We start from the raw sequence: 57,445 nt of genomic DNA, 5'->3' as shown, positions 1-57,445 counted from the left end.
GGCCCAGGGGTCGCCGCGGTTATGATAGCCGCGGACTTCCCAGAAACCCGGCGCATCCTCGGTCAGGAATTCGATGGCCTGGAGCCATTTCGCGCTTTTCCAGAAATAGAGATGCGGCACGACCAGCCGCACCGGCCCGCCGTGCTCCTTCGTCAGCGGCTGGCCCGACCAGCTATGGGCGAGCAGGGCATCCTCCGCGGCGAAGTCTTCCAGCGCGAGATTGGTGGTGTAGCCGTCATAAGAGTGCAGCACCACGAAGCGCGCATCGTCGCGCAGCCGGCAGGTCGCGAGCAGATCGCGCGTTGCAAGCCCCTCCCACTGGTTGTCGTAGCGCGACCATGTGGTCACGCAATGGATGTCGGAGGTGAATTGGGCCTGCTTCTGCGCAGCGAATTCGGCAAAGGTCCAGAAAAGCGGATTCTCGATCGCGCCGTAAACATCGAGCCGCCAGCGCTCGCGCGAGACCGGCGGCACGACACCGAGGTCGAGCACCGGCCAATCTTTCGTCAGATGCTGCCCCGGCGGCAGCCGCTGGTCCTCCGGACGCGCGATCTTGCCGGTGAGGAAGCGGCCCTCGCGCGCCCATGTCTGCTTGGTGCGCGTCAGCTTGCTGTCGGAAGGCTCGTTCTCGTTAGCCATGAGCTACTCGTGGCGGTGCATCGCGGAGGCGTGCTTGGTATCGCGCATGGTGGAATAGATGATCAGCGACAGGCAGATGACTCCGGCGAGATAATAGTAGAACCACTCCTCGTGCCCGATGCTCTTGAAGTAGAGCGCAATCGCCGGCGCGGTGCCGCCGAAAATCGACACCGTGATGGCATAGGGCAGGCCGACGCCGAGGGCGCGAACGTTGGTCGGGAACAGCTCGGCCTTCACCACCGCATTGATCGAGGTGTAGCCGGCGACGAACAGCCAGGCGGCGCAGATCAGGATGAAGGCCATGAACGGCGATTTCGTCTCTTTGAGCGTCATCAGCAGCGGCACAGTCGCAAGCGTGCCGGCGACGCCGAAGAAGATCAGCAGCGGCTTGCGCCCGATCCTGTCGGAGATGGCGCCATAGATCGGCTGCAGGATGGTCGCGAAGATCAGTGTTCCGAAGATCACGAAGGTGGTCTGGTCCTCGGTCAGGCCGACCGAGAGCTTGACGAAGGTCTGCATGTAGGTGGTGAAGGTGTAGAACGCTGCGGTGCCGCCGGCGGTGAGGCCGACCACCAGCAGCAGCTCGCGCGGATAGCGCAGCAGATTGGCGATCGAGCCGGTCGGCTTCACCACCTTCTTGGCTTCCTCGAACGCCTCGGTCTCTTGCAGGCTGCGCCGCATCACCGCGGCGAAGATCGCCAGCATCGCGCCGATCGCGAACGGGATACGCCAGCCCCAGGCCTTGAGCTCCTCCGGCGTGAGGAAGACCTTTTGCAGGAGCAGCAGCACGATGATCGCGGTGAGCTGGCCACCGATCAGCGTCACGTATTGAAAGCTTGAGTAAAAGCCGCGGTGCTTGGGATCGGCGACCTCGCTCAGATACGTGGCGCTTGCGCCATATTCACCGCCGAGGCTCAAGCCCTCGATGACGCGGGCGAGCGCCAGGATCACCGGCGCGGCAAAGCCGATCGTGGCATAGGTCGGCGTCAGCGCGATGATCAGCGAGCCGAAGCACATGAAGACGACCGACAAGGTCAGCGAGATGCGCCGGCCGAAATGATCGGCGAGATAGCCGAAGAACCAGCCGCCGAGTGGGCGCATCAGGAAGGTCGCTGCGAACACGACGGCCGCGTTCAGCTGCTGCACGACCGGGTCGTTGCCGGGAAAGAAAGCCGGGGCGAAATAGAGCGCGAACGCCGTATAGGCGTAGAAATCGTACCACTCGACGAGATTGCCGACGGAGCCGATGAAGATCGCCTTGATCCGCCGCTCGGCGTCGGCGATGTCAAAATGTTGGGAGGCCGGTTGGGTTGCTTGCTCAGTCACGTCCGGCCTCTCCGTTGGTCCTGGAAAAGGCCTACATCGCCTTTCCCAGCAAAAATGGCAACTGGCGGGGGCCTCGCACCGTGCCTTGCGACCAGGTCACGGTGCCTGCCGGATCAAGCCGGAAGTCCGGAATCCGCTTCAGCCATTCCTCGAGCGCAACCTGCATCTCCATGCGCGCAAGATTGGAACCGACGCAGCGGTGGATGCCGAGACCGAAGGCGGCATGGCGATTCTCGCGGCGGTCGATCACGACTTTGTCAGCGTCCGGAAACATCTTTGGGTCGCGGTTCGCGGCCGGGAAGGACAGCAGCACCATGTTGCCGGGCTTGACTGGGCAGCCCGAGATCGTGGTCTCCTTGACCACCTCGCGGGCCATCGTCACCGGCGAGTAGGCCCGCAGCAACTCTTCCACGGCGGTCGGGATCAGCCCGGGCTCGGCGATCAACCGCTCGCGATCGGCGGGCGTTTTGGCGAGATGCCAGAGCGAGGAGCCGATCGCGCTCCAGGTGGTGTCGATGCCGGCGATCAGGAGCAGTCGCAGCGAGCCCAGCACGTGGGAATCCTCGAGCGGATTGCCCTCCTCGTCCCTGACGTTCATCAGATAGGATATCAGGTCGTCGGTCGGCTTCCTCTTGCGCTCCTCGATTTGGCCGGCGAAATAGGCGCTCATCTCCTGCACGGCCTGGAGCAGTACGTTCTCGTCCTTGATGCCGAGCTCGAGGATCATGTGGATCCAGTTGATGAAGAGGTCGCTATCGGTCTCGGGAATGCCGAGCATATGCGCGATCGCGCGCACCGGGATGTGCTTGGTGTAGCGCTCCGCCGCATCGATCCGACTTTCGGCGATGAGGCCGTCGATCAGCTCGTTGCAGATGGCGCGCACCCGCGGCTCGAGCTTTTTCATGGCGTCCGGCGTGAAAGGCGGCAGCAGCAGCTGCTTGGCCGGCTTGTGCACGGGCGGATCAGACGTGATCGGCGGGGCGGCGTTCCTGCTGGTGATCTCCGGCCGCACGTCGCGGACAATGATGCGGCGGGAGGAGAAATGCTCGGTGTCGTTGGCGATCTCGCGCACGGCTTCATAGGTCGTCGGCATGTAGCAGCCGAGGAAGCGCTCGGTATGCACGACCGGACTTGCGGCGCGCAGTTTGTCCCAGATCGGAAAGGGGTCGTCGGTCCATTGCGGGTCGGTATGGTCGAAATCATGGACCCAGTCGGTCACGGGCGGATGGGCAGCGGGCTGGCTGAGGTCGGACATCTCCAGGAATCCCTTGGTTCGTGTTCGCTGAAAGCATGCAAGCGGCGGGGCCGCGCTACTCTTCGATCACATCGATTGCGATTTCCGGGCAATTGGATTTGGCAAGCCAGGCCTTGTCTTCGAGGCCCGGCCGGACCGTGCCGTCGCCGGCCTCATGGGCGTTGCCGTATTCGTCGAGCTCGAACAGCTCCGGCGCCAGCGCCTTGCAGCGCGCGTGGCCCTGGCATTTATCGGGATCGACGTGAACCCTCAGTCGCTCTGTCATGGCGGCTTCCTCGGTCGTATGCGCGCGGCCCGACGGGCGGCGCGTTCCTCTTGTCAATCTTGATCGCGGCCTTTGCGGCCTGTTCTAAGTTATATGCTATTACATTCGCGACGGGCTTTCCCTGTCAAGCGCAAACTTATAGGCTTGGCCGCAACATGCGCTCACGACTGGCCCGCAAGCCCGAGAATACCTACCACCATGGCGATCTTCGCGACGCTCTGATCCAAGCCGCGTTGCGTGAAGCGGAGCAGGGCGGCGCCGAGGCGATCAGCATCAAGGCGCTGGCCAAGCAGCTCGGCGTCTCGCAGCCGGCGCCGTACCGGCACTTTGTCGATCGCGAGGCGCTGCTTGCGGCGGCGACGGCAGAAGCGTTTCGGCAGCTCAGTGCGATCCTGCGCGAGGCGATGGCAAGACCGTCAAAGCAATCGAAGCTGTCGCGCCTGGCGCAGGCGACGCTGGATTTCGGCCTCCGCCGGAACGGCATCTACCGATTGATGTTCGCATCCCGCATTGTGTCATGCGCGGCCAAGGGCAGCGAGCTGCACGAGGCGACGCGGGAGACGTTCGGGCTCGTGATCGAAGCGCTGGAAGCGCCTGCCGTCGGCTATTTGCGCGAGCGGCAGGCGCTCAAGATCTGGGCGGCGCTGCACGGCGTGGTCATGCTGGCCGAGCAGGGCCTGTTCACCGGCGAGGCGGCGCACGCGACGCGCGAGGAGCTGGTCGAGGATTTTGTCAGCGAGACGAAGGCCGCGCTCGCGGTCGCGATCAAGGACGCGCGACGCAAGAAGAAGGCCGGCGGTTAGGCTGTCACTTTCAGCAGCCGCATCAGCTTCTCGACCGCGCTGTCGGGCGTCGTCACGACGGGACAGCCGGTGGCCTCCGCGACCAGCGGGGCGGTCGCCGCGATGCTGAACTGCGCCAGCGCAATGACATCGCAATCGCGCAAGTCCCGCGAGGCTTCCGCAATCAGCCGGTCGTGCGTTGCACGATCGCCGCGGTCGAGCGCCGCCAATGCGCCTTCGGCAAGCTTCGGCACGACCTGGACGGAGGCCGGAAACTCCGGCGGCATCGAGGCCAGCGTCGGCCGGAAGGTCGAGAGCAGGCCGATGCGCTTGCCCATCGTCACAGCACGCTCGATCATGGCCTCATTCGGCTTGAGCACCGGCATCGGCGCATGCGCCCGCGCCACCGCCTCGATGCAGGGGCCGAAGGCCGAGCAGGTGAACAGCATCGCATTGGCGCCGGTCGCCGCTGCGTAATCGCCGAGGGCGAGAAAGCGATCGGTCATGGCATCATTGAGCGCACCATCGCGCGCCAGATCCGCCGACAGGCTGTCATCGAGCAGGTTCATCAGCCGCGCGTCCGGCCACGCCTGCGCGAACGCCGCCTCGATCGGGGCGATGGAATGCTTGAGGGCGTGGATCAGGGCGATGCGCATCGGTATCTCTCTCCCTCTCCCCGTTCTTACGGGGAGAGGCGAAGAGTGGTGCTTACTTGAACGGCAGCGCGTACATCAAGCCGCCTTTGCTCCAGAGGCCGTTGAGGCCGCGCTCAAGCTTCAGCGGGCTCGCCTTGCCGACATTGCGCTCGTAGATCTCGCCGTAATTGCCGGTGGCCTTGATCGCGGTGGCCAGCCATTTGTTTTCGAGGCCGAGCCGCGAGCCGAGATCGCCGGAGGCACCCAAAAGGCGCTGGATCGCCGGCGTCTGCGACTTCGCCATCTCGTCGACATTGGCCTGCGTCACGCCGAGCTCCTCGGCCTCGATCAGGCCATAATGCAGCCAGGTGATGATGTCGCTCCAGACTTCGTCGCCGTTGCGGGTGAAGGGGCCGAGCGGCTCCTTGCTGATGGTTTGCGGCAGCACGACGTAGTCGGCCGGATTGGGCGCCGCGGTCGTCACCGCGCCGGCGAGCGCGGAAGCGTCCTGGGTCATGGCATCGCAGCGGCCGCCGAAGAAGGTCTGGTACATGGTGTCGACGCGGTCGAACACCAGCGGCTTCCAGTCGATGCCGTTGGCACGGCCGTAATCGCCGAGCGTCACTTCATGCGTGGTGCCCTGCGCGACGCAGACGGTGGCGCCCTTGAGGTCCTTCAGCTCCTTCACGCCGAGGTCCTTCTTCACCACAAAACCCTGGCCGTCGTAGAAGTTGATCGGGCCCTGGCGCAAGCCGAGCGTCACGCCGCGCAGATATGTCTGGGTCGAGTTGCGGTAGAGCACGTCGATTTCGCCCGACTGCAGCGCGGTGAAACGGTTCTGCGCCGTCAGCGCGACGTAGCGCACCTTGTTGGGATCACCGAGCACGCCGGCCGCGAGCGCCCGGCAATAGTCGACGTCGAGACCTTTGTAATTGCCTTGCGAGTCCGGCGCCGAGAAGCCGGCAAAGCCGGCGCTGACGCCGCATATCAACGTACCGCGGCTCTTCACCGTGTCGAGCGTCGCCGCCGACGCGACCACCGTCGATGCTGCGAGCACGCCCGCTGCGATAACCACTTTCCTCATCATGCACGTCTCCCCTCAGTGATTGACACTACGCAACACGTTGTCGACGGCCGTGCCGAGCTTGTCGACGATCTGATCGATCTCCTCGGCGGAGGCGATATAGGGCGGCGCCAGCAGCACGTGGTCGCCGCGGACGCCGTCCGCGGTGCCGCCGCCGGGATAGCAGCCGAGCCCCCCAGCGAACGCTTCCGCCTTGATCTTCTGGTTCAGCTTCAGCGCCGGATCGAACGAGGTGCGGCTGGCGCGATCGGCGACGAGCTCGATCGCCCAGAACAGGCCGCGTCCCCTGATGTCGCCGACATGGCGGTGATTGCCGAAGCGCTCGGTCAGCCGCTGCTCGAGCTGCCTGCCGCGTTCCTTGACGCGGTCGAGCAGGCGGTCCTCGCGGATCACATTCTGCACCGCAAGCGCGGCCGCGCAGGCGAGGGGATGCGCCAGATAAGTATGGCCGTGCTGGAACGCACCGGAGCCTGCACGGATGGTGTCGATGATCTCTCTGCTCGCGAGCATCGCGCCGATCGGCTGGTAGCCGCCGCCGAGCCCCTTTGCGATCGCCTGGATGTCGGGCGCAATGCCTTCCTGCTCCCAGGCATGGGTGGTGCCGGTGCGGCCCATGCCGCTCATGACCTCGTCGAGGATGAGCAGCGCGCCATGCCGGTCGCAGATCTCGCGCACCGCCTTGAAGTAGCCGTCCGGCGCGGTCACGGCACCGGCAGTGGCGCCGACGACCGGTTCGGCAAGGAACGCTGCGATGGTATCGGGACCGAGCCGCTGAAACTCGGCCTCGAGCTCGGCGGCCAGCCGCGCCACGAATTGCGCATCGGATTCACCCTCGTGCTTCTCATGATAGGCGAAAGCCGGCGTCACGTGACTGAACGCAGCCGAGAGCAGCGGCGCATACGGCGCGCGCCGCCAGGCATTGCCGCCGGCGGCCAACGCGCCCAGCGTGTTGCCGTGGTAGCTCTGCCGCCGCGCGATGAAATGCTGCCGCTGTGGCTCGCCGCGCTCGATGAAATATTGCCGCGCCAGCTTGATGCTGGCTTCGATCGCCTCCGACCCGCCGCTGACGAAATAGGCGTAGGCGAGGCCTCCGGGCTCGTGCCCGACCAGCCGCTCGGCCAGCGCCTCGGCCGGCTCGGATGAGAAGAACGCCGTGTGTGCATAGGCCAGCGTCGAAGCCTGCTTCGCGATCGCCGCGATCACGCGCGGATGCTGGTGTCCGAGGCAGGAGACCGCCGCGCCGCCGGAGGCATCGATCATCCACCGCCCGTCCTCGGCGAAGAGATAGACGCCTTCGCCGCCGATCGCCTTCGGCGGCGTTTCGCGGAGCGAGCGGTGCAGCACGCGGCTGGTGCGAGCGGCCATGGGTCAACCTTTCTCTGAGACGTAGGTCGAGGCCGCGGCGAGCCGCGCCTCGGTATGTTCCAGGCGCTTCTTCGCGGCCACGCCGCCGAGCGAGAACGTCACCGCGGCGAGCGACTGCGCGATCGCGATGGCGCCGGTGAGACTGGGAAAGAAGCCGGGGGAGGAGGCCGCCTCATACAGCAGCACGTGGTCGGCGCCTTCGGCCATGGGGGCTGCGAGGCTGTCGGCGATGGCGATCAGCGTCGCGCCGGCGCGATAGGCGGCCTGTGCGACGCGAACGCTCGCATGGGTGTAGGGCAGGAAGCCGATGACGATCACGGCTTCGCCGGGACGAAAGGCGCCGAGGTCGAGATCGTCAGGGCCGGATGCGCCGACAAGCTGCACCTGTTCAGGGCGGAACAGTCTGAGCTCGTAGTTCAAGAGCTCCGCGACGCTGCGGCAGCTGCGATAGCCGGCGATCCAGATTCGCTTGGCGTCGTGGAGCGCCCGGGCCGCCTGCGCGATCGGCTGGGCCTGGATCCGCGAAAGACCGGCGGCCTCGGCCGCGAGCTTGTCGATGACGAGGGCGATGTCAGCATTGGGGCCGTGGCGGCGGCTCCTGGCGCGGCCGGAGAAGGGCGAGGTCTGCGACGGCCGCCGCGCTTCCGTCAGCGCCGCGCGCAACTCGTCCCAGCCGGAATAGCCGATCGCCTTGGCAAGCCGGGTGAAAGCGGCGGGATCGGCGCCGGCTTCCGCCGCGAGATCGCGCATCGAACGGGTGGTGGCGTCGTAGTCATTGGCGGCGACGAAGCGGCCGACCTCCTGCAAGCGCAGGGGGAGCGATGGCAATGCGATGCGCAGTTCGCTCAGCGGCGAGGATTTCGCGGGCTCGGCCATGAAACATTTGTTGCATGAATTCGAGATTGGTGCAACAGTTGACGTGCGCCGCCGGAAATCATTGCTCTTGAGAAGGATTTTTGTGCTGTGACATCGGACACGCCGAGACCGCCGCCGCGCCGCCGCTTGTTCGGTGCTTGGGGCCCCCGCGAGCTGAAAGGCCTGTTCTGGCAGGTGCTGGTGGTCGGCATCGCTGTCGCGGTCATCGCCTTCCTCTGGTCCAATACCGTCACCAATCTCACGGCCCGCCGCATCACGACCGGCTTTGCCTTCCTCGGCCGCGAGGCCGGCATGCCCATTGCCGACAGCCTGCTCGCCTACAATCCAAGAGACAGTTACCTCTGGGCCTTCGTCGTCGGCATCGCCAACACCTTGCGCGTCGCCGTGATCGGCATCGTGCTCGCGACTGTCCTGGGCACGCTGATCGGCATCTCGCGGTTATCGACGAACTGGTTGTTGTCGCGGCTCGCCGCCGTCTACGTCGAAACGCTGCGCGACATCCCGTTGCTGCTCCAACTGCTGTTCTGGTACGTGCTGATGCAGGCGCTGCCGGCCGCGCGGGCGGCGTGGCGGCCGGTCGAAGGCGTGTTCCTGTCCAATCGCGGCCTGATCCTGCCGGCGATCCCGATCGCAGCGCCGCAGCTCTGGGTGCTCGGCACGGCCGCGCTCGGGCTTGTCGTGTTTTATGTCATCCGGCGACGGTTGATCGCGGAGCAGATGCGCGACGGCAGGCCGCGGCCGGCCTGGCCCTTCGCGCTTGGTCTCGTCTTTGCACTGCCGGCGGCAGTCTCGCTTTTGCTTGGCGTGTCCTGGACAATCGAATGGCCGGAGCTGCATGGCTTCAATTTCGTCGGCGGGCTGACGCTCGCGCCGGAATATTTTGCGCTGCTGATTGCGCTCGTCACCTACACCTCGGCCTTCATCGCCGAGATCGTGCGCAGCGGCATCCAGTCGGTGCCGCGCGGGCAGTGGGACGCCGCCAATGCGCTCGGCCTCCGCCGCAGCTTCATGCTGCGCCAGATCATCCTGCCGCAGGCGCTGCGCGTCATCGTGCCGCCGATGACGAGCCAGTATCTCAATCTGACCAAGAACTCGTCGCTCGCGGTCGCGATCGGCTACCAGGACGTGGTCTCGGTCGCCAACACCACGCTGAACCAGACCGGACAGGCGATCGAAGCGATCGCGCTGATCATGGCGGTGTTCCTGACCATTAGCCTGTCCATCAGCTTCTTCATGAACTGGTACAACGCGCGCATCGCGCTGGTGGAGCGCTGAGCATGACGGCGATCACCGACATCCCCGATGCACCACGCACAGCACGGCGCCCGCAAGGCGGCAATCCCGTGTTGCGCTGGCTGCGCACCAATTTGTTCTCGTCGATCCCGAACGGCATCCTCACGGTCGTGCTGCTGGCGCTGCTCGCCAAGGGCATCTTCAGCTTCGTGCAATGGGGTATCGCCAATGCTGTCTGGATCACGCCGGCGAGCGATTCCAGCGCCTGCCGCGCGGCGCGCGGCGTCGGCGCCTGCTGGGCGATCATCCCCGAAAAGTACCGATTCATCCTGTTCGGCACCTATCCGTTCGACGAGCAGTGGCGCCCGGCGCTGTCGGTCGTGCTGTTCATTGCGCTGTTCTATCTCTCGACCCGCCGCGCGCTGTGGCGGCGGGAGCTGGCCTATCTCTGGATTGGCGCGCTGGCGCTGATCAGCGTGCTGATGTGGGGCGGCGTATTCGGGCTCTCGTTCGTCTCGCAGGACCGCTGGGGCGGGTTGCCGGTGACGTTGATCCTAGCGACCTTTGGATTGGCATTCGGCTTCCCGCTCGGCATCCTCGTGGCGCTCGGCCGACGTTCAAAACTGCCGGCGATCCGCTCGCTCAGCGTGCTCTATGTCGAGCTGATCCGCGGCGTGCCGCTGGTCAGCCTCTTGTTCATGGCGAGCGTGATGTTTCCGCTGTTCATGCCGGCGGGGTTCAACATCGACAAGCTGCTGCGCGCGCAGATCGCGATCATCCTGTTCGCGGGCGCCTATCTTGCCGAAGTCATCCGCGGCGGCCTCCAGGCCGTGCCACGCGGGCAATCCGAGGCGGCCGACGCGCTGGGGCTGTCCTACTGGCGCAAGCACCGGCTCATCATCCTGCCGCAGGCGATCCGCCACGTGATCCCTCCGCTGGTCAACACCTTCATCGCCTTCTTCAAGGACACCAGCCTTGTGCTGATCATCGGCATCTTCGACCTCTTGACGACTGCGAAGACGGCGATCATCGATCCCGCATGGCAGCAGTTCTCGGTCGAAGTCTACATCTTCGTCGCCGCGATCTACTTCGTGTTCTGTTTCGCGATGTCCCGCTACAGCCGCAGCCTGGAAGCGACGCGCGAGCGGTGATCCCCTTGCGTGTCCCGGCTCTGCGGTGCAGCGCGATAGCGCTGCACCGCAGAGCCGGGACCCAGGGATGCACGGGAAGTCGTGGAGACGTGGGCCCCGGCTCTGCAGCGCACCGCCGAAGGGGCGCTGCGCTGCGTCCGGGCCACGCAAGAGGTTACTTCGTCACCTTCGGATCGATCGGTGTCGTCCCGCGCAGCCCCAGAATATCCTCCAGCACCTTTGCACCCGCGATCACCTGCGCATCCGCGCGCGGGGCGCCGACGACCTGCACGCCCACCGGCAGCCCGGAAGCCGTGAAGCCGCAGGGCAGTGACAGCGACGGGCAGCAGGCAAGCGTGATCGCGTAGACGATGCCGAGCCATTCGACGTAGTTCTCGAATTTCCTGCCGGCGCATTGGGCGACATAGCGATGCTCAATCGGGAAGGGCGGCACGATCGTGGTCGGCGTCAGTAGCAGATCGTAGGTCTTGAAGAAGTCGATGGCGCGCGCGGTCATGCCGACGCGCTGCGTCTCGGCGCGCGCGAGCTGCTCGACGGTCAGCTTGAGGCCTTCCTCGATGTTCCAGATCACCTCGGGCTTGAGCAGATCGCGCCTGGTGCGCAGCAGATGGGCCTTGGTGATCGCGAAGTCGAAGGCACGCAGCACGTGGAAGCATTCATGTGCCTCGCGCCAGTCTGGATGCGCCTCCTCAACGATCGCGCCGGCTTCCGCGAAGCGCCCCGCCGCCTTGCGCGTGATCGCTTTCACCTCCGGGTCCACCGGCGTGATGCCGAGATCAGGGGAATAGGCGATGCGCTTCGGCTTCTTGCCGGATTGCGCCGCCGACAGGAAAGAGGTCAGAGGTGCCGGCAGCGACAGCGGGTCGGCGGCATAGTCGCCGCTCATGGCATCCAGCAGCAGCGCGAGATCCTCGACGTTGCGCGCCATCGGGCCGACCACGCCGAGATTGCGATCGATCGCCGATTTCGGGGTATGCGCGACGCGGCCGATGCTCGGGCGCATGCCGACGACGCCGCAGAACGCCGCAGGGCTGCGCAAGCTGCCGCCCATGTCGGAGCCCTGGGCGAGCCAGGCCATGCCGGTGGCGAGCGCGACGGCGGCGCCGCCCGAGGAGCCCGCGGCCGACTTCGACGTATCCCAGGGATTGAGCGTTGCGCCGAACACCTCATTGAAGGTGTTGGCGCCGGCGCCGAATTCCGGCGTGTTGGACTTGGCGTAGACGACCGCGCCATTGCCTTCGAGATTCTCGACCATGAGGTCGGACGTTGCGGGGATGTTGTCCCTGAAGATCGGCGAGCCCTGGGTGTTCAGGACACCCGCAACATCGGTCAGGTCCTTGATCGGCACCGGCAGGCCCGCGAGCAGGCCGCGCGCGCCGGCCGGCTTCAGCATCAGCGCCTTGGCATTGTCGCGCGCGCGATCGAAGCACAGCGTCGGCAGCGCGTTGACCTTGCCGTCGATCTCCTCGACGCGCTTCTGCACCACATCCAGCAGTTCGAGCGGCGAGACGTCGCCCGAGCGCAGCTTGTCCACGACGGTGCAGGCGGTTTCGCGGATCAGGTCTTGAGACAATTATTTCACTCCTAGCTCACTGTTGCTTTGCAATAACGAACCTAACCCCACCCAGCGCTGATGCCGCCATCCACCGTGTAGATCACGCCGGACGTATAGCCGGCGCGATCCGACGCAAGGAATGCCATGAGGTCGCCGATCTCGCGCGCATGCGCGGGCCGGCCGAGCGGCAGGCCTTTCTGGAATTCCTTGTAGCGGTTCTCGTCGCCGAACTGATGTTTTGCCCGCGTCTTCAGCAGCGTGACGTGACGGTCGGTACCAACAGGGCCGGGATTGATACCGACGACGCGGATGTTGTCGGCGAGGCTTTTTCCTCCGAGCGCGCGGGTGAAGGCCATCAGCGCGGCATTGCCGGCACTGCCGCAGATGTAATTGGCGTCGAATTTCTCCCCGGCCGCGCCGATATCGTTGACGATGACGCCGCCGCCCCTGGCCTTCATCTGCGCGTAAATCTGCCGCGTGAGGTTGATGTAGCCGAACACTTTCAATTCCCAGGCGTGGCGCCAGGTCGCCTCGTCGATCTTGTCGATCGAGCCGCCGGGGATATCGCCGGCATTGTTGACGAGCACGTCGATGTCGGCGGCCTCCCTGGCGAGCCGCGCGACGTCTTCAGCCTTGCGCAAATCCACGATGCTCGTCGCAGCATCGATCTGATACGCGGAGCGCAGGCGGTCCGCCAGCGCCTTGAGCTGGTCGCCGCTGCGGGCAGCGAGCAACAGATGCGCGCCTTCTTCAGCGAAGGCCTCGGCAGCGGCGGCGCCAATGCCCTTGGACGCGCCCGTGATCAGGACGCGCTTGCCACGCAGATGCAGATCCATGAGAGATACTCGCGGGATAGAAACTGGATGAAATCAGTAGGCGCTTGGTCGCGCCATGGTCAACATTGCAGTGCAGCGTTGCACTGCCGCCTCGTTTGGTCCATTGCAGTGCGGTCAAAAAGGCGGCGGCTGCCGGACCAACCAAGGACGTTCTCGATGAGCAAGAAACAATACCGGATCGCAGTCATTCCCGGCGACGGCATCGGCAAGGAAGTGATGCCCGAGGGCCTGCGCGTTTTGGAGGCCGCGGCCAAGAAGCACGGCGTGTCCCTGCATTTCGACCATTTCGACTTCTCGTCTTACGACTATTACGAGAAGCACGGCCAGATGATGCCGGATGACTGGAAAGAGAAGATCGGCAAGCACGATGCGATCTATTTCGGCGCGGTCGGCTGGCCGGCCAAGATCCCGGATCACGTCTCGCTGTGGGGCTCGCTGATCAAGTTTCGCCGCGAATTCGACCAGTATGTGAATTTGCGTCCGGTGCGGCTGATGCCCGGCGTGCCGTCGCCGCTGGCGAACCGCAAGCCCGGCGACATCGATTTCTGGGTGGTGCGCGAGAACACCGAAGGCGAATATTCCTCCGTCGGCGGCCGCATGTTCCCGGACACCGACCGTGAATTCGTCACGCAGCAGACGGTGATGACCCGCATCGGCGTCGACCGCATCCTGAAGTTCGCCTTCGAGCTCGCGCAGTCGCGGCCAAAGAAGCACCTGACCTCGGCCACCAAGTCGAACGGCATCTCCATCACCATGCCCTATTGGGACGAGCGCGTGGAGGCGATGGCGAAGAAGTTCCCGGGCGTGAAGTGGGACAAGTACCACATCGACATTCTCACCGCGAACTTCGTGCTGCATCCGGACTGGTTCGACGTGGTGGTCGGCTCCAATTTGTTCGGTGACATCCTGTCGGACCTCGGCCCCGCCTGCACCGGCACCATCGGCATCGCGCCGTCAGGCAACATCAATCCCGAGGGCGATTTCCCCTCGGTGTTCGAGCCGGTGCATGGCTCGGCGCCCGATATCGCGGGGCAGGGCATCGCCAATCCGATCGGCATGATCTGGTCGGGCGCGATGATGCTCGAGCATCTCGGCGAGAAGGTCGCCGGCAAGTCGATCGTCGAGGCGATCGAACGCACGCTGGCCGAGCGCACGCTGCGGACGAAGGACCTCGGCGGCAATGCCGACACCACCGCCTGCGGTAAGGCGGTTGCCGAGATGGTGGATTAGCGGGGACTCGCGAGAGCTAGGCTCCGCCATCGCGTTCCGGATCGGCGCTCCGCTCTAGACAACGCTCCGCGTTGTCCGGAGCTGCGCTGGTCCGGGACGACAGCGGTTGTGATTACCTACCCTGCGATCTTCTCGATCGCCGCGTGATCCAGCCCGAACTTCTTTCCGGCCTCAAGAATCTCCTGCCAGGTGGTCGGATCGACCGGAATGCCTTCGGCGAGCCGCGTCTTCTTGGTCTCACGCTCGGGCTCGCCGGCGATCCTGACCTTGTCGACGCCGGGAGCCGGCGGCGAGCCGGTGTGCCAGGCGACGAAATCCTCGACCTCGCGCGCGAGGTTTTCGCCGGTGCCGAGCTTGTCCGGGTCGATGATGATCGAGAGCATGCCGTTGAGGACGTTGTACTTGCCGTCGGACGGACCCTTGACCACCTGCCCGCCGGAGAGCGCGCCGCCGAGGATTTCGCACACCAGCGCGAGCCCCGAACCCTTGTGTTCGCCGAACGGCAGGATCGCGCCATACGGCGGGATCACGGTGTAGCGCGGATTGACCGTCGGCTTGCCTTCATTGTCGATGATGGTGCCGGGCTCGAGTTCGACGCCCTTGTTGTGGGCGACGCGGGTCTTGCCTTGCGCGATCCTGCTGGTGGCGAAATCGAGCACGATCGGGTCCTTGGCCCTGCGGGGAATACCGACACAGAACGGGTTGGTGCCGTGGCGCGCATCGCTGCCGCCCCAGGGCGCCACGATCGGGCGCGAGATCACGTTGACGAAGTGGATCGAGACCAGCCCGTGGTCGATGCACTGCTCGGCCCAGTGGCCGATGCGGCCGATATGGTGCGAGTTGGAGAGGCCGACGAGGCAGACGCCGTTGCGCTTGGCGCGCTCGGCCGCCAGCTCCATCGCTTCATGGCCGATCACCTGGCCGTAGCCGGTGAGGCCGTCGAGGGTGAGAAGCGGACCGGTGTCGCGCACGATCTTGACGTGCTGGTTCAGAGCGAGGCCGCCATTGGTGACGCTCTGGACGTAGCGCGGGATCATGCCGACGCCATGGGAGTCATGTCCCCTGAGATTGGCCTCGACGAGATTAGTGGACACAAGCTCGGCTTCGCGGTCCGAGGAGCCGCCGGCCTTGACGATAGCGCGGATGGCGTTGGTGAGCGGCTCTGCCTTGATGGTGCGATAGTCGGCCATTGTTGTTGCTCTTATCCTTTCACGATCCGGCGGCAATGGACCCACGCCGCTTCAATCAGGTTCTCGCTCGCCTCCGGCGTCCGGAACGCCGAATGCGCCGACAGCGTCACGTTCGGAATCTTCGTCAGCGGATGGTCCGCCGGCAGCGGCTCGATGTTGAAGACGTCGAGGCCGGCGTGACGAATGTGGCCCGACTTCAGCGCGTCGATCATCGCGGCTTCGTCCACGATCGCGCCGCGCGCGGTGTTGATGAGGATGACGCCCGGTTTCATTTTCGCGATCCTCTCTCGCGTGATCATGCCGCGCGTCTCGTCGTTGAGCAGCAGATGCAGCGACACGACATCGCTCCGCGCCAGCAACGTATCGAGATCCGTGAACTCGACGCCCGGATGCTTCTTCGGCGAACGGTTCCAGGCGATCACCTTCATGCCGCTGCCGGTGGCAATGCGTGCGACTTCAGCTGCGATGCCGCCGAAGCCGACCAGGCCGAGCGTCTTGCCGGTCAGCTGCATGCCGTCCTCGCGCAGCCAGTTGCCGGCGCGCATCTCGCGGTCCATCATCGCGATAACACGGGCCGAGGCCCACATCAGGGCGATCGCGGACTCTGCGACAGCCGTGTCGCCATAGCCCTTGATCAGATGCACGGCGATGCCGAGCTCGGCGAGCTCCTCCGGGTTCATGTAGCTGCGCGCGCCGGTGCCGAGGAACACGACGTGTTTCAGCCCTGTGCACCTCTTCGCGATTTCGGTCGGCAATGCGGTGTGATCGACGATGGCGATCTCGGCGCCGTCGAGGACTTCAGGATATTGCTCGGGCTTGATGTCCGGGTCCCGGTTGATCCGCACCTTGGGATCGTCAAGCTGCTCCAGCCGCTCCATGATCACGGCGAGGGCTTCGCTGGCGTCGACGAAAACTCCGCGCATGGCTCTCTCCGGTCAGGACGCGACGCCGGCGATCGCCAGCACGGTATGCATGAGCACGTTGGTGCCGGCGGCGCAATCGGGCTGCGTGGCATCCTCCAGCTCGTTATGGCTGATGCCGTCCTTGCACGGCACGAACACCATGGCCGCCGGCATGACGGTGTTGAGGTTGCAGGCATCGTGACCGGCGCCGGAGGTGATGCGGCGGGAGGAATAGCCGAGCGTCTTGGCCGCATTCTCGACGGCTGCGACCAGCTTGGGATCGAAATGCGTCGGCGGCTTGCGCCAGACCAGGTCGATCTTGACCTCGACCTTGCGGCGCGCGGCGATTTCGGCAATCGCCGCGCGCAGATCGCGGTCGAGCGCATCCATGATCGCGCCATCGGCGCTGCGGCAGTCCATGGTGAAGGCGATCTCGCCGGGGATGACGTTGCGTGAGGGATTTGCGATCACGGCCTCACCGATGGTGCCGACCGCGTTCGGCCCATGCTTCTTCGCGATGGTCTCCATCGCCAGCACGATCTCCGAGAGCGTCGCCAGCGCATCGCGCCGCAGCGGCATCGGCGTCGAACCCGCGTGGCTCTCGAAGCCGGAGATCTTGCCGTCGTACCAGAGTACGCCCTGGCCGGAATCGACTACGCCGATAGTCTTGCCTTCGGCTTCCAAAATCGGGCCTTGCTCGATGTGCAACTCGATGAAGCAGCCGAGCTTCTGAAAGCCGACCGGGTTGTCGCCGCGATAGCCGATGCTGTCGAGCGCCTGGCCGACGGTGCTGCCATCGATATCCTTGCGCGATAGAATGTCATCGGTGGTGAAATCGCCGACGTAAGCAGCCGACGCCATCATCGCCGGCGCGAAGCGGGAGCCTTCCTCGTTGGTCCAGTTGACGACGCAGATCGGCGCCTCGGTCTCGATGCCGGCATCGTTCAGCGTGCGGATCACTTCCAATGCGCCGAGCGTCCCCAGGATGCCATCATACTTGCCGCCGGTCGGCTGGGTGTCGAGATGCGAGCCGATGCCGACGGGCAGCTTCGACATGTCGCGCCCCTTGCGCAGACCGAACTGCGAGCCGAGCGCATCGACATGCACTTCGAGCCCGGCATCTTCGCACGCCTTGCGGAACCAGTCGCGCACCTGCTTGTCTTCTTTGCTCAGCGTCAGCCGCCGCACGCCGCCCTTGGCCGTCGCGCCGAATTGCGCGGTCTCGTGGATCGAGCCCCAGAGGCGGGCGGAATCGATTTGCAGATTGGTGGCGGCTCGGCTCATGCGGTCGTTCTCTCTTTTTGTCCGGCGCCTTTTTCAATGACGCGCCAGCGCGGGCGCGTCAACCGCGAGGCTGCTCTGCGCAATCTGACATGCAAGCTCGGCGACGCGCTGCACGGCGACAACGTCGGGCGAGGCGAGCCAGCTTGCCGTAAACGTCAGCGGCGCGATCTCCAGATCGGTGTCGAGCAACTGCAGCCGACCGTCGGCGAGTTCGTTCTCGACGATGGCGTCGGGAATCACGGCGACGCCGAGGCCTTCCACCGCCATGTGGATCACGGTGGCGAGCGAGGCAGAGGCGTGGAGGCGGATCGGCGGCAAGTCGGGCCGGTCGAACACCTCGCGCACGACCTCATAGGGTCTGGTCTTGCGCGGAAAGGTGATGATCGGAAACCGCGCGAGATCGGCGGGTGTCACCGGGCCATCGCCGAGCCCGAGTGACGGGCTTGCGAGAAAGCCGATCGGGTAATCGGCGAGCACGCGATTGTGCACGCCCGAGGCTGACAGCGGCCCGACCACGAAGGCAAGCTCGATCTCCTGTGCGAGCAGGCGCGCGGCGAGGTTCGGCGTGATGTCGACCTCGATCTCCAGCGACAGGTTCGGATAGACCTCGTTCATGCTCTTCACGAGGCGCGGCAGCCAGGTGTGCACGATGGTCTCGGCGACGCCGAGCCGCATCACGCCGCGCATCGCAGAACGATCGCCGATCTCGGCTATCATCGCAGCGCGCAGGCCGATCAGCTTCTCGGCATAGACCATCATCTGCCGGCCGCTCGGGGTGGGAGACGCCACGCGATGATCGCGGTTCAGGAGCTTGATGCCCATTTCGCGTTCGAGCAGGGCGATGCGCTGAGAGATCGCCGGCTGGGTCGTATTGAGCCGAGCGGCGGCGCCACGGAAGCTGCCGAGCTTCACAACCCAGAGGAAGGTTTCGATCGATCTGAAGTCCAGCATCGGAGGGATTCTCCTGATCGATAAAACAATTTTATCGATAGCGATTAGAAAGGACGATTAGACTTTATAGTATGCTTGATGTTGGCTAGGATTGTCGAGTTCATAGGCAGGTCAACCACATGACTGTTTTGTTGGCAGTGCAGCAAACTGAAACACCCGACATGCTTCCGAGCCGCCAGGCGCGGCTCGCCTATCGCGGCGGCCAGATCGGCTCTACCGCGGGGGTCGCCCCCGGCTTCGTCCAGGGCAATCTGGCGATCCTGCCGGCGGAATACGCCAGTGCATTTCACCGCTTCTGTCAGCTCAATCCGAAGCCGTGCCCGATCATCGGCATGTCCGATGTCGGCAGTCCGCACATCCCTTCGCTCGGCGCCGACCTCGACATCCGCACCGACGTGCCGCGCTACCGCGTCTGGCGCGACGGCGAAGTCGTCGACGAGCCGACCGATGTGACCAAGTATTGGCGCGACGATCTCGTCACCTTCGTCCTCGGCTGCTCATTTTCGTTCGAAGAGGCGCTGCTCGACGAGGGCATGCCGATCCGTCACATCGAGCAGAACGTGCGCGTGCCGATGTACCGCACCAACATCGCCTGCGGCGAGGCCGGCCCGTTCGCCGGTCCCATGGTGGTGTCGATGCGCCCGTTCAAGCCGGCCGATGCCATCCGCGCGGTGCAGATCACCTCGCGCTATCCCGCCGTGCACGGTGCGCCCGTGCATCTCGGCCATCCGCATCTGATCGGCATCAAGGACATCGCCAAGCCCGACTATGGCGATCCCGTGCCCGTTGCCGATGACGAGATCCCGGTGTTCTGGGCCTGCGGCGTCACGCCGCAATCGGTGATCAACGCCGCCAAGCTCCCGTTCGCGATCACGCATTCGCCCGGCCTGATGCTGGTGACGGATCTGAAGAACAGAAACATGGCCGTGATTTAGGAGGCAGCGTTTGCTGCTTCTTCGGGCTTTACGCTAGCCGCCAATCGCTTCATTCGATCAATTGAAATTCGTAACAGGGGACTTTGCCATGACGATCTCTCGCCGCGGCGTGCTGCTGGGTGCCACCGCTACTGCTGCACTGGTGCCGCTTGCTGCACGTGCCCAGACCTCGGAAGTCGTGATCGGCGTGATCTACCCGTTCTCCGGCGGCAGCGCGCAGCAAGGCGTCGACGCGCAGAAAGCCTATGAGACCGCGCTCGAGGTCATCAACAAGGACACCGATTTCGACCTGCCGCTGGCCAAGGGCGAAGGCCTGCCGGGCCTCGGCGGCGCCAAGATCCGCCTCGTCTTCGCCGACCACCAGGCCGATCCGCAGAAGGGCCGTGCCGAGGCCGAGCGCCTGATCACGCAGGAGAAGGTCTCCGCCATCATCGGCACCTATCAGAGCGCGGTGGCGGTCACCGTCAGCCAGATCTGCGAACGCTACCAGATCCCGTTCGTCTCCGCCGACAATTCCTCGCCGAGCCTGCACCGCCGCGGCCTCAAATATTACTTCCGCGCCGCCCCGCATGACGAGATGTACTCGGCCGCGATGTTCGACTTCTTCGATGCCATGAAGAAGAAGGGCACCAAGATCGAGACGCTGTCGCTGTTCCACGAAGACACCATCTTCGGTACCGACTCCGGCAACGCCCAGGCCAAGATCGCCGGCGAGCGCGGCTACAAGATCGTCACCGACATCAAGTACCGCGCCAACTCGCCCTCGCTCTCGGCCGAAGTGCAGCAGCTCAAGACCGCCAATGCCGACGTGCTGATGCCCTCGAGCTACACCACCGACGGCATCCTCCTGGTCAAGACCATGGCCGAGCTCGGCTACAAGCCGAATGCGATCGTGGCGCAGGACGCCGGCTTCTCCGAGAAGGCGCTCTACGACGCCGTCGGCGACAAGCTCGAAGGCGTGATCTCGCGCGGCACCTTCTCGCTCGATCTCGCGCAGAAGCGCCCGATGGTCGGCAAGATCAACGAGATGTTCAAGGCGCGCTCGGGCAAGGACTTCAACGACCTCACCTCGCGCCAGTTCATGGGCCTGATCATCCTCGCCGACGCCATCAACCGTGCCAAGTCGGCCGACGGCGAGAAGATACGCGACGCGCTGGCGGCCACCGACATCCCGGGCGAGCAGACCATCATGCCCTGGAAGCGCGTCAAGTTCGACGAGATGGGCCAGAACAACGACGCCGACCCGGTGCTGCTGCAATATATCGGCGGCAAGTTCGTCACCATCTTCCCGCCGCAGGCCGCGATCGCGGAAGCGACCTGGCCGATGAAGTAAGATTGGGAAAGCGGGAGCTCACGTAGCTCCCGCCCTCATCCTGAGGAGCGGGCGCAGCCCGCGTCTCGAAGGACGAGGGCTGGGCCATCCTTCGAGACGCGTGCTCGTGTGCGCTCCTCAGGATGAGGATCTATTTCGGGGGACGACTTTTGACAGCCCAAGCCATTATCCAGAGTCTCGCCAGCGGCCTGCTCATGGGCCTGCTCTACGGATTGATCGCGGTCGGCCTCGCGCTGATCTTCGGCCTGATGGACGTCGTGAACTTCGCCCATGGCGAGTTCCTGATGATCGCGATGTATGTGAGCTTCTTCCTGTTCACATTCTTCGCGATCGATCCGTTGCTGTCGGCGCCGCTGGTCGCCGCCGCGCTGTTCGTATTCGGAGCGGTGGTCTACTTGCTGATCGTCCGCTTCGCCATGCGGGCCAAGGCCAATGCCGGGATGGTGCAGATCTTCTCCACCTTCGGCCTCGCCATCGTGATGCGCGGCCTCGCGCAGTTCTTGTTCACTCCGGACTATCGCAGCATCCCGCACTCCTGGGCCGGCGGCAAGACCATCTCGGTCGCCGGCATCTTCCTGCCGGAGCCGCAGCTGATCGGCGCGCTGGTCGCGATCGCGGCCTTCGCCGGTCTCTATGTCTTCATCCACCGCACCGACTTCGGCCGCGCGCTGGAAGCGACCCGTGAAGATCCAGGTGCGGTGGCGCTGGTCGGCATCGACAAGAACCGCGTGTTCGCGCTCGGCTGGGGCCTTGGTGCCGCGCTGGTCGGCCTTGCCGGCGCGATCATGGCGGTGTTCTTCTACATCTATCCCGACGTGGGCGCCTCCTTTGCCCTGATCGCCTACGTCACGGTCGCACTCGGCGGCTTCGGCAGCGTGTTCGGCGCCTTCGCTGGCGGCATCGTCGTCGGCCTCGTCGAAGCCACGACCGCCCTGGTGCTGCCGCCCTCGTTGAAGTCGGTCGGCATCTACGCGGTCTATCTGCTCGTGGTCTTCATCCGGCCGCGCGGCCTGTTCGGACAGATGTGATGGACAAGAATTTTGCCGCGCGGCGCCGCCGCGACCTCATCATCGCCGCAGTGCTGGCCGGGCTCGCCGCACTCGCACCTCTGGTCGTGAAGGACGTCTACGTCCAGAACATCCTGATCCTGACCCTGATGTATGCGGCGCTCTCCCAGAGCTGGAACATTCTGTCCGGCTATTGCGGACAGATCTCGCTGGGACACGCGCTCTATTTCGGCATCGGGGCCTACGCGACCGAATTACTGTTCACCAAGTTCGGCGTGCTGCCATGGTTCGGCATGCTCGCCGGCGGCGTGATCGCGGCTGTCATCGCGATGGGGCTGGGCTATCCCTTCTTCCGGCTGCGCGGCCATTACTTCGTGATTGCGACCATCGTCATTGCCGAAATAGGTCTGCTCCTGTTCCAGAATTGGGAATGGGCGGGGGCCGCGATGGGAATCACCATTCCGGTGCGCGGCGACAGCTGGCTGAAATTCCAGTTCATGCGCAGCAAGCTGCCATACTTCTATTTCGCGCTGGCGCTGTGCAGCCTCGCCTGGTTCGTCACCTGGTGGCTGGAGGACTCCAAATGGGGTTTTTGGTGGCGCGCGGTGAAAGACAATCCGGAAGCGGCCGAAAGCCTCGGTGTCGTCGTGTTCAATTCCAAGATGGGCGCCGCTGCCGTCTCTGCCTTCCTCGTCGCCATCGGCGGCGCCTTCTATGCGCAGTTCCTCGCCTATATCGATCCTGAGAGCGTGATGGGCTTCCAGTTTTCGCTGCTGATGGCGCTGCCGGCCGTGCTCGGCGGCATCGGCACCCTCTGGGGCCCGGTGCTGGGCGCTGCCATCCTGATCCCGATGACCGAGCTGACGCGCTCCTATATCGGCGGCTCCGGCCGCGGTGTCGACCTGATCGTCTACGGCGCGCTGATCGTCGCGATCTCGCTGGCCCTGCCGCAGGGGCTGGTGAGCCTGTTCTCCCGTGCGAAAGCAAAAGGAGCCACGCGATGACCGCGCTCCTGGAAACCCGCGGCGTCTGGCAGCGGTTCGGCGGGCTCGTCGCCAACAGCGACGTCTCGATCTCGGTCGGCCGCGGCGAGATCGTCGGCCTGATCGGCCCCAACGGTGCCGGTAAGTCGACGCTGTTCAATCTGATCGCGGGCGTGTTGCCGCCGACACAAGGCTCTATCTGGTTCGACGGCGAGGACGTGACGAAAATGCCGGCGGCCGAGCGCTGCCAGCGCGGCGTCGGCCGCACCTTCCAGGTGGTCAAGAGCTTTGAGACCATGACCGTCGTCGACAACGTCATCGTCGGTGCGCTCGTCCGCAACACGGTGATGCGCGAGGCGCGGCGCAAGGCGCATGAGGTGCTGGAGTTCACCGGCCTTGCCGCGCGCGCCGACGTGCTCGCGAGCGACCTCGTGCCGGCCGAAAAACGCCGCCTCGAAGTCGCGCGTGCGCTCGCGACCGAGCCGAAACTGCTGCTGCTCGATGAAGTCCTCACCGGCCTGACGCCGACCGAAGCGCAGACCGGCGTGGCGCTGGTGCGCAAGGTGCGCGATGCCGGCATCACCGTGTTGATGGTCGAGCATGTCATGGAGATCGTAATGCCGCTGGTCGACCGCGCCATCGTGCTCGATCTCGGCAAGGTCCTGGTCGAAGGCAAGCCCGCGGAGGTCGTCCGCGATTCCAAGGTGATCAGCGCATATCTGGGAGATCGTCATGCTATCAGTGCATGAAGTCACGACCGCCTATCAGGGCCTGGTCGCGATCTCCGCGATCTCGATCGAGGTCGAGAAGGGCGAGATCGTCTGCGTTGCCGGCGCCAATGGCGCGGGCAAGTCGACGCTGCTCAAGTCCATCGCCGGCGCCGAGCGTCCGCGCTCCGGCACGGTGACGTTCGACGGCAAGCGCCTCGACGGCATGGCGCAGCATCATATCACCGCCACCGGCATCGCCTATGTGCCGGAGAACCGCCGCCTGTTCCCGCGCCTGTCGGTACGCGACAATCTTCGCCTCGGCAGCTATCTCTATCGTGGCGAGGCGGATCGCGAGGGCCCGCTCGATCTCGTCTTCAAGCTGTTCCCGCGCCTGTCCGAGCGCCTCGAACAGCGCGCCGAGACGCTTTCCGGCGGCGAGCAGCAGATGCTGGCGATCGGCCGCGCGCTGATGACACGCCCGCGCCTGTTGATGCTGGACGAGCCCTCGCAGGGCATCATGCCGAAACTGGTCGACGAAATTTTCCAGGCGGTATTGCGCATCCGCGACGCCGGCATGACGGTGCTGATCGTCGAGCAGCGCATGGCCGAGTGCCTCGAGATCGCCGACCGCGCCTACATCCTGCAAACCGGCCGCGTGCTGATGCAGGGCGCAGCGAGCGAGATCAAGGGTAATCCGGACGTGAGGAAGGCGTATCTGGGGCTGTAGCTTTCTGGACTGTCGCCACAAGCTCCGCCGTCATCCTGAGGTGCGCGCCCTTGCGCGCCTCGAAGGATGAGCCGCAAGCGCCCGTAGCCCATCCTTCGAGGCTTCACCTTGCGATGCAATTGCATCGCAAGGCTCGCACCTCAGGATGACGGCGGTGTGTGTGGTTAGTACTCAGGTGGGCTGCGATTGTTAACCGAGTCTTGCCTTCGCCGCCGCCAGCAACACCGCTTCGACGATTGCGTCGAACTCTTCCTTTCCGATCGGATCAGTTGCGGCTAGTTCATCGTATGTCTTCTTGTACGGAGACCACCAGTGATGGCGTAAGCCTATTTCGTGGAGAAGGCAGGCCGCCGCCTCTACCTCACCCGGTGTAGGCCGCGCCGGATCGGTCATTCCCGGTGCCCATGCTCCGGCAGCGTCACCCCGAACACCTGCACCAGATCCTTCACCTGCTCCGGCGACAGATAGCGCGGGTTCATCCCGCGCAGCAGCAGGTACAGCTTCGCCGTCTCTTCCAGCTCCTCGGTCGCGAACACCGCCGCTTCCAGCGTGTCGCCGGCAACCACGGGGCCGTGATTGGCGAGCAGCACGGACGAGTACTTTCCCGCCAGTCCCTTGATTGCATCGGCAACCGCGGGATCGCCGGGGCGGTAATAGGGCACGAGCGCGGTGGCGCCGCATTTCATCAGATAGTAGGCCGTCATCGGCGGCAGCGCGGCGCGCGGGTCGATCTCGGGCAGCATCGAGAGCGCGACCGAATGGGTCGAGTGCAGATGCACGATCGCGCGGGCACTGCTGCGCGTGTCGTAGAGCGCGGTGTGCAGCGGAACCTCCTTGGTCGGAGCGTCGCCCGACACCAGCCGGCCCTGATCGTCCAGCCGCGACAGTTTTGCGGGATCGAGGAAGCCGAGCGAGGCATTGGTCGGCGTCACCAGCCAGCCGCCGCTGTCCAGGCGGACGCTGATATTGCCGGAGGAGCCCGGCGTCAGCCCGCGCTCGAACAGGGATCGTCCGAACCGGCAGATGTCCTCGCGCAGCCGTGTCTCATTGCTCGTTTCAGTTCTCATGGCCGTCATGCCCGCTTGTCTCACGCTTTGGCAGCGCGGCCAAGCCGTGTTATTCGAGGCGACGAGCCGCCGCGAAGGGCGGCCGTCCGGGAAACGTTCGCAAGGGTCAGTTGAAGGGTTAGTTGCATGGCCGCCTCCACGTCACAAAATCAGCGTATCGCCGTCGTCGGGCTCGGCTCGATGGGATTTGGCATGGCGACCTCGCTGAAGCGGGCCGGCCATGCCGTCACCGGCTGCGACGTTTCGGCTGATGCGGTGGCGCGCTTCGTGAAGGACGGCGGCGCCGGCGCGACGACGCCGGCCGAAGCGGCCAAGGGCGCGGATATCGTCGTCAGCGTCGTCGTCAATGCTGCGCAGACCGAGGCGATCCTGTTCGGCAAGGACGGTGCCGCCGAGACCATGCCGAAGGACAGTGTTTTCATATCCTCCGCCACCATGGATCCCGACGTGGCGCGGCGTCTGGCAAAACAGCTGGACGCGACCAGCCGGCACTATCTGGACGCACCGATATCCGGCGGCGCGCAGCGCGCCGCGCAAGGCGAGCTGACGATCCTCGCTTCCGGCAGCCCGGCCGCCTTTGCAAAAGCACGGCCTGCGCTCGATGCCATGGCCGCAAAACTGTACGAGCTCGGCGATGCCGCAGGGCAGGGCGCCGCCTTCAAGATGATCAACCAGCTTCTGGCCGGCGTGCACATCGCAGCCGCCTCGGAGGCGATGGCGTTCGCGGCCAAACAGGGCCTCGACATCCGCAAGGTCTACGAGGTGATCACGGCCTCGGCCGGCAACTCCTGGATGTTCGAGAACCGCATGCCGCACGTGCTCGACGGCGACTACACGCCGAAGAGCGCAGTCGAGATCTTCGTCAAGGACCTCGGCATCATCCAGGACATGGCGCGCAGCGCCAGATTCCCGGTCCCGGTCTCCGCCGCCGCCCTCCAGATGTTCCTGATGACGGCAGCCGCCGGCATGGGCCGCGACGACGATGCTTCGGTGGCGCGCATGTATGCGCAAGTCACCGGCGTCAAGCTTCCCGGCGACAAGTAATCAAGAGGATTTCCAATGCCCCGTTTTGCCGCCAACCTCTCGATGATGTTCACCGAGGTGCCGTTCCTCGACCGCTTCGATGCCGCAGCCCAGGCCGGCTTCACCGCGGTCGAGTTTCTCTTTCCTTACGAGCATCCGGCCGAAGCCATCGGCGAGCGGCTCAAGCGCAATGGCCTGACGCAGGCGCTGTTCAATCTGCCCCCGGGCGACTGGAATGCCGGCGAGAAGGGGTTTGCGGCGCTGCCCGCGCGCTTCAATGATCTCAAGGCGAGCCTGGAGACCGCGCTGCCTTACGCCAAGGCGACCGGCGTCAAGCGGCTGCACCTGATGGCCGGCATCGCCAATCGCGGCGAGCGCGTCGCGATTGAGGCCTTTTACAAGTCGGTGGCGTGGGCCGCGGAATTCTTCGCCCCGCACGGCATCGACATCGTGATCGAGCCGATCAATCCGCGCAACGTGCCCGGCTACTTCCTCAACGATTTCGGCTTTGCGCGCGACCTGATCCAGGAGCTGAGGCTTCCGAACCTCAAGCTCCAGTTCGACATCTATCACTGCGGGATCATCCACGGCGACGTCACCATGCGGCTGCGCGAGATGATGCCGATCATCGGCCACATCCAGATCGCCAGCATTCCCTCACGCAACGAGCCCGACGGCGAGGAGCTGAATTATCCGTTCCTGTTCGAAGAGCTCGACCGGCTCGGCTATCCCGGCTTCGTCGGCTGCGAATACAATCCGCGCGGCAAAACCACCGATGGCCTCGCCTGGTTCAAGCCCTACGCAGGAGTGAAGCCGTGACGCTGGCATTGGGCTGCATCGCCGACGACTACACCGGCGCCTCCGATCTCGCCAACACGCTGACGCGCGCGGGCCTGCGCACGGTGCAGACCATCGGCATACCCGCCGACGATCTGGCGCTGCCCGAGGTCGACGCTGTCGTGGTGTCCCTGAAGAGCCGTTCGATCGAAGCGGGCCTTGCCGTATCGCGCTCGCGCGTGGCGGATAAATGGCTGCGCGGTCGCGGCGCGGGCCACGTGCTGTTCAAGATCTGCTCGACCTTCGATTCCACCGACGCCGGAAATATCGGCCCGGTCATGGATGCGCTGCGCGCCGATGGCGGTGAGGGCATCGTTCTGGTGACGCCAGCCTTCCCGGAGACTGGCCGCACCGTCTACCAGGGCAATCTGTTCGTCGGCGCCGTGCCGCTGAACGAGAGCCCGCTGAAGGACCATCCGCTCAACCCGATGCACGATTCCAATCTGGTGCGGGTGCTGGCGCGCCAGAGCAGGACGCAAATCGGCCTGGTCGATCTCGCCACCGTCACGCGCGGCGCAGATGCCGTGCGGGCCCGGCTGGCCGATCTCGTGGGCAATGGCATTGGTGCGGCGATCATCGACGCCGTGTTCGACCGCGACCTCGAAACCATCGGTCTCGTGGCCGCCGAACATCGGCTGTCGGTCGGCGCCTCCGGCATCGGCCTGGGGCTGGCGCGAGCGCTGGTATCGACGGGCAAGGTCAAATTGGCTGCGGCGAGCAGCGAAGCCGGCGCTGCGGTCGGCGGTCCCGCGGCCTGCTTGGCCGGAAGCTGCTCGCAGGCGACGCTCCAGCAGATCGCCAATGCCGAACGTGTCATGCCGGTGTTACACCTCGACCCCGAGCAGATTGTCGCCGGCACGGACGAAGCGCAGCGTGCGCTCGGCTGGGCGAGGCCGCGGCTCGCCGACGGCCCGGTCCTGATCGCATCCAGCTCGACCCCGGAGCAGGTTGCCGCGCTCCAGGCTCGCCACGGCCGCGACGCGGCCGGCCATGCGATCGAGCAGGCCATGGCCGACATCGCCGACGGCCTGGTGCAGGCGGGCGTGCGCCGCCTGATCGTCGCGGGCGGCGAGACGTCCGGGGCCGTAGTTGACCGGCTGCGGATTCCCGGCTTTCTCGTCGGCGCGGAAATCGCGGCGGGCGTGCCCGTGCTGCGCGCGGTGGGAGCCGAGGCAGGCGACATGCTGCTTGCCCTGAAATCAGGCAATTTCGGCGGTCCCGCGTTTTTCTCCGACGCGCTTGGGCTCATGCGCTGAACGCAGGGCATTCTTAGTCCCCTGTTCATCTCTTTCGCGTTCCGTACTCGTACGGAGTCGTAGTTAACAACTGCTCAGTTGCTTTGCTGTTGGATGCCGGCGCCGCAAGCTTTCGGTTGACTCGTTTCCAGGCCACGCGCCGCGCCAACACAAAGAGACTGTTCATGCTCGCCACCATCTCCATCCGCGCCAAGATCATCAGTGTCGTGGCGTTCCTGCTGGTTGCGATGACCGGCATGGGCCTGCTCGCCGTGACGAAGATGCGGTCGATGAACGCCAGTACCACTGACATCACAGCGAACTGGATGCCCAGCGTGCGGGTGCTCGGCGAAATTCGCGCCGCCGTCATCACCTACCGCAACGTGGTCCGCGAGCACATGCTGACCGAGAAACTGGACGAGAAGATTGCGGTAGAATCGACCGCGGCAACAGTGACGGAGGCGCTGGGGAAAGCTCGCAAGCAGTACGAGGCGATGATCAGCTCGCCGGAAGAGCGCGCGCTGTACACCGAATGGTCCAAGCTGTGGGCCGACTACCAGAGGGGCGCCGAAGAGGTCATGGAGCTGTCACGGATGGAGGCCGGCAAGGTCCCACACGGGTCCCATGAGCTGAACACAAAGACGGTCAACAAGATCGGCCTCAAGTCCGACGAGGTCCTGCAAAAGGCTATCGACCTCAACACCAGCGGCGGCAACAAAGCCGCTCAGGATGCCTCCGACAGCTATTTCAATGCATTCATGCTGGTCTCGGTCATTCTCGGCGCTGCCGTGGTGACCGGCATCGGCGTCGGCTTCTACCTCGTCCACGATGTCTCCAGCGGCATCAACTCGATCACCGTGCCGATGCAGGCGCTGGGCGAGGGCGACCTCTCTGCCGAGGTCCCGCATCGCGGTGAGAAGACCGAGATCGGCGCCATGGCCGACGTGCTCCAGGTGTTCAAGGAGGCGCTGATTGCCAAGAAGGCAGCGGACGAGGCCGCCGCGGCCGATGCCGAAGCCAAGATCGAGCGCGGCCGCCGCGTCGACGACATCACCCGCGAATTCGAGACCATGATCGGCGAGATCGTGCAGACCGTGTCGTCGGCTTCAAGCCAGTTAGAGGCCTCCGCCTCGACGCTGACCTCGACCGCCGACCGCTCCCAGCGGCTGGCGACCACGGTTGCCGGCGCTTCGGAGGAAGCCTCGACCAACGTGCAGTCGGTGGCCTCGGCGACCGAGGAGATGGCCTCGTCGGTCGGCGAGATCAGCCGCCAGGTGCAGGAATCGGCGCGGATGGCGGGCGATGCCGTCGGTCAGGCCCGTGCCACCACCGAGCGCGTCAGCGAGCTCTCCAAGGCCGCCTCCCGCATCGGCGACGTCGTCGAGCTCATCAACACCATTGCCGGCCAGACCAACCTTTTGGCGCTCAACGCCACCATCGAGGCGGCGCGCGCCGGCGAGGCCGGCCGCGGCTTCGCGGTGGTCGCCTCCGAAGTGAAGGCGCTCGCCGAACAGACTGCCAAGGCGACCGGCGAGATCGGCCAGCAGATCTCCGGCATCCAGGCGGCGACCAATGATTCGGTCGGTGCCATCAAGGAGATCTCCTCGACCATCGAGCGTCTGTCGGAAATTTCCTCGGCGATCGCGGCTGCCGTGGAAGAGCAGGGCGCAGCGACCCAGGAGATCGCCCGCAACGTGCAGCAGGCGGCCCAGGGCACCCAGCAGGTCTCCTCCAACATCACCGACGTGCAGCGTGGCGCGACCGAAACCGGCACAGCCTCCTCGCAGGTGCTGTCGGCGGCGCAGATGCTGTCGAACGATTCGAATCGGCTCAAGACCGAGGTCAGCAAGTTCCTGGCCGACGTCCGCGCGGCCTGAGGGCGCGAAAACGATCGCGGTTCTGAAGCGGCGCCTTCGGGCGCCGCTCTTTTTACGTGGCCGAGAACCGCGTCTGTAATCTTTCGGACGCGGGCTGCATATCTGGAATGCGATTTCGCAGTGCGATAGCAGGGAAGTGACCGCGCGTGAGGCGCTGTCGTTGGCCATTTCCGCGGTGTTCAGGTAAATCGGCCGAGGGAAACCGTGGGGCGTGTTCCCTGTCCCCGTATTGGAATTGCCTGACGAATGATTGCTCTGGTCCGGATTGCCCTGAGCCGACCCTACACGTTTGTCGTGCTCGCGCTGCTGCTGCTGATCATCGGACCGCTGGCAGCGGTGCGGACGCCGACCGACATCTTCCCTGATATCCGCATCCCCGTGATCGGCGTGGTCTGGCAGTACACCGGCCTGCCGCCCGACCAGATGTCCGGCCGCATCACGACGCCGTTCCAGCGCGCACTGACGACGACGGTCAACGACATCGAGCACATCGCCGCCAACTCCTATAACGGCTTCGGCATCATCAAGATCTTCTTCCAGCCGAACGTCGACATCCGCACCGCCAATGCGCAGGTCACCGCGATCTCGCAGACTCTGCTGAAGCAGATGCCGCCGGGCGCAACGCCGCCCTTGATCCTGAACTATTCGGCATCCACGGTGCCGATCATCCAGGTGGCGCTGTCGGGCGAAGGCCTCACCGAACAGAATCTCGCCGACATCGGCATCAACCAGCTCCGCACGCCGCTCGTCACCGTGCCGGGCGCCGCGATCCCGTATCCGTTCGGCGGCAAGCAGCGCCAGGTTCAGATCGACCTCGATCCCACCGCGCTGCAGGCCCGCGGCCTGTCCGGCCAGGACGTCGCCAATGCGCTCGCGGCGCAAAACCTGATCACGCCCGTCGGCACCCAGAAGATCGGCCAGTTCGAATACAACATCCAGCTCAATAACTCGCCGCTTCGGATCGACGAGCTCGGCAATCTGCCGATCAAGACCGTCAACGGCGCCATGGTCTATGTGCGCGACGTCGCGAGCGTGCGTGACGGCAATCCGCCGCAGACCAACATCGTCCATGTCGACGGCAACCGCTCGGTGCTGATGATGGTGCTGAAGGCGGGCGCGACCTCGACGCTCGATATCATCGCCGGCATCAAGCAGAAGGTGATCGACGTCAAGGACCAGCTGCCGGACGCGCTGAAGATCGGCTTCATCGGCGACCAGTCGGTGTTCGTCCGTGGCGCGATCGAAGGCGTCGCTTTCGAGGGCGTGATTGCGGCGCTGCTCACCAGCGTCATGATCCTCTTGTTCCTCGGCAGCTGGCGTTCGACCGTCATCATTGCGGTCTCGATCCCGCTCTCCGTGTTAGGAGCCATCATCATGCTGTCGGCGATCGGCGAGACGCTGAACATCATGACGCTCGGTGGTCTTGCGCTCGCCGTCGGCATCCTCGTCGACGACGCCACCGTGACGATCGAGAACATCAATTACCATCTGGAGCAGGGCAAGCCGGTCGAGCAGTCGATCCTCGACGGCGCCAACCAGATCGTGACGCCGGCCTTCGTGTCGCTGCTCTGCATCTGCATCGTGTTCGTGCCGATGTTCTTCCTCACCGGCGTCGCGCGCTTCCTGTTCGTGCCGATGGCCGAAGCGGTGATGTTCGCGATGATCTGGTCGTTCATCCTGTCGCGCACGCTGGTGCCGACCATGGCGAACTATCTCCTGCATGCGCACGTCCATCACGAAGGCGGCCCGCCGAAGTCGCGCAATCCGCTGGTCTGGTTCCAGCGTGGCTTCGAGGCCCGGTTCGAGCGCATTCGCGGTTTCTATCGCGGCTTGCTCGGCCTCGCGCTGGCGCATCGCGCGGTGTTCGTAATCGGCTTCCTCTGCGTGGTCGGCGCGTCCTTTGCGCTGGTGCCGTTTCTCGGCCGCAACTTCTTCCCCGCGGTCGACGCCGGCAACATCCTGATGCACGTCCGCACCCAGGTCGGCACCCGTGTCGAGGAGACCGCCAACCAGCTCGCCGACGTCCAGAAGGCAGTGCGCAAGCTGATCCCGGGCGAGATCGACACCATGACCGACAACATCGGCATGCCGATCTCCGGCATCAACATGACCTACAACAACACCGGCGTGATCGGCCCGCAGGACGGCGACATCCAGATCAAGCTGAAGGAAGGTCACAAGCCGACCGAAGAGCACGTAAAGGTGCTGCGTGAGCAGCTGCCGCGGCTGTTCCCCGGCGTCAGCTTCGCCTTCCTCCCCGCAGACATCGTCAGCCAGATCCTGAATTTCGGCGCGCCGGCGCCGATCGACCTGCAAATTCGCGGCGCCAACATTAGCGCCAACTTCGCCTACGCCAACAGCCTGCTGGCCAAGGTGCGCAAGATTCCGGGCGTTGCCGATGCGCGCATCCAGCAGTCGCCGAACAGCCCGACCTTCAACATCGATGTCGACCGCACCCGCGCGCAATATGTCGGCCTGACCGAGCGCGACGTCACCAACAGTCTCGTGGTCAACCTCGCCGGCTCCTCGCAGGTCGCGCCGACATACTATCTCAACCCTGACAACGGCGTGTCCTACTCGATCGTGATGCAGACGCCGCAATACCAGATCGATTCGCTCAGCGCGCTGCAGACGCTGCCGATCACGGCGGCCGGCAATGCGCAGTCGCCGATCCTCGGCGGCATCGCCGACATCAAGCGCTCGACCTCGAGCGCGGTGGTCTCGCAATACGACATCCAGTCGATGGTGCAGATTTTTGCCACGACCTCCGGGCGCGACCTCGGTGCGGTCGCCGCCGACATCCGCCAGGTGATCGCAGACACCGCCAAGGAGGTGCCGAAGGGCTCCTCCGTGGTGCTGCTCGGCCAGGTGCAGACCATGAACAGCGCCTTCACCGGCCTCCTGTTCGGCCTGCTCGGCGCCGTCGTGCTGATCTATTTCCTGATCGTCGTGAACTTCCAGTCCTGGTCCGATCCGTTCGTGATCATCACCGCGCTGCCGGCGGCGCTTGCCGGCATTGTCTGGATGCTGTTCACCACTCAGACGACGCTGTCGGTGCCGGCGCTCACCGGCGCCATCATGTGCATGGGCGTTGCCACGGCCAACAGCGTGCTGGTGATCTCCTTTGCCCGCGAGCGCTACGAGGAGCTCGGCGATCCCATCGCGGCCGCGCTCGAAGCCGGCTTCGTCCGGTTCCGTCCGGTGCTGATGACCGCGCTCGCCATGATCATCGGCATGGCGCCGATGGCCCTGGGGCTGGGCGAGGGCGGTGAGCAGAACGCGCCGCTTGGCCGCGCCGTGATCGGCGGCCTGATTTTTGCAACTTTCGCCACGCTGATGTTTGTTCCCGTGGTGTTCAGTATGGTACACAAGAAACAAGGCGCCAAAGCCGCCGCCCCATTGGAGACCGTGCATGTCGCCCACTGAACCCCGCTCGCCGGTGTCGCACCGGAAACTGGGCATCTTCGGCGTGGTGGCGCTGATTGCGGCAGGCCTCGTGGTCGGCACCGGCATTCGTGCCCGCGAGGAGCAGGGATCCAAGCTGAAGCAATGGACCGACGACCAGGCCGTTCCGAGCGTGGCGGTGACCTCGCCGAATGCAAAATCCCTCAACGCCACCCTCGATCTGCCGGGCCGGCTGGAGGCCTATTACCGGGCCCCGATCTTCGCCCGCGTCTCCGGCTATCTCAAAAGCTGGAGCGCCGATATTGGCGCCCGCGTCAAGGCAGGCCAGGTGATCGCCGAGATCGAGGCGCCAGACCTCGACCAGCAGCTGCTCCAGGCTCGCGCCGACCTCGCCAGCCAGCAGGCCAGCGCGAGGCTGTCGGAAGCCACCCTCAACCGCCGCAAGACGTTGGTCGCCTCCAACTTCGTCTCCGCGCAGGAGATCGACGAGCGCACCGCCGACCTCTCCAACAAGAATGCCGCGGTCAAGTCCGGCCAGGCCAATGTCGAGCGGCTCGAAGCGCTGGCCGGCTACAAGAAGATCACGGTGCCGTTCGACGGTGTGGTGACCTCGCGCGACACCGACGTCGGCGCGCTGATCAATGCCGGCGGCGGCTCGGGGCCGGCGATGTTCGTGGTGTCCGACATCACCAAGCTGCGCGTCTATGTCAACGTGCCGCAGAACTACGTGCCGGCGATCAAGATCGGCGCCAAGGCTACCATCACGCTGCCGGAATACCCGAACCGGACCTTCCAGGCCACAGTGGAAGCGTCCTCCCAAGCCGTCGACGTCGCCTCCGGCACCACGCGCATGCAGCTCGGTCTCGACAACTCCTCCGGCGAGCTGATGCCCGGCGGCTATGCCAGCGTGAAGCTGAACCTCCAGCGCGATTCCGCGCCGCTCAGCATTCCCGCCAGCGCGCTGATCTTCAACGGCAGCGGCCTGCGCGTCGCGACCGTCGGCGCCGACGACAAGGTGCTGTTCAAGACCGTGACCATCGCCCGCGACCTCGGCCGCGAGATCGAGCTCGCCTCGGGCATTACCCCTGATGACCGCGTCATCACCGCCCCGCCGGACGGCCTCTCCGACGGCGATACGGTGCGTGTGGTTGGCGCCGGCGCCAAGGGCAAGCCGGCGACGGCGTCCGAGAAGCAGGCGCCGAAGGGGTAGGTTTTCTTCACCTCTCCCCGCTTGCGGGGAGAGGTCGGATCGCATCGAGATGCGATCCGGGGTGAGGGGGACTTTCCGCGAACTCAGCTCTGACCGTGTCTGCCGAGCCAGTCCCTCACCCCAGCCCTCATAGGCGCTAGGTTTAGCTCTGGACACGAAGAATCTCGATATGATTCAAACTTGGGATGAAGATTCGTCCTGAGATTCTGGATCATTGGCCGGAGGTGAGTGCGCGACTTCCGGGAGGCTTCGACCTGGAAGCCACGGCGCGGTTACGCGGAGCCTTTACCCGGGCGCGGGAGATTAAGAACGCCGAGACGCTGTTGCGGTTGGCGCTTGCCTATGGCGGCTTGGGCATGTCGCTGCGTGAGACGTGTGTGTGGGCGGAAGCCGGCGGCATCGTCCGTTTGTCCGATCCATCACTGCTCGATCGGCTGTGTAAAGCCGCGCCCTGGCTTGGTGACATTGTGGCTGCGCTGATCGCCGAACAGGCCAAAATGACGGCGGGGAGCTGGGTTGGGTATCGCCTGCGTGCACTCGACGGAACCTCGATCTGCGAACCGGGAGCTGACCGTACGACGTGGCGGCTGCACGTCGGCTACGATCTGGCAACGGGTCAGGTTGATCAGCTTGAGCTAACCGACGTGCATGGCGCGGAGAATCTTCAGCGCCTCACCTACGCACACGGCGATATCGTGCTGGGCGACCGCTATTATGCGAGGCCGCGCGATCTGCGGCCGGTGATCGAAGCCGGTGCAGACTTCATCGTGCGGACTGGCTGGAACTCGTTGCGCCTGTTGCAGGCCAATGGCGAGCCCTTTGATCTGTTTGCCGCTCTCGCGGCTCAGTCGGAACAGGAAAGCGAGCTGCAAGTTCGCGTCCACGAGGGCCAGACAAAGACTCCACCGCCGGAGCCGCTGATCCTGCGCCTCGTCGTGCGACGCAAGCCGCCGGAGCAGGCCGAAACCGAGCGAAAGCGCCTGCTCAAGGATGCCAAGAAGCGCGGCAAGCAACCCGATCCACGCAGTCTCGAGGCGGCGAAGTACATTCTTCTCCTTACCTCGCTGCCAGTCGCCACCTTCCCACCGGCCGATGTCCTCGCCCTCTATCGCTTCCGCTGGCAGATCGAGCTGGCATTCAAGCGGTTCAAGAGCTTAGCCGGGCTCGACATGCTGCCAGCCAAGAAGCCTGAACTTGCGCGGGCGTGGATCTACGCCAGACTGATCGTCGCCATCATCGCTGAACAGATCGCCGGGCAAGTCCCGGACTCTTTCCCCTCTGAGTTCGGAACCACCACAAGCAAGCCCATCGCGTTGGCGCCTCATGAAGATCGCCCTGGCGACCGTTCGTGCCGCCATTCGTGGACCACTTCTCTGGCAGGCTTTCTGTAATCTCTTCACCCGAGCCCGCCGGCACTTCTGCGAACCGCCACGCCGGCGCAGAAAACAATGCGACTATCTACACAAACGCATAACCTAGCGCCCATGACCCCAGCCCTCTCCCCGTAAGAACGGGGAGAGGGAGATCAACTCACCCGCCACTCCGGCACGCCATCGGCGGCCATCGTGATCTCGCCGAGCGATCCCACCGGCGTCCTGTCCATGTTCAGCAGATGCGCCAGGGTCGTCGCATCTCGCGCCGGAATCCGTCCCAGTGTGCGCCGGTCATCTTCCGTCCGCAGCATCACCACGCCATGCTCGACATCGCCGCCGCGGCCGTAGAGCACGGTAAAGCTCTCGACCTTGCCCTTGCCTGAGGCCTCCGTGACGAACTCCGGCACGGCGCGCTTATTGCGGTCGGCTTCGGCTTGCACGCTCGTCTCCTGGGCCAGCGCTTTGCGCGGCGGCGTCTTCGCCACCACCAGCGCGTGATGCTTGGTGACGAATCCGCCCTGGCCGTAGAGCAGGCCGACTTTTGCGCCATCGCGCACCCGCCGCACCATCGCGCAGGCCGCATGGGTCATGTAGGTGTTGAGCGGCGCGCCGAAGAAGGTGAGCCCGCCGGTCACGGTCGGCTGCACGTCGGGGGAAAGGCCGAGCGTCCGCCGCGCCATCTTGGGCACGCAGGGGAAGCAGCTGTAGAGCTCTATCGCGTCGAACGTCTTGCCGTCGCCGCCGGCAAGATTCATTGCGCTCGTGAGCACGGCGTTCTGCGGATGGCTCTCGTAGAACTGGTCGCGCAAGAGATAATCGCGCGGCTCCTCGGCCGAGGCACCGCCGAGCGGATAAACCAGCTTGTGCTCCGCAATGCCGAGTGCACGCGCCTTGGCAAGGCTCGTCAGCAGCAGTGCGCCGCCCATGTTGACGCTGGGGTTGGCGACCATCAGCTTGTTGTAGGGCCAGGCGATCAGCCGGTTGTCCGCGGTCGGCGTCGTGATCTCCTCCGGCGCGTGACGCCGCTTCAGCCAGGCATTGGGGTTTTGCGCGGCGGCCTCCGAATAGCGCGACCACAGCGTCCCCGATTCCGCCATCGCTTCACGCGGCGTTTGGCCCCAATGCGCGGATGATGCGGCTTCATAGAATGGATAGACCGTGACGGGGCGGAACACACCGAGCTTCACCGCCAGCGGCTTCTGGAATGCCGCGCCACGCTTGGGCTCCTCGACGTCATGGGCGAACGGCGTCCACGGCAGTTTCGCGCCGGCGCGCTCGGCCTTGGTCGCAGTCGACTGCGCCTCCGCGCCGCAGACCGCCGCGACCGTGCACTCGCCGCGCGCAATGCGCTTGGCCGCCTCGTGGATATAGCGGATCGGACTCTCGCCTCCGACCGGGCCGTAATAGCAATGCGCCGGCGAGATGCCGAGGCGCTGCGCCAAAAGCTTTTCCGGATCGCGATAGCGCCAGCTCAGGAAGTTGACGACGTCGAGCGACTGCACCTCGCCGAGCAGCTTTGCGCCGGCGTCTTGTTCCGCACGTCGCAGCGCCTGTTCGAGCAGGTCGAGCGGCTCGAGGCCCTCGATGATCTCCTTGGGGCGGTCGACGATCTCGCCGATCCCGACGATGACGGGGATGCGGTCGGGGGAAATAGCTGTCATTGTTCTTGCTTCTTCATTCTCTCAACAATTCACAGACCTCCTCCTGAGGAGACCGCGAAGCGGTCGTCTCGAAGGATGGCCGCCGGGAAGCAGTCGGGCCTTCATGGTTCGAGATGGCGCTTGCGTGCCTCACCATGGAGGTCGAGCACCATCACTCCGCCACCAGTGCATTCATGTGCTCGACGGCTTCGGCGAACTCTTCCTTGAACTCCTGCACCACCGCGCCGGCCGACTTCACGCTGTCGATCAGGCCGACGCCTTGGCCGACGAAATAACTGACGAGATCGCGCGCCTTGGCGTTGCCGCTCGCCGCGGCGCGGTCGATGGAGTTGAAGGCATCGCGGCTGATGATGCTTTGCAGCGGCATCGGCAATGCGCCAGGACTTTCCGGCGCGCGGTCCCAGGCGTCGGTCCAGACCGAGCGCAATTGCCGCGCCGGCTTTCCGGTGCGTCCCTTCGAGCGGATCGCGTCGCGCGAGGAGGCCGCGATCATCTTCTCGCGAAAGATCTCGCTGGTCTCGGCTTCGACCGTGGCGAGCCACACCGAGCCGGTCCATGCGCCCGCCGCACCCATCGCCATGCAGGCGGCCATCTGCCGGCCCGTCATGATGCCGCCGGCCGCCAGCACCGGCACGTCGCGGATATTCTTGATCGCCTTGATCACCTCCGGCACCAGCACCATGGTCGAGACCTCGCCGCAATGGCCGCCGGCTTCGGTGCCCTGCACCACGAGGATATCGACCCCGGCCGCGACCTGGCGCAGCGCGTGCTCCTTGGCGCCGACGAGGGCTGCGACCGGCACGCCGTGGGTCTTGCCCATCTCGATCATCGCCTTCGGCGGTACGCCGAGCGCATTGGCGATCAGCCGGATCGGATGATTGAAGGAGACCTCGAGCAGCTCCAGCGCCGTCTTGGCATCGAACGGCTGCGGCTGGTTGTCGGCGACATCAGTGGTGGTCAGCTCGATGTCGTATTTCTTCAGGAGATCGCGCGTGTAGGCGCGGTGCTGCTGCGGCACGCGCGCTTCCAGGCTCTTCCAGGTGACGTCCTTCTCGCCCGCGGTCGAGATGTTTTCCGGGATCAGCACGTCGATGCCGTAGGGCTTGCCGTCGACGTGCTCGTCGATCCATTTCAGCTCGCGTTCGAGCGTGTCCGGCGTATGCGCAGTGGCGCCGAGCACGCCAAAGCCGCCGGCGCGGCTGACCGCGGCAACGACATCGCGGCAATGGCTGAAGGCGAGCAGCGGGAATTCGATGTCCAGCATGTCGCAGATCGGCGATTTCATGGTCCTCTCCCGGCGGCGGCGTTCGTTGCTGTTGTTGCTTGGCGTGCGATGATTGTTTGACGCTAACGCATTGCCACCTGCGATGCCATGCCGGATTCGCCCGTGCATCTTGCGTGTAGACGCCGCGCCGTCACCAGCCATTCCGCTGCACAAAATAAGCAGGCCACAGTCTGCCGATTTGCCTCTTGCGCTTTCGCATCCTTGAGAGAATGCTGGCTCACAACAACAGAAAATAATCAGGGAGCGCCAACCGATGTCGCCAGCGCAAGCGAGTCCGGTTCAGACTGCGGAAGCCTACGACGTGGTCATCGTCGGCGCGGGCTTTGCCGGCCTGTACATGCTGCACCGGTTGCGCGGGCTCGGCGTCTCGGCGCGCGTCTATGAGCAGGGCGGCGGCGTCGGCGGCACCTGGTACTGGAACCGCTATCCCGGCGCGCGCTGCGACGTCGAGAGCATGCAGTATTCCTATTCGTTCTCGGAAGAGCTCCAGCAGGAATGGGACTGGAGCGAACGCTACGCGCCGCAACCAGAGATCCTGAAATACGCCAACCACGTCGCCGACCGTTTTGACCTGCGCCGCGACATCCAGTTCAACACCCGCGTCGAGCACGCCGCGTTCGACGAACGCGCGAACATCTGGTCGGTGACTACGTCCGACGGCAAGACGGTTCAGGCGCAGTTCGTCGTGCTCGCCACCGGCTGCCTCTCCAATGCGCGCAAGCCCGACATCAAGGGCCTCGAAAACTTCAAAGGCCCTGTCTACCACACCGGCAACTGGCCGTATGAAGACGTCGACTTCACCGGCCTGCGCGTCGGTCTCATCGGCACGGGGTCGTCAGGCATCCAGTCGGCGCCCATCATCGCCGAACAAGCGAAGCATCTCACCGTGTTTCAGCGCACGGCGAACTTCTCGATCCCCGCCCGCAATGCGGCGCTCACCGCCGCGGAGCGCGATGCGTTCCGCAAGAACTATCCGGAAATCCGCCGCCTCGCCCGCGAGGTCGCGCGCAACGGCATCTATGCCGAGCAGCCGGATCGCGGCGCGCTTGACGACGTCGAGGAGGTCAGGCGTTCGAAGTACGAAGCGCGCTGGGAGCGCGGCGGGCTGACGTTCATGTACGTCTACAACAATCTCGGTCTCGATCGCACCGCGAACGACACCGCGGCCAACTACGTCCGCGGCAAGATCGCCGAGATCGTGAAGGATCCCGCGACGGCAAAGCTGCTCCAGCCCAACAGCCATCCGATCGGCACCAAGCGGATCTGCATCGACACGGATTACTTCGCCACCTTCAACCGGCCGAATGTCTCGCTGGTCGACATCAAGACCGATCCGATCGAGGAGATCACCGCGAATGCGGTGCGTGTCGCAGGCAAAGATCACGAGGTCGATGCGCTGGTGATGGCGACCGGCTTCGACGCCATGACCGGCTCGGTCGCGAAGATCGACATTCATGGCCGCGGCGGGCGGACGCTGAACCAGAAATGGGCAGAGGGCCCGAAGACCTATCTCGGGCTGATGAGCGCCGGTTTTCCCAATCTCTTCATCATCACCGGTCCCGGCAGTCCGTCGGTGCTCTCGAACATGATCGTCTCGATCGAGCAGCATGTCGACTGGATCGCCGACTGCCTCGTCCACATGCGCGGGCAGGGCCTTGCCACCATCGAGGCGGGCCGAGACGCCGAGGAGCAATGGGTCGCCCATGTCAACGAGGTCGCCCACGGCACGCTCTATCCGCAGGCCAATTCCTGGTACATGGGGGCCAACATCCCGGGCAAGCCGCGCATCTTCATGCCTTATATCGGCGGCGTCGGCGTCTACCGCCGGATCTGCGACGAGGTCGCGGCGAAGGGATATGAGGGATTCGTGATGGAGGCCGAGGCTCAGCCGCTCAAGGCGGTGACGGGCTAGGCCGGATGCATGACGTGGCGCTGAGGCCCGCGCCGGACGCAGGGCCGGCAGGGCTTGCCATCGGCGGTCCGCAGGCTAATTAATGCATGCGCATCTTTTTTGCCGGAGCCCCGCATGACCGACGCCCCCGCTTACGAGCCGCCCAAGGTCTGGACCTGGAACAAGGAGAACGGCGGCCAGTTCGCCAGCATCAACCGGCCCATTGCCGGCCCCACTCACGACAAGGAGCTGCCGGTCGGCAAGCATCCGCTTCAGCTCTACTCGCTGGCGACGCCGAACGGGGTGAAGGTCACGGTGATGCTGGAGGAGCTTCTGGCGCTCGGCCACAAGAGGGCCGAATACGACGCCTGGCTGATCAGGATCGGCAATGGCGACCAGTTCGGCAGCGGCTTTGTCGACATCAACCCGAACTCGAAAATCCCGGCGCTGATGGATCGCTCCGGCCCGGAGCCGATCCGGGTGTTCGAATCCGGCTCGATCCTGTTTTATCTCGCCGAGAAGTTCGGCGCCTTCCTGCCGAAGGACATCAAGACGCGTACCGAAGCGATGTCGTGGCTGTTCTGGCAGATGGGCAGCGCGCCCTATCTCGGCGGTGGTTTCGGCCACTTCTACGCCTATGCGCCATTCAAGATCGAATACGCCATCGACCGCTTCGCGATGGAGGTCAAGCGCCAGCTCGACGTGCTCGATCGTCGCCTCGCCGACAACGAATACCTCGCGGGCAAGGAGTACACGATCGCCGACATGGCGGTGTGGCCCTGGTACGGAGCGCTCGCCAAGGGGCTGGTCTACGGCGCCGGCGAATTCTTGTCGGTGCAGGACTACAAGAACGTGCAGCGCTGGACGGACCAGATCGCCAAGCGTCCCGCGGTGAAGCGTGGCCGCATGGTCAATCGGGTCTCCGGCGATCCCGCCAGCCAGCTCCACGAGCGCCACGACGCCAGCGACTTCGAGACGAAGACGCAGGACAAGATCGCACCGGCGTCTTAGGGCGGTGCTTCTTCACCTCTCCCCGCGTGCGGGGAGAGGTCGGATCGCTCTTGCGATCCGGGTGAGGGGGTACAGGTCTTTCGACAAATCTCGCGGGTGGTGAGAGCTCCCTCACCCCAATCCTCTCCCCGTAAGAACGGGGAGAGGGCGAAGACCGACCTTACGCCATGCTCAGCTCGTGGCGGCCGACCACCATCCAGTGCACCTCGTCCGGACCGTCGGCGAAGCGCAGATGGCGCACGTCCTGGTACATCTCGGCGAGCGGGGTCCAATGCGAGATGCCGGTGGCGCCGTGCATCTGGATCGCCTGGTCGATGATTTTGCAGGCGCGCTCCGGCACCATGGCCTTGACCATCGAGACCCAGACGCGGGCCTCCTTGTTGCCGAGCACGTCCATCGCCTTGGCCGCCTTCAAGACCATCAGCCGCATCGCCTCGATCTCGCAGCGCGCCTGCGCGATGATCTGCATGTTGCCGCCGAGATGGGCGATCTTCTTGCCGAAGGCTTCGCGGGTGAGGCCCCGCTGCACCATCAAATCCAGCGCCTTCTCGGCCTTGCCGATGGTGCGCATGCAGTGATGGATGCGGCCCGGTCCGAGCCGGAGCTGCGAGATCTCGAAGCCACGGCCCTCGCCGAGCAGGATGTTCTCCTTCGGCACCCGGACATTGTTGAAGCGCATGTGCATGTGGCCGCGCGGGGCGTGGTCCTGGCCGAACACATACATGGGGCCGAGCACCTCGACGCCGGGCGTGTCGCGCGGCACCAGGATCTGCGACTGCTGCTTGCTCGGCGCCGCATCCGGATTGGTCTTGACCATCACGATCAGGATCTTGCAGCGGGGATCGCCGAGACCCGAGATGTAATACTTCTCGCCATTGATGACCCATTCGTCGCCGACGAGTTTTGCGGTGGTCGAGATGTTCTTGGCGTCGGAGGAGGCGACGTTCGGTTCGGTCATGACATAGGCCGAGCGGATCTCGCCGTTGAGCAGCGGCTTCAGCCACTTCTCCTTCTGCTCCTTGGTGCCGACGCGCTCCAGCACCTCCATGTTGCCGGTGTCCGGCGCCGAGCAGTTCATAGTCTCGGAGGCCAGCGGGCTCTTGCCGAGCTCGGATGCGATGTAGGCATAGTCGAGATTCTTCAGGCCCTGGCCGGTCTCGTCATCCGGCAGAAAGAAATTCCAGAGGCCTTCCTGCTTGGCCTTGTTCTTGGCCTTCTCCAGCACCTCGAGCTGCTTCGGCGTGAAGCTCCAGCGGTCTTCCTTGCCTTCGCCGGCCTTGGCGAACTCGATCGACATCGGCTCGACGGTGTCGCGGATGAATTTCCTGACGTGATCGTAGAGCGGCCGGACCTGGTCCGACATGCGGAGGTCGTTGAGCTCGTCGCCGGGATTGAGCGTGTAGTTGGTGGTGCGCGGAATGTAGGTGTGCTTTGTCATTGTTCCTCCCGGGGGCGCTGAAACCGTGTTGGCCGCAAGAATAGTCGCAGCGCCGCGAAAGTGCGAGCGCGTATTTTCTCACGCGAGCCATGCCACGCGATGGAATTTTCGCGAGGGCGTTTGAATGTCGTTTGAATGGTGTGGAAGTTTCGGTGCGCCCGTCAATCTCCGCTGTCATCGCCCGATTTAATCGGGCGATCCAGGGCGGATTCAACTGGTCGTCGCAACACCTCAGCAAAGGATGTTGCGATGAACAGATGCAGTCGGCGTTCTGATCAGGGTGTGCAGGCAATCCAGCGATTGTCAGGTCGGCGTCGGCAGGTTCTTCGAGAGAATCGTAAGCCGTTCTGGACTGCGATTGCTTCGGGGCGCTCGAGCGAGGATGCTGCGGTTGACGCCGGGGTATCGCCGGCGGTCGGAGTACGCTGGTTCCGGGAGGCGGGCGGCATGCCGCCAACACATTTGTCGCAGTCGTCAAGACCTCTATCAGGGCGCTACCTCTCGTTCGCCGAGCGTGAGGAGATCGCCATCTTGCACGCGCAGGGGCATGGGGTGCGAGCGATCGCTCGTCGGCTCGATCGGCCTCCATCCACGATCTCTCGTGAACTTCGGCGGAACGTGGCGCGCCGCCACGGTGCTCCAGAGTACCGAGCGACCACGGCACAATGGCACGCTGATCGGTCCGCCCGGAGACCCAAGTCGGCGAAGTTGGCAATCAATCCGGCTCTGCGGGACTATGTGCAAGACAGGCTTGCCGGTATGATCGCCAAGCCGAATGGAGAGCCCCTCGTTGGCCCGAAGGTCGTGTGGAAGGGGCGCCGGGCCGTGCATCGGCAGAACCGGCGCTGGGCGAGGGCATGGAGCCCGGAACAGATTTCTCGGCGACTTCGGCTCGACTTTCCCGAGGATGAGACGATGCGCATCAGTCACGAGGCGATCTATCAGGCACTTTACGTGCAGGGTCGAGGAGCTTTGCGCCGCGAACTGACGGCCTGCTTGCGCACCGGGCGGGCGCTGCGGATGCCAAGGGCGCGCGCCCGTAAAGGCAGGAGCTTCATTCCTTCCGAGATCATGATCAGTGAGCGCCCTGCCGAAGCGGCCGATCGAGCCGTGCCGGGACATTGGGAGGGGGACCTTATCCTCGGGCTTGGCAGCTCGGCGATCGGCACGCTGGTCGAGCGGACCACGCGCTTCACGATGTTGTTGCACCTTCCCCGGTTGGCGGGACATGGCGAAGCTCCGCGCGCGAAGAACGGGCCTGCGCTCGCAGGGCACGGGGCCGAAGCCGTGCGCGACGCAATCGCACGCACCATCATCACTTTGCCCGAAGAACTGCGTCGTTCGCTGACCTGGGATCAGGGGGCCGAAATGGCTCAGCATGATCGTCTCAAGATCGATGCGGGTATCCAAGTCTACTTCTGCGATCCGCATAGCCCTTGGCAGCGCGGCACCAACGAAAACACCAATGGGCTATTGCGGCAATACTTCCCGAAAGGCACAGACCTGAGCCTCCATAGTGTCGACGAGATCTCCGCCGTGGCAGCGGCCCTTAATGCCCGACCGAGAAAAACACTGGGCTGGAAAACGCCAGCAGAGGCGCTTGACGCGTTGCTCCCATGAGTCAAAAACAACGGCTGTTGCGACGACCGGTTGAATCCGCCCAGTATTCCAGAGCCGGCGGTGATTGAACCGAAGGGCCGCGGCGTACTGGATGCTCCGGTCAAGCCGGGGCATGACAGCGGTGTTGTGGCTAAATCAGCTCTGCATCCGGTGCATCGCGCAGATCTTGTTGCCGTCGAGATCGCGCAAATAGGCGATATAGAGCTTGTTCCCCGCGCCCTCGCGGATGCCGGGCGGATTCTCGATCGGCGTTCCGCCGGCCGCGACGCCGGTCGCGTGCCACTTGTCGACCTGCTCAGGTGAGTTGGCGGCAAAGCCGATCGTGCCGCCATTCGCACAGGTCGCCGGCTCGCCGTTGATCGGTTTTGTCACTGAGAACACGCCGGTCTTGGTGATGTAGAAGATGCGGTGCCCGTCGACCCGTGCCGGCCGCACCTCGAGCGTGCCGAGCAGCGTGTCGTAGAACGTCTTGGCCTTGTCGAGATCGTTGGTGCCGATCATGATGTGTGAGAACATTTGCCCTGTCCCTTTCGCGCTTACGAACTGAGATGCGGTAGGGTGGGCAAAGCGCAGCGTGCCCACCACGGCAGTCGAAAATGCTGATGGTGGGCACGGCGCGCGAACAGCGCGGCTTTGTCCACCCTACGAAAATCAAAACGCGGTATAGCCGCCGTCGATCACGAACGTGTCGGCGGTGTGATACGACGATGCCTTGCTCATCAGATACACCGCGATGCCGCCGAAATCGGATGCTTCGCCGAAGCGCCGCACCGGAATGCGCGGCATCACGTTGGCGACGAATTTTTGGTTGCCCATGAGTCCCGCGGTCATGTCGCTCTTGATCCAGCCCGGCAGGATCGCGTTCGCGGTGACGCCATGACGCGCCAGCTCGACGCCGAGCGCGCGCACCAGCGCGTTGATGGCAGCCTTGGTCGCGGCATAGTGCTCGTTGCGGGCGGTGCCGAAGATCGAAGCGAGACTCGAGGTTGCAACCAGCCGGCCGAACGGATCGCCGGCGTTGGCGCGCTCGGTCATGTGCTTCGCGGCGGCCTGGAACGCGTGGAAGACGCCGTCGAGATTGGTCGAAAACATCGTGCGCCATTCCTCCTCGGTGCGCTCGATGAAGGACCTGCGGCCGCCGCCGCCGATTCCGGCATTGGCAAAGCAGCCGTCGACCCGGCCGAAAATGTCGAGCGTCGCCTTCATCGCGGCGTTGACCGAGGCTGGATCGGTGACGTCGCAGACGCGGCTATCGACCTTGCCTGGCAGCCCCGCCATGCTCGCGGCTGCGGCCTTGTTCTTGTCGGCATTGCGGCCCCAGATCGAGACGTTGCAGCCCTGGCCGGCCAGCGCCTGCGCGATGCCGAGCCCGATGCCGCCATTGCCGCCGGTGATCACCGCGACGCGGCCGGAGAGGTCGAAAAGGTTCATGGCGCGTTTCCTGTTGTTGGCATGAGGCTTCCTGGCGCGAGCCGCATCAGCCGCTGCGCACAAGATTGCTTGCTATGCTGCGATCACCATGGACAAGACCGCGCCAAAAATCAAATATGCGCCCGGCAAAAACGAATTCCGGCGTGCGAAACATCGGCAGTGCCGGCTGAGAGGAAACCATGCAGTTCAAACATGTCACGCTCGATTTCGATGGCTCGGTCGCAATCCTCAGGCTCGACCATCAGGAGGTGATGAACGCGGTCTCCGTCGACATGCTCGGCGGCCTTGCCGAGGCGCTCGACGCCATCGAGGAGAAGAAGGACGAGGTGCGCTGCGTCGTGCTGACCGGCGCGGGGCGGGCGTTCTGCACCGGCGCGAACCTGCAAGGCCGCAACAGCCAGTCGAAGAAGACCAAGGCCGGCCTGACGCTGGAGACCGGTTTCCATCCGTTCCTGCGCCGCATCCGCAACCTGCATTGCCCCATCGTCACCGCGGTCAATGGGCCGGCGGCGGGTGCCGGCATGAGCTTCGCGCTGCTCGGCGACATGATCCTGTGCGCGCGGTCCTCCTACTTCCTTCAGGCGTTCCGCCGCATCGGCCTCGCGCCGGATTGCGGGTCGACGTGGCTGCTGCCGCGCCTGGTCGGCCGGGCGCGTTCGATCGAATTGTCGCTGATGGGCGAGCGGCTGCCGGCCGAAAAGGCGCTGGAATGGGGCCTCGTCAACCGCGTCTACGACGATGGCGTGCTGATGGAGGAGGCGATGAAGCTCGCGCGCGATCTCGCGAGCGGCCCGACGGTGGCGCTGTCGCTGATCCGCAAACTGTACTGGGACAGCCCGGAAAATTCCTTCGAGGACCAGCTCAATCTCGAATTCCAGTGCCAGCTCCGTGCCGGCGATACGGATGATTTCCGCGAAGGTGTCGGCGCGTTCCTGGAGAAGCGTCCGGCGCAGTTCAAAGGCAAATGATCGAGGCGGAGCTTTCGCGCAGCGTCCGGCGCTGGTGCAAAGGCGCGACCGGCGCGACCTCCGCGGCAAAGCTGTCCGGCGGCGCCAGTCAGGAGACCTGGCGCTTCGACATCGTGCATCCCGATGGGCCGATCGGCGCCATCCTGCGCCGATCGCCGAAGGGCTATGGCGCCGCGCCGACGCGTGCGGCGGGCCTCGCTGCCGAGGCGCAGTTGATGCAACTCGCCTATGAGGCCGGCGTACCGTCACCGCGCGTGATGCATGTGCTTACGCCGGAGGACGATCTCGGCACCGGATTCATCATGCAGCGCATCGAGGGCGAAACCATCGCCCGCAAGATTCTGCGCGACGATGAATTCGCGGCTGCGCGGCCGCGTCTGGCGCGGCAGATCGGCGGTGTGCTCGCTGGCCTGCACAAGCTGCCGCAGGATAAATTGCCCGCCTTGCGCAGCAGATCGGCGAGCGAGGAGATCGGCGAGTTCGAGCGCGACTATCGGAGCCTCAATTGGCCGAAGCCGGTGTTCGAATTGGCGCTGCGCTGGCTGCGCGACCATGATCCCGGTCCATCGGACGAGACAACGCTGGTGCACGGCGATTTCCGCAACGGCAATCTGGTCATTGGCGCTGACGGGTTGCGTGCCGTGCTCGACTGGGAGCTTGCCCATCTCGGCGATCCCATGGAGGATCTCGGCTGGGTCTGCGTCAACTCCTGGCGCTTTGGCGAGATCGACAAGCCCGCTGGTGGGTTTGGCTCGCGTGAAGAGCTGTTCGCCGGCTACGAGGCGGCAGGCCGCAAGGTCGATGCGGCGCGCGTGACATTTTGGGAAGTGATGGGGACGCTGCGCTGGGGCATCATGTGCGGCGGCATGATGCAGCGGTTTCGCGAGGGGCCGGATCATTCCATGGAGCGCGCCATGATTGGCCGCCGCGCCAGCGAGACCGAGATCGATCTGCTGCGGCTGCTCGCGCCGCGGGGAGGCTAGGCATGCAGGACGAACCGACACCGATCGAGCTGACCAAGACCGTCGCCGATTTCCTCCGGGGCGACATCATGCCACTGATCTCTGGTCATCAGGCATTCAAGCTGCGCGTCGCGATCAACATCCTCGACCTCGTCACGCGGCAGCTGACGCAGGAGGCGGGGAGCGACGCAAAGGAAGTCGAGCGGCTGCGCGCGCTGCTCAGCATGGATGGATCGGTGATCGAGCTCAACCGCGCGCTCGCCGAGCGCATTGCGAAAGGCGAAGTCGATCTCGCAACGCCGGGCCTCGCCGAGCATCTGTGGCAGACGACAATGGATAAGCTCGCAGTCGATCAGCCGAACTATGCATCCTACAAGCGCGAGCTGGGGCGAGGCGGGTAGGCGACGCTCCACACTCGCTGTCATCGCCCGACTTGATCGGGCGATCCAGGGCGGCTTCAACCGCTCGTCGCAACACTTCAGCAAAGGAGGTTGCGATGGAGAACTATGTGCGATCAGGTCGGCCCCGAGAGGCCCTACGAAGGCATTACAGACCGTTCTGGGCTGCGATTGCTTCGGGACGATCGAGCGAGGATGCTGCGGTTGAGGCCGGGGTGTCGCCGGCGATCGGAGTACGCTGGTTCCGGAGGGCAGGCGGTATGCCGCCAACACATTTATCGCGGTCGTCCAAGCCTGCATCGGAGCGCTACCTCTCGTTCGCGGAACGTGAGGAGATTGCCATCCTGCGTGCACAGGGTCATGGGGTGCGAGCCATCGCTCGTCGGCTCGATCGGCCTCCATGCACGATCTCTCGTGAACTCCGGCGCAATGTGGCGCGCCGCCACGGTGCTCCAGAGTACCGAGCGACCACAGCACAATGGCACGCTGATCGGTCTGCCCGACGGCCCAAGTTGGCGAAGTTGGCCGTCAATCCGGCCCTGCGGGATTATGTGCAGGACAGGCTTGCCGGTATGATCGCCAAGCCGGACGGGGAACTCCTCGTTGGCCCGAAGGTCGTGTGGAAGGGACGCCGGGCTGTGCATCGGCAAAACCGACGCTGGGCGAGGGCATGGAGCCCCGAACAGATTTCTCGGCGACTTCGGCTCGACTTTCCCGAGGATGAGGCGATGCGCATCAGTCACGAGGCGATCTATCAGGCGCTTTATGTGCAGGGTCGAGGAGCTTTGCGCCGCGAACTGACGGCCTGCTTGCGCACCGGGCGGGCATTGCGGATGCCGAGAGCGCGCGTCCGTAAAGGCCGAAGCTTCATTCCTTCCGAGATCATGATCAGTCAGCGTCCGGCGGAGGCCGCTGATCGCGCGGTGCCGGGCCACTGGGAAGGTGACCTCATTATGGGTCTGGGAAGCTCCGCGATCGGCACCCTGGTGGAGCGTACGACCCGTTTTACCATCCTGTTGCATCTGCCGCGTATGACGGACCAGGAACGGGAAGCTGGGGTGAAAGGATCTGCACTCGCCGGACATGGCGCTGAAGCCGTGCGCGACGCCATCACCCGCGCAATCTTCACCATGCCCGAGCAACTGCGCCGGTCGCTGACCTGGGATCAAGGAGCTGAGTTGGCTCAGCATGCACGTCTGAGAATTGACGCAGGCGTGCAGGTCTACTTCTGCGACCCTCATAGCCCATGGCAGCGCGGCACCAACGAGAACACCAATGGGTTGCTGCGCCAGTACTTTCCCAAAGGGACCGATCTCAGCATGCACAACGCCGATGACCTTGAGGGCGTCGCTCTTGCTCTCAATACCAGGCCTAGGAAAACCCTAGGCTGGAAAACACCAGCGGAAACTCTCGACCAATTGCTCCGAGTGAGCGATACACAGCGTGTTGCGACGAGCGATTGAATCCGCCCAGTAATCCGAGGTGTCTGCGGTTGACCGAGAAGGCGCGGCGTACTGGATGCCCCGGACAAGCCGGGCATGACAGCGGTGACGTCTGCGCGTCCTTCGCTTTGAGGCGCCCAGGGACGTCGCTACTTCCCCATCCATTGCGGCGGGCGCTTCTCCGCAAACGCCTTCGGACCCTCGATGTAATCCTGCGAGGCCACCATCGCCTTCACCGCCGGATACTCGCGCTGCTCCTCGATCGCCTGCTCCAGCGACACGGCAAGACCCTTCTGAATGGCCTGCTTGGAGGCGCGGATCGACATCGGCGAGTTCTTGGTGATCATCTCCGCCCAGCGCAGCGCAGCCGTGAGGGCCTCGCCCTGGGGCACCACCTCGTTGACGAAGCCGAGTTCAAGGCCTTCCTTGGCGCTGACATGGCGTGCGGTGAGGATCATGCCCATGGCGCGCTTGAGCCCAATCTGCCGCGGCAGGCGATGCAGGCCGCCGGCGAGTGCGGCAAGGCCAACGCGTGGTTCAGGGAGTGCGAAGGTCGCATTCTCGGAGGCGATAATGAGATCGCAGGCGAGCGCAATTTCAAAACCGCCGCCCATGGCGACGCCGTTGACGGCGGCGACGATCGGCTTGTCGCAATCGAACCGCGCGGTGAGGCCGGCAAAGCCGCCTTTGTCCCAGCCGCGTTTGCCGCCAGCCGCCTGCCACTTCAGATCGTTGCCGGCGCAGAACGCCTTGTCGCCGGCGCCGGTGACGATCGCGACCCACTGTTCGGGATCGGCGGAGAAATCGTCAAACACCTTGTTGAGCTCGAAATGTGCGTCGATGTGCAGCGCGTTGTAGACCTCGGGACGCGACAGCGTGACGATCGTGATCGGCCCCTTGCGCTCCACCCTTGAGAATTTCAGCTCCATCGCGCGCTCCCGCAGTTTCTTGTGAAGGAATATTGGTGACATACTAGCGCGCCTCAGTGCCTGAGCACCATCGAATTGCGCGGGCGCGCCTTGCGCCTCTGGCACGTCTCGGCTTGCTTGACTTGCGCGCGCTCTTCTCACCTTAATCGTGCGAAGCAAAAAGCGCGCTAGCGCCTTAACGCAAACAATAAATCATCCGGGAGAGAACCGTGGATTTCGCATTACCTGCCGATCTCATCACCTATCTCGGAGAGCTCGACCGTTTCATCGAACGCGAGATCAAGCCGCTGGAGGAGGCCGACGACAACATCCGCTTCTTCGATCATCGCCGCGAATGGGCGCGCACCGATTTCGAGAATGGCGGCTTGCCGCGGCACGAATGGGAAGCGCTGCTGCGCAAGGCCAAGGATCTCGCCGACGCCGCCGGCCATCTGCGCTTTCCAGTGCCGAAGCAATATGGCGGCAAGGACGGCTCCAATCTCTGGATGGCCGTGATCCGCGAGCACTTTGCCGCAAAAGGTCTCGGCCTGCATAACGACCTGCAGAACGAGCATTCCATCGTCGGCAACTTTCCCGTCGTCACCATGCTCGACCGCTATGGAAGCGATGACCAGAAGGCGATGATCGACGGCTCGATTGGGGGCAAGTACCGCATCACCTTTGGCCTCACCGAGCCGCATCACGGCTCGGACGCGACCCACATGGAGACGCGCGCGGTGCCGGCTGTCCGCGACAACGTCAAGGGCTGGATCATCAACGGCGAGAAGATGTGGACCACAGGCATGCACGTCGCCACCCATTGCGCGCTGTTCGCGCGCACGTCGGGCAATGACGGCGATGCCCGCGGCATCACCTGCTTCCTGGTGCCCGCCAAGAGCCACGGCGTCAGGATCGAAGAGTACATGTGGACCTTCAACATGCCGACCGACCACCCGCGCGTCAGCTTTACGGACGTGTTCGTGCCGGAGGATGCGCAGTTCGGCGAGGTCGGTCGCGGCCTGTCGCTGGCGCAATGCTTCGTGCACCAGAACCGTATTCGCCAGGCGGCGAGCTCGCTCGGCGCAGCGGTCTACTGCATCAACGAAAGCGTGAAATACGCGCGCGAGCGAAAGCCGTTTGGGAGGGCACTGGCCGAGAACCAGGCGATCCAGTTCCCGCTGGTCGAACTCGCCACGCAAACCGAGATGCTGCGCCTGTTGATCCGCAAGACCGCCTGGGAGATGGACCAGCTCACCGAGGAGCAGATCGAGCGCACGCTCTCTGATCGCGTCTCGATGTGCAATTACTGGGCAAACCGCCTCTGCTGCGAATCCGCCGACCGCGCCATGCAGGTCCACGGCGGCATGGGCTATTCGCGCCACAAACCATTCGAGCACATCTACCGGCATCACCGTCGCTACCGCATCACCGAAGGCAGCGAGGAGATCCAGATGCGCAAGGTGGCGGGGTTTTTGTTCGGGTATATGGGGCCGGGGAAGCATTAGCTGTTGTTGCTAAGCTCCGCTGTCGTAGGGTGTGCAAAGCGAAGCGTGCCCACCATTACTGCTGAAGGCGCGGAAGAATGGTGGGTACGGCGCATTGCGCCTTTGCCCACCCTACGGCACCACGGATCAATTCACCCGTCGGTCCTTCCCCGCCCAATACGGCTCTCGCAATTGCCGCCGCAAGATCTTGCCGCTCGGATTCCTCGGCAGCGCCGGCAGGAATTCCACACTCTTCGGGGTCTTGTAGCCGGCGATGCGCTCGCGGGTGAAGTTGATGATGTCGGTTGCGGTGGCCTGCTTGCCCGGCTTCATCACCACCACCGCCTTCACCGCCTCGCCCCATTTGTCGTCGGGCACGCCGATCACGGCGGCTTCGGCGACATCAGGATGATCGCAGAGCGCGCTCTCGACCTCGGCCGGATAGATGTTCTCGCCACCGGAGATGATCATGTCCTTGATGCGGTCGTGGATATAGAGATAGCCGTCCTCGTCCATGTAGCCGGCATCGCCGGTGCGCAGCCAGCCGTCGCTGCGCAGCGTCGCGGCGGTTGCCTCCGGCAAATTCCAGTAACCGGCCATGTTGGAGCCCGAGCGCGTCGCGATCTCGCCGACCTCACGCGGCGGCAACGGCTTGCCGTCGGCGTCGAGGATCGCGATCTCGACACCGGGCAGCGCCTTGCCGGCCGAGCGCATCCGCTCCAGCCCCTCGACGTGATCCTCCGGCGGCAGCGCGACGATGGTGCCGGTCGTCTCGGTCATGCCGTACATCTGCACGAAGCCGCATTTGAAGATTTCGATGCATTCCTTCAGCAGTGCCGCCGGGATCGGCGAGGCGCCGTAGAGCATGTATTTCAGCCGCGAGAAGTCGACCGTCCTGGCGCGCGGCTGCCGCACCACGAACTGCATCGCCGCCGGCACCATGAACAGTTTTGTGATGCCTGACTGCTCGAAGAAATCGAGCACCTTGGTTGGATCGAATTCGCGCGCGATGACGCCGCGGGCGCCGTGATAGAGCCCCATCACGCCCCAGCCGGAGCCGCCGATGTGGAAGATCGGCATCGCCACCAGCGAGACATCGTCGGTCGTCCACCGGTTCCACTCCGGCTTGTCGTCGGCATTGCCGGTCTGCACGAGGTTGAGGAAGTTCGCGTGGCTGAGCATCGCGCCCTTCGGCTTTCCTGTTGTGCCCGAGGTGTAGAGCTGAATGGCGATGTCCTTCGTATCGATCGGCACCTTCGGATCGTCGCCGCTCTGCGCATCGCGCCATGCTGTGAAATCCTGCCATTCTGGCGCACCGCCCTCGGTGGTGATGATGGTGCGCAGGCCCGGAATCTGATCCCTGATCTGGCGGACCAGTGAGATGAACTCCGGTCCGACGAACAGCACCGGCGCCTTGCAATCGGCAACGATGAAGGCGACCTCCGGCCCCGCGAGGCGCCAGTTCACCGGCGCCATCACGACGCCGGCCTTCATCGCGCCCATCAGCAGCTCGAAATAGAGGTCGCTGTTCTTGCCGAGATAGGCGATGCGGTCGTCCTTCCTCACGCCCATCGCGATCAGGGCATTCGCGACCTTGTTGGTCCTGACGTCGAACTCGGCGAAGCTGGTGAGGCGGCCCTCGAATTCAAAAGCGATGGCGTCGCCGCGACTCGTCGCGCGCTCGCGCACCATGTCGGCGAGGTTCGCCAATGGTTGTGTGGTGGACATGTCTCTCCCGTGGCGTCTGTTTTTTATGCCGCGGAGTTTGGCGCCATCCGCGGGTGAAGACAAGATGGGAGTCTGGCTGTCGTCCCGGACGCGCTGCGGCGCTCTTGCGCTGCTGCGCAGAGCCGCGACCCATGCTGTTTTTGGATGAGGCGAGAACTGGGCCCCGGCTCTGCAGCGCACCACGCCGAAGGCGGCGCACTGCGCTGCGTCCGGGGCACAAGAGAGCATCATCCCCGCTTCGCCCGGTCCTTCTCGTTCTGCGCCATGATGCTCTCGCGCGCGGCTTTCCAGTCGTCGTCGCTCCAGTCGCGGAGCTGGTAGAAATTGCCGCCCATCGCCAGCGCCTGGGCGCCGTCCATGGCGATGGTCTCGCCATTGATCCAGTCGCAGCCGCCGGAGATCAGGAATACCGCGAGGTTCTGCAATTCCTCCATGGTGCCGACGCGGCCCATCGGGTTCAACGCCTTGGTGCGCGCACCGGCCTCATCGCCCGGCTTGATCCGCTTGCTCATGCCCTCGGTCGGGATCTCGCCCGGCGCGATGGTGTTGAGGCGGATGCCGTAGCGGCCCCATTCGGTCGCAAGCGACATCGTCATGGCGTGGATCGCCGATTTGCTCATTGCCGACGGCACCACATAGGGCGAGCCGTTGCGCACCCAGGTCACCGTGATCGAGACCACGTTGCCGGGCTGCTTCAACGCGATCCAGCGCTTGCCGACCGCATGCGTCACATAGAACGTGCCGTGCATGACGATCTGGCGACGGCATCGAAGCCGCGCGGCGACAGCTCCTCGCTGCGCGAGATGAAATTGCCGGCGGCGTTGTTGATGAGGTCGGTGAGGGGGCCATCGCGAAAGATGGTCTCGATCATCTCCTCGACGGCGAGCGCGTTGCGGATGTCGACGCCGTGGCTGGTGACGCGGCCGCCATACTGGTCCATCAGTTCGGTCGCGGTCTCGTCGCACACGATCTTGCGCCGGCCACAGATGTGCACCTCGGCGCCGAGCTGAAGGAAGCGCGCCGCCATGGACTTGCCGAGCCCGGTGCCGCCGCCGGTCACGAGAATGCGCCGTCCCGCCAGAAGATTTTCCTTGAACATGGCTGTTTCCCCCGTACGGATTGTCAGTTAATTGGTCGATTGACTAAATCCGGCCGTCAGCTTTCTGTAAAGCGGCACCGAACAAGAACAGGCAAGAACAGGGGAGAATTCATCCATGGAAGAGCGCGTCTCGATCTCGATCTCGGAAGGTGTCGCCGATGTGCGCCTGGTGCGCGCCGACAAGATGAATGCGCTGGATCAGGCGATGTTCGAGGCCCTTGTGGCGGCAACCGAGCGGCTTTCGCAGGAAAAAGCCGTGCGCGCCGTGGTGCTATCAGGCGAAGGCCGCGCCTTCTGCGCCGGTCTCGACATGGGGCGTTTTGCCGCCATGAAGGAGAAGGGCGGCAACGGAATTCCGGGTGGCGAAAATCGCGATCTGACCAAGCGCACGCACGGCCAGGCGAACTTTCCGCAACAGGCGGTGTGGGGCTGGCGCCAGCTTCCGGTGCCGGTGATCGCAGCCGTGCACGGCGTCGCCTTCGGCGGCGGCTTTCAGCTCTCGCTCGGCGCCGACATGCGCTTTCTCAGCGCCGATGCGCGGATGTCGGTGATGGAGATCAAATGGGGCCTCGTCCCTGACATGGCGGGCACGCCGATCCTGGCGAGCCTCGTCCGCGACGACATCTTGCGCGATCTCACCTATACGGGGCGCATCTTCTCCGCGCAGGAGGCGATGACCTATGGCCTCGCCACGCGCATCTGCGACGATCCGCGCGCGGCCGCGCTCGAGGTCGCCCGCGAGATCGCCGGCAAGAGTCCCGATGCGATCCGCGCCGCGAAGCGATTGCTGAATAATATCTCGGTCGATCCGGGGCCGGCCCTGCTCGCCGAGTCCGTCGAGCAGCAGAAGCTGATCGGCAGTGCGAACCAGACCGAGGCAGTGCGTGCCAATCTCGAGAAGCGCGCGCCGAAGTTTGCGGATTAGTGCGGACCTCATCCCGAGGAGTCGCGAATCGGCGTCTCGAGGGATGGGCTACGGGCTCTCATGGTTCGAGACGGCGCTTTGCGCCTCCTCACCATGAGGATCAACTTCAAAACACGAAGAAAAACAAAATGAGCGAAACGTCCCAATTTCTCGGCATCGTCTCCGGCGAGCGCCGCCGTTCTCATGCCGAAGTCGCCGCCCGCGCCGACCGCATCGCGTCCGGCCTCGTCCAGATCGGCGTCAAGCAAGGCGATTGCGTCTGCATGCTGATGCGTAACGACATCGCCTTCCTGGAAGCTGCCTACGCCGCGATGCGGCTTGGGGCTTATGGTGTTCCGATCAACTGGCACTTCAAGCCGGAGGAGATCAACTACATCCTGAAAGACTCCGGCACGTCCGTGCTGATCGGTCACGCCGACATGCTGCACGCCCTGCGCGATGCGATTCCGAAAGGCGTCACCGTGCTCAGCGTACCGACGCCGCCGGAGATCCTGTCCAACTACAAGATCGATCGCGATCATCTGGCGACGCCGGACTTTGCGATCGATTTTGAGTCCTGGCTCGCGCGATACCAGCCCTATGACGGCCCGGTCGTGCCGCAGCCGATGAACATGATCTACACGTCAGGAACCACCGGCCATCCCAAAGGCGTGCGCCGCGCCGCGCCGACGCCGGAGCAGCAGGCCGCGGGCGAGCGCATGCGCGCGATGATTTACGGGCTGAAGCCCGGCGCCCGCGCGCTGCTGCCGGGCCCGCTCTATCACTCCGCGCCGAATTCGTTCGGCATCCGCGCCGGAAAACTCGGCGGCGCGCTGGTGCTGATGCCGCGCTTCGAGCCGGAAGATTTTTTGAAGCTGATCGAGCGCTACAAAATCGACACCATCTTCATGGTGCCGACCATGTTCATCCGCCT

49 protein-coding genes and 2 pseudogenes (2 of these 51 cut by a window edge) are annotated in these 57,445 nt (G+C 64.6%); 27 read left to right on the top strand and 24 right to left on the bottom strand.

Annotated elements, in window-relative coordinates:
- The 4 genes in view from JJB99_RS26830 to JJB99_RS26815 are tightly spaced (at most 55 nt apart) and all read right to left on the bottom strand, a layout consistent with a single transcriptional unit that may run on beyond the window.
- Positions 1-639 carry the 5' portion of a sulfite oxidase-like oxidoreductase gene (locus JJB99_RS26830; RefSeq protein WP_200495258.1) on the bottom strand. 24 nt of this gene lie to the left of the window's left edge, so 639 of the gene's 663 nt are visible here — the first part of the coding sequence; its start codon is at positions 637-639; the stop codon falls past the left edge of the window.
- Positions 640-642: 3 nt separating this feature from the next.
- Positions 643-1,965 (bottom strand): MFS transporter, encoded by a 1,323-nt coding sequence (locus JJB99_RS26825; RefSeq protein WP_200495257.1) that lies wholly within the window; start codon positions 1,963-1,965, stop codon positions 643-645.
- Positions 1,966-1,996: 31 nt separating this feature from the next.
- Complete coding sequence (locus JJB99_RS26820) at positions 1,997-3,220, bottom strand: cytochrome P450 (protein ID WP_200495256.1); 1,224 nt, start codon at positions 3,218-3,220, stop codon at positions 1,997-1,999.
- A 55-nt stretch (positions 3,221-3,275) separates the two neighbouring features.
- On the bottom strand, positions 3,276-3,485 hold the full coding sequence (locus JJB99_RS26815; protein ID WP_200495255.1) for a ferredoxin: 210 nt from the start codon (positions 3,483-3,485) through the stop codon (positions 3,276-3,278).
- Between the two features lie 155 nt (positions 3,486-3,640).
- On the opposite strand from JJB99_RS26815, the gene JJB99_RS26810 reads away from it, so the two are divergent.
- Positions 3,641-4,288: a TetR/AcrR family transcriptional regulator gene (locus tag JJB99_RS26810; protein ID WP_200495254.1), complete on the top strand. Its 648-nt coding sequence runs from the start codon at positions 3,641-3,643 to the stop codon at positions 4,286-4,288.
- Here the strand turns inward: JJB99_RS26810 and JJB99_RS26805 are convergent.
- From JJB99_RS26805 to JJB99_RS26790, 4 genes are read right to left on the bottom strand one after another with little or no spacing between them, the layout of a single operon-like run.
- Positions 4,285-4,923 carry an aspartate/glutamate racemase family protein gene (locus JJB99_RS26805; RefSeq protein WP_200495253.1) on the bottom strand — a complete coding sequence of 213 codons (639 nt, stop codon included), beginning with the start codon at positions 4,921-4,923 and terminating at the stop codon, positions 4,285-4,287. The genes JJB99_RS26810 and JJB99_RS26805 overlap by 4 nt on opposite strands.
- 52 nt (positions 4,924-4,975) lie before the next feature.
- Entirely contained in the window at positions 4,976-5,989 is a 1,014-nt protein-coding gene (locus JJB99_RS26800) for an amino acid ABC transporter substrate-binding protein (protein WP_200495252.1), read from the bottom strand.
- A 12-nt stretch (positions 5,990-6,001) separates the two neighbouring features.
- Positions 6,002-7,351, bottom strand: coding sequence for an aspartate aminotransferase family protein (locus tag JJB99_RS26795; protein ID WP_200495251.1), 1,350 nt, complete (start codon positions 7,349-7,351; stop codon positions 6,002-6,004).
- A gap of 3 nt (positions 7,352-7,354) precedes the next feature.
- Positions 7,355-8,227 carry a MurR/RpiR family transcriptional regulator gene (locus tag JJB99_RS26790; RefSeq protein ID WP_200495250.1) on the bottom strand — a complete coding sequence of 291 codons (873 nt, stop codon included), beginning with the start codon at positions 8,225-8,227 and terminating at the stop codon, positions 7,355-7,357.
- Positions 8,228-8,314: 87 nt separating this feature from the next.
- On the opposite strand from JJB99_RS26790, the gene JJB99_RS26785 reads away from it, so the two are divergent.
- Both JJB99_RS26785 and JJB99_RS26780 read left to right on the top strand, forming a co-directional pair.
- Positions 8,315-9,502 (top strand): amino acid ABC transporter permease, encoded by a 1,188-nt coding sequence (locus JJB99_RS26785; protein WP_200495249.1) that lies wholly within the window; start codon positions 8,315-8,317, stop codon positions 9,500-9,502.
- Between the two features lie 2 nt (positions 9,503-9,504).
- Positions 9,505-10,611: an amino acid ABC transporter permease gene (locus tag JJB99_RS26780; protein ID WP_200495248.1), complete on the top strand. Its 1,107-nt coding sequence runs from the start codon at positions 9,505-9,507 to the stop codon at positions 10,609-10,611.
- Between the two features lie 154 nt (positions 10,612-10,765).
- Here the strand turns inward: JJB99_RS26780 and JJB99_RS26775 are convergent, their stop codons facing one another.
- Both JJB99_RS26775 and JJB99_RS26770 read right to left on the bottom strand, forming a co-directional pair.
- The gene (locus JJB99_RS26775) at positions 10,766-12,184 is read right to left on the bottom strand and encodes an amidase (protein ID WP_200495247.1); all 1,419 of its coding nucleotides are present in this window, start codon (positions 12,182-12,184) and stop codon (positions 10,766-10,768) included.
- A 41-nt stretch (positions 12,185-12,225) separates the two neighbouring features.
- The gene (locus tag JJB99_RS26770) at positions 12,226-13,002 is read right to left on the bottom strand and encodes an SDR family oxidoreductase (RefSeq protein WP_200495246.1); all 777 of its coding nucleotides are present in this window, start codon (positions 13,000-13,002) and stop codon (positions 12,226-12,228) included.
- A gap of 156 nt (positions 13,003-13,158) precedes the next feature.
- Here JJB99_RS26770 and JJB99_RS26765 point away from each other — a divergent pair, with 156 nt between their 5' ends.
- On the top strand, positions 13,159-14,232 hold the full coding sequence (locus tag JJB99_RS26765; protein WP_200495245.1) for a tartrate dehydrogenase: 1,074 nt from the start codon (positions 13,159-13,161) through the stop codon (positions 14,230-14,232).
- A gap of 116 nt (positions 14,233-14,348) precedes the next feature.
- On the opposite strand, the gene JJB99_RS26760 is transcribed toward JJB99_RS26765, so the two are convergent.
- The 4 genes from JJB99_RS26760 to JJB99_RS26745 are packed head-to-tail and all read right to left on the bottom strand — an operon-like array spanning position 14,349 to position 18,559.
- Positions 14,349-15,422 carry a malate/lactate/ureidoglycolate dehydrogenase gene (locus tag JJB99_RS26760; RefSeq protein ID WP_200495244.1) on the bottom strand — a complete coding sequence of 358 codons (1,074 nt, stop codon included), beginning with the start codon at positions 15,420-15,422 and terminating at the stop codon, positions 14,349-14,351.
- A gap of 11 nt (positions 15,423-15,433) precedes the next feature.
- The gene (locus tag JJB99_RS26755) at positions 15,434-16,345 is read right to left on the bottom strand and encodes an NAD(P)-dependent oxidoreductase (RefSeq protein WP_200495243.1); all 912 of its coding nucleotides are present in this window, start codon (positions 16,343-16,345) and stop codon (positions 15,434-15,436) included.
- Positions 16,346-16,357: 12 nt separating this feature from the next.
- Entirely contained in the window at positions 16,358-17,608 is a 1,251-nt protein-coding gene (locus JJB99_RS26750; protein ID WP_200495242.1) for a Zn-dependent hydrolase, read from the bottom strand.
- Positions 17,609-17,641: 33 nt separating this feature from the next.
- Positions 17,642-18,559, bottom strand: coding sequence for a LysR family transcriptional regulator (locus JJB99_RS26745; RefSeq protein WP_200495241.1), 918 nt, complete (start codon positions 18,557-18,559; stop codon positions 17,642-17,644).
- Between the two features lie 119 nt (positions 18,560-18,678).
- On the opposite strand from JJB99_RS26745, the gene JJB99_RS26740 reads away from it, so the two are divergent.
- The 6 genes from JJB99_RS26740 to JJB99_RS26715 all read left to right on the top strand — a co-directional run bounded on the left by JJB99_RS26740 (position 18,679) and on the right by JJB99_RS26715 (position 24,254).
- Positions 18,679-19,494, top strand: a complete 816-nt coding sequence (locus JJB99_RS26740; protein ID WP_200495240.1) for a putative hydro-lyase — start codon at positions 18,679-18,681, stop codon at positions 19,492-19,494.
- 88 nt (positions 19,495-19,582) lie between these two features.
- Complete coding sequence (locus JJB99_RS26735; RefSeq protein WP_200495239.1) at positions 19,583-20,827, top strand: ABC transporter substrate-binding protein; 1,245 nt, start codon at positions 19,583-19,585, stop codon at positions 20,825-20,827.
- A 194-nt stretch (positions 20,828-21,021) separates the two neighbouring features.
- The gene (locus JJB99_RS26730) at positions 21,022-21,855 is read left to right on the top strand and encodes a branched-chain amino acid ABC transporter permease (protein WP_246775330.1); all 834 of its coding nucleotides are present in this window, start codon (positions 21,022-21,024) and stop codon (positions 21,853-21,855) included.
- Positions 21,855-22,838, top strand: a complete 984-nt coding sequence (locus JJB99_RS26725) for a branched-chain amino acid ABC transporter permease (RefSeq protein ID WP_200495237.1) — start codon at positions 21,855-21,857, stop codon at positions 22,836-22,838. Before JJB99_RS26730 ends, JJB99_RS26725 begins: the two co-directional genes overlap by 1 nt.
- On the top strand, positions 22,835-23,566 hold the full coding sequence (locus JJB99_RS26720) for an ABC transporter ATP-binding protein (protein ID WP_200495236.1): 732 nt from the start codon (positions 22,835-22,837) through the stop codon (positions 23,564-23,566). Before JJB99_RS26725 ends, JJB99_RS26720 begins: the two co-directional genes overlap by 4 nt.
- Positions 23,550-24,254, top strand: a complete 705-nt coding sequence (locus tag JJB99_RS26715; protein WP_200495235.1) for an ABC transporter ATP-binding protein — start codon at positions 23,550-23,552, stop codon at positions 24,252-24,254. The genes JJB99_RS26720 and JJB99_RS26715 overlap by 17 nt, the downstream gene beginning before the upstream one ends.
- A 189-nt stretch (positions 24,255-24,443) precedes the next feature.
- On the opposite strand, the gene JJB99_RS26710 is transcribed toward JJB99_RS26715, so the two are convergent.
- Together JJB99_RS26710 and JJB99_RS26705 are read right to left on the bottom strand one after the other, a co-directional pair.
- Positions 24,444-24,647, bottom strand: coding sequence for a hypothetical protein (locus tag JJB99_RS26710; RefSeq protein WP_200495234.1), 204 nt, complete (start codon positions 24,645-24,647; stop codon positions 24,444-24,446).
- Entirely contained in the window at positions 24,644-25,330 is a 687-nt protein-coding gene (locus JJB99_RS26705) for an aldolase (protein ID WP_200495233.1), read from the bottom strand. The genes JJB99_RS26710 and JJB99_RS26705 overlap by 4 nt, the downstream gene beginning before the upstream one ends.
- Before the next feature lie 117 nt (positions 25,331-25,447).
- Here JJB99_RS26705 and ltnD point away from each other — a divergent pair, with 117 nt between their 5' ends.
- The 7 genes from ltnD (at position 25,448) to JJB99_RS26670 (ending at position 36,299) form a co-directional block, all read left to right on the top strand.
- Positions 25,448-26,365, top strand: a complete 918-nt coding sequence (gene ltnD / locus JJB99_RS26700; protein WP_200495232.1) for an L-threonate dehydrogenase — start codon at positions 25,448-25,450, stop codon at positions 26,363-26,365.
- Positions 26,366-26,380: 15 nt separating this feature from the next.
- A complete protein-coding gene (gene otnI, locus JJB99_RS26695; RefSeq protein ID WP_200495231.1) occupies positions 26,381-27,163 on the top strand; it encodes a 2-oxo-tetronate isomerase in 783 nt (260 codons plus the stop codon).
- Positions 27,160-28,437 (top strand): 3-oxo-tetronate kinase, encoded by a 1,278-nt coding sequence (gene otnK / locus JJB99_RS26690; protein ID WP_200495230.1) that lies wholly within the window; start codon positions 27,160-27,162, stop codon positions 28,435-28,437. Before otnI ends, otnK begins: the two co-directional genes overlap by 4 nt.
- 164 nt (positions 28,438-28,601) lie before the next feature.
- A complete protein-coding gene (locus JJB99_RS26685; protein WP_200495229.1) occupies positions 28,602-30,293 on the top strand; it encodes a methyl-accepting chemotaxis protein in 1,692 nt (563 codons plus the stop codon).
- Between the two features lie 246 nt (positions 30,294-30,539).
- Entirely contained in the window at positions 30,540-33,719 is a 3,180-nt protein-coding gene (locus JJB99_RS26680) for an efflux RND transporter permease subunit (protein ID WP_200495228.1), read from the top strand.
- On the top strand, positions 33,706-34,908 hold the full coding sequence (locus tag JJB99_RS26675) for an efflux RND transporter periplasmic adaptor subunit (protein ID WP_200495227.1): 1,203 nt from the start codon (positions 33,706-33,708) through the stop codon (positions 34,906-34,908). The genes JJB99_RS26680 and JJB99_RS26675 overlap by 14 nt, the downstream gene beginning before the upstream one ends.
- A gap of 185 nt (positions 34,909-35,093) precedes the next feature.
- Positions 35,094-36,299: an IS4 family transposase gene (locus JJB99_RS26670; RefSeq protein ID WP_200495226.1), complete on the top strand. Its 1,206-nt coding sequence runs from the start codon at positions 35,094-35,096 to the stop codon at positions 36,297-36,299.
- Positions 36,300-36,433: 134 nt separating this feature from the next.
- Here JJB99_RS26670 and JJB99_RS26665 read toward each other — a convergent pair whose 3' ends face one another.
- Both JJB99_RS26665 and JJB99_RS26660 read right to left on the bottom strand, forming a co-directional pair.
- Positions 36,434-37,942: an acetyl-CoA acetyltransferase gene (locus tag JJB99_RS26665; protein WP_200495225.1), complete on the bottom strand. Its 1,509-nt coding sequence runs from the start codon at positions 37,940-37,942 to the stop codon at positions 36,434-36,436.
- A 151-nt stretch (positions 37,943-38,093) separates the two neighbouring features.
- Complete coding sequence (locus JJB99_RS26660) at positions 38,094-39,227, bottom strand: nitronate monooxygenase (RefSeq protein ID WP_200495224.1); 1,134 nt, start codon at positions 39,225-39,227, stop codon at positions 38,094-38,096.
- 253 nt (positions 39,228-39,480) lie between these two features.
- Between JJB99_RS26660 and JJB99_RS26655 the strand changes: the two genes are divergently transcribed.
- Positions 39,481-41,139, top strand: coding sequence for a flavin-containing monooxygenase (locus tag JJB99_RS26655; RefSeq protein ID WP_200495223.1), 1,659 nt, complete (start codon positions 39,481-39,483; stop codon positions 41,137-41,139).
- Positions 41,140-41,253: 114 nt separating this feature from the next.
- Positions 41,254-42,129: a glutathione-dependent disulfide-bond oxidoreductase gene (gene yghU, locus JJB99_RS26650; protein WP_200495222.1), complete on the top strand. Its 876-nt coding sequence runs from the start codon at positions 41,254-41,256 to the stop codon at positions 42,127-42,129.
- Between the two features lie 160 nt (positions 42,130-42,289).
- On the opposite strand, the gene JJB99_RS26645 is transcribed toward yghU, so the two are convergent.
- Positions 42,290-43,567, bottom strand: a complete 1,278-nt coding sequence (locus JJB99_RS26645; RefSeq protein ID WP_200495221.1) for an acyl-CoA dehydrogenase family protein — start codon at positions 43,565-43,567, stop codon at positions 42,290-42,292.
- Positions 43,568-43,816: 249 nt separating this feature from the next.
- Between JJB99_RS26645 and JJB99_RS26640 the strand changes: the two are divergent.
- Positions 43,817-45,221 (top strand): annotated as a pseudogene (locus tag JJB99_RS26640) (IS30 family transposase).
- 101 nt (positions 45,222-45,322) lie between these two features.
- On the opposite strand, the gene JJB99_RS26635 reads toward JJB99_RS26640, so the two are convergent.
- Both JJB99_RS26635 and JJB99_RS26630 read right to left on the bottom strand, forming a co-directional pair.
- A complete protein-coding gene (locus JJB99_RS26635; protein ID WP_200495219.1) occupies positions 45,323-45,703 on the bottom strand; it encodes a VOC family protein in 381 nt (126 codons plus the stop codon).
- 135 nt (positions 45,704-45,838) lie between these two features.
- A complete protein-coding gene (locus JJB99_RS26630) occupies positions 45,839-46,618 on the bottom strand; it encodes an SDR family NAD(P)-dependent oxidoreductase (RefSeq protein ID WP_200495218.1) in 780 nt (259 codons plus the stop codon).
- A 179-nt stretch (positions 46,619-46,797) separates the two neighbouring features.
- Between JJB99_RS26630 and JJB99_RS26625 the strand changes: the two genes are divergently transcribed.
- From JJB99_RS26625 to JJB99_RS26610, 4 genes are all read left to right on the top strand, one after another.
- Positions 46,798-47,586, top strand: coding sequence for an enoyl-CoA hydratase/isomerase (locus JJB99_RS26625; RefSeq protein WP_200495217.1), 789 nt, complete (start codon positions 46,798-46,800; stop codon positions 47,584-47,586).
- Positions 47,583-48,569 carry a phosphotransferase family protein gene (locus JJB99_RS26620; protein WP_200495216.1) on the top strand — a complete coding sequence of 329 codons (987 nt, stop codon included), beginning with the start codon at positions 47,583-47,585 and terminating at the stop codon, positions 48,567-48,569. The genes JJB99_RS26625 and JJB99_RS26620 overlap by 4 nt, the downstream gene beginning before the upstream one ends.
- A 2-nt stretch (positions 48,570-48,571) precedes the next feature.
- On the top strand, positions 48,572-48,949 hold the full coding sequence (locus JJB99_RS26615) for a DUF6285 domain-containing protein (protein WP_200495215.1): 378 nt from the start codon (positions 48,572-48,574) through the stop codon (positions 48,947-48,949).
- A gap of 95 nt (positions 48,950-49,044) precedes the next feature.
- On the top strand, positions 49,045-50,409 hold the full coding sequence (locus JJB99_RS26610) for an IS30 family transposase (protein ID WP_210347628.1): 1,365 nt from the start codon (positions 49,045-49,047) through the stop codon (positions 50,407-50,409).
- A gap of 128 nt (positions 50,410-50,537) precedes the next feature.
- Here the strand turns inward: JJB99_RS26610 and JJB99_RS26605 are convergent, their stop codons facing one another.
- The gene (locus JJB99_RS26605; protein WP_200495214.1) at positions 50,538-51,317 is read right to left on the bottom strand and encodes an enoyl-CoA hydratase-related protein; all 780 of its coding nucleotides are present in this window, start codon (positions 51,315-51,317) and stop codon (positions 50,538-50,540) included.
- Positions 51,318-51,526: 209 nt separating this feature from the next.
- Between JJB99_RS26605 and JJB99_RS26600 the strand changes: the two genes are divergently transcribed.
- The gene (locus JJB99_RS26600) at positions 51,527-52,801 is read left to right on the top strand and encodes an acyl-CoA dehydrogenase family protein (RefSeq protein WP_200495213.1); all 1,275 of its coding nucleotides are present in this window, start codon (positions 51,527-51,529) and stop codon (positions 52,799-52,801) included.
- Between the two features lie 126 nt (positions 52,802-52,927).
- Here the strand turns inward: JJB99_RS26600 and JJB99_RS26595 are convergent, their stop codons facing one another.
- Positions 52,928-54,508, bottom strand: a complete 1,581-nt coding sequence (locus JJB99_RS26595; RefSeq protein WP_200495212.1) for a fatty acid--CoA ligase — start codon at positions 54,506-54,508, stop codon at positions 52,928-52,930.
- Between the two features lie 227 nt (positions 54,509-54,735).
- Positions 54,736-55,607 (bottom strand): annotated as a pseudogene (locus tag JJB99_RS26590) (SDR family oxidoreductase).
- 115 nt (positions 55,608-55,722) lie between these two features.
- On the opposite strand from JJB99_RS26590, the gene JJB99_RS26585 reads away from it, so the two are divergent.
- On the top strand, positions 55,723-56,532 hold the full coding sequence (locus JJB99_RS26585) for a crotonase/enoyl-CoA hydratase family protein (RefSeq protein WP_200495211.1): 810 nt from the start codon (positions 55,723-55,725) through the stop codon (positions 56,530-56,532).
- Positions 56,533-56,660: 128 nt separating this feature from the next.
- Positions 56,661-57,445, top strand: partial view of an acyl-CoA synthetase gene (locus JJB99_RS26580; RefSeq protein ID WP_200495210.1) — the 5' portion only. 760 nt of this gene lie beyond the right edge of the window; the window shows 785 of its 1,545 coding nt (coding positions 1-785); the start codon lies at positions 56,661-56,663; its stop codon lies beyond the right edge, outside the window.

Origin of the sequence: Bradyrhizobium diazoefficiens, from assembly GCF_016616235.1 — a bacterium.
Lineage (GTDB): Bacteria > Pseudomonadota > Alphaproteobacteria > Rhizobiales > Xanthobacteraceae > Bradyrhizobium > Bradyrhizobium diazoefficiens_H.
Note: the sequence above shows the minus strand (reverse complement) of the source record. Positions and strands in the feature narration are given on the sequence as shown.

Coding starts and splice junctions, on each gene's coding strand:
- JJB99_RS26820 (WP_200495256.1), bottom strand. CDS start 3,220: ATGTCCGACCTCAGCCAGCCCGCTGCCCATCCGCCCGTGACCGACTGG.
- JJB99_RS26815 (WP_200495255.1), bottom strand. CDS start 3,485: ATGACAGAGCGACTGAGGGTTCACGTCGATCCCGATAAATGCCAGGGC.
- JJB99_RS26810 (WP_200495254.1), top strand. CDS start 3,641: ATGCGCTCACGACTGGCCCGCAAGCCCGAGAATACCTACCACCATGGC.
- JJB99_RS26805 (WP_200495253.1), bottom strand. CDS start 4,923: ATGCGCATCGCCCTGATCCACGCCCTCAAGCATTCCATCGCCCCGATC.
- JJB99_RS26800 (WP_200495252.1), bottom strand. CDS start 5,989: ATGATGAGGAAAGTGGTTATCGCAGCGGGCGTGCTCGCAGCATCGACG.
- JJB99_RS26795 (WP_200495251.1), bottom strand. CDS start 7,351: ATGGCCGCTCGCACCAGCCGCGTGCTGCACCGCTCGCTCCGCGAAACG.
- JJB99_RS26790 (WP_200495250.1), bottom strand. CDS start 8,227: ATGGCCGAGCCCGCGAAATCCTCGCCGCTGAGCGAACTGCGCATCGCA.
- JJB99_RS26780 (WP_200495248.1), top strand. CDS start 9,505: ATGACGGCGATCACCGACATCCCCGATGCACCACGCACAGCACGGCGC.
- JJB99_RS26770 (WP_200495246.1), bottom strand. CDS start 13,002: ATGGATCTGCATCTGCGTGGCAAGCGCGTCCTGATCACGGGCGCGTCC.
- JJB99_RS26765 (WP_200495245.1), top strand. CDS start 13,159: ATGAGCAAGAAACAATACCGGATCGCAGTCATTCCCGGCGACGGCATC.
- JJB99_RS26760 (WP_200495244.1), bottom strand. CDS start 15,422: ATGGCCGACTATCGCACCATCAAGGCAGAGCCGCTCACCAACGCCATC.
- JJB99_RS26755 (WP_200495243.1), bottom strand. CDS start 16,345: ATGCGCGGAGTTTTCGTCGACGCCAGCGAAGCCCTCGCCGTGATCATG.
- JJB99_RS26750 (WP_200495242.1), bottom strand. CDS start 17,608: ATGAGCCGAGCCGCCACCAATCTGCAAATCGATTCCGCCCGCCTCTGG.
- JJB99_RS26745 (WP_200495241.1), bottom strand. CDS start 18,559: ATGCTGGACTTCAGATCGATCGAAACCTTCCTCTGGGTTGTGAAGCTC.
- JJB99_RS26740 (WP_200495240.1), top strand. CDS start 18,679: ATGACTGTTTTGTTGGCAGTGCAGCAAACTGAAACACCCGACATGCTT.
- JJB99_RS26735 (WP_200495239.1), top strand. CDS start 19,583: ATGACGATCTCTCGCCGCGGCGTGCTGCTGGGTGCCACCGCTACTGCT.
- JJB99_RS26730 (WP_246775330.1), top strand. CDS start 21,022: ATGGGCCTGCTCTACGGATTGATCGCGGTCGGCCTCGCGCTGATCTTC.
- JJB99_RS26725 (WP_200495237.1), top strand. CDS start 21,855: ATGGACAAGAATTTTGCCGCGCGGCGCCGCCGCGACCTCATCATCGCC.
- JJB99_RS26720 (WP_200495236.1), top strand. CDS start 22,835: ATGACCGCGCTCCTGGAAACCCGCGGCGTCTGGCAGCGGTTCGGCGGG.
- JJB99_RS26715 (WP_200495235.1), top strand. CDS start 23,550: ATGCTATCAGTGCATGAAGTCACGACCGCCTATCAGGGCCTGGTCGCG.
- JJB99_RS26710 (WP_200495234.1), bottom strand. CDS start 24,647: ATGACCGATCCGGCGCGGCCTACACCGGGTGAGGTAGAGGCGGCGGCC.
- JJB99_RS26705 (WP_200495233.1), bottom strand. CDS start 25,330: ATGACGGCCATGAGAACTGAAACGAGCAATGAGACACGGCTGCGCGAG.
- ltnD (WP_200495232.1), top strand. CDS start 25,448: ATGGCCGCCTCCACGTCACAAAATCAGCGTATCGCCGTCGTCGGGCTC.
- otnI (WP_200495231.1), top strand. CDS start 26,381: ATGCCCCGTTTTGCCGCCAACCTCTCGATGATGTTCACCGAGGTGCCG.
- JJB99_RS26685 (WP_200495229.1), top strand. CDS start 28,602: ATGCTCGCCACCATCTCCATCCGCGCCAAGATCATCAGTGTCGTGGCG.
- JJB99_RS26680 (WP_200495228.1), top strand. CDS start 30,540: ATGATTGCTCTGGTCCGGATTGCCCTGAGCCGACCCTACACGTTTGTC.
- JJB99_RS26675 (WP_200495227.1), top strand. CDS start 33,706: ATGTCGCCCACTGAACCCCGCTCGCCGGTGTCGCACCGGAAACTGGGC.
- JJB99_RS26670 (WP_200495226.1), top strand. CDS start 35,094: ATGAAGATTCGTCCTGAGATTCTGGATCATTGGCCGGAGGTGAGTGCG.
- JJB99_RS26665 (WP_200495225.1), bottom strand. CDS start 37,942: ATGACAGCTATTTCCCCCGACCGCATCCCCGTCATCGTCGGGATCGGC.
- JJB99_RS26660 (WP_200495224.1), bottom strand. CDS start 39,227: ATGAAATCGCCGATCTGCGACATGCTGGACATCGAATTCCCGCTGCTC.
- JJB99_RS26655 (WP_200495223.1), top strand. CDS start 39,481: ATGTCGCCAGCGCAAGCGAGTCCGGTTCAGACTGCGGAAGCCTACGAC.
- yghU (WP_200495222.1), top strand. CDS start 41,254: ATGACCGACGCCCCCGCTTACGAGCCGCCCAAGGTCTGGACCTGGAAC.
- JJB99_RS26645 (WP_200495221.1), bottom strand. CDS start 43,567: ATGACAAAGCACACCTACATTCCGCGCACCACCAACTACACGCTCAAT.
- JJB99_RS26635 (WP_200495219.1), bottom strand. CDS start 45,703: ATGTTCTCACACATCATGATCGGCACCAACGATCTCGACAAGGCCAAG.
- JJB99_RS26630 (WP_200495218.1), bottom strand. CDS start 46,618: ATGAACCTTTTCGACCTCTCCGGCCGCGTCGCGGTGATCACCGGCGGC.
- JJB99_RS26625 (WP_200495217.1), top strand. CDS start 46,798: ATGCAGTTCAAACATGTCACGCTCGATTTCGATGGCTCGGTCGCAATC.
- JJB99_RS26620 (WP_200495216.1), top strand. CDS start 47,583: ATGATCGAGGCGGAGCTTTCGCGCAGCGTCCGGCGCTGGTGCAAAGGC.
- JJB99_RS26615 (WP_200495215.1), top strand. CDS start 48,572: ATGCAGGACGAACCGACACCGATCGAGCTGACCAAGACCGTCGCCGAT.
- JJB99_RS26610 (WP_210347628.1), top strand. CDS start 49,045: ATGGAGAACTATGTGCGATCAGGTCGGCCCCGAGAGGCCCTACGAAGG.
- JJB99_RS26605 (WP_200495214.1), bottom strand. CDS start 51,317: ATGGAGCTGAAATTCTCAAGGGTGGAGCGCAAGGGGCCGATCACGATC.
- JJB99_RS26595 (WP_200495212.1), bottom strand. CDS start 54,508: ATGTCCACCACACAACCATTGGCGAACCTCGCCGACATGGTGCGCGAG.
- JJB99_RS26585 (WP_200495211.1), top strand. CDS start 55,723: ATGGAAGAGCGCGTCTCGATCTCGATCTCGGAAGGTGTCGCCGATGTG.